General features: G+C 67.4%; 56 protein-coding genes (2 of these 56 only partly in view). 32 read left to right on the top strand and 24 right to left on the bottom strand.

Features of this window, described 5'->3' with window-relative positions:
- Window positions 1-1314, top strand: partial view of a DUF2125 domain-containing protein gene (locus C5F44_RS11785; protein ID WP_107673733.1) — the 3' portion only. The gene continues 186 nt to the left of window position 1, outside the view; the window shows 1314 of its 1500 coding nt (coding positions 187-1500); its start codon lies beyond the left edge, outside the window; it ends in the stop codon at window positions 1312-1314.
- Window positions 1315-1378: 64 nt separating this feature from the next.
- On the opposite strand, the gene C5F44_RS11780 is transcribed toward C5F44_RS11785, so the two are convergent.
- Window positions 1379-2299 carry a LysR family transcriptional regulator gene (locus tag C5F44_RS11780; RefSeq protein WP_107673732.1) on the bottom strand — a complete coding sequence of 307 codons (921 nt, stop codon included), beginning with the start codon at window positions 2297-2299 and terminating at the stop codon, window positions 1379-1381.
- Window positions 2300-2406: 107 nt separating this feature from the next.
- Between C5F44_RS11780 and C5F44_RS11775 the strand changes: the two genes are divergently transcribed.
- Window positions 2407-3639 carry a urate hydroxylase PuuD gene (locus C5F44_RS11775; RefSeq protein ID WP_107673731.1) on the top strand — a complete coding sequence of 411 codons (1233 nt, stop codon included), beginning with the start codon at window positions 2407-2409 and terminating at the stop codon, window positions 3637-3639.
- An 18-nt stretch (window positions 3640-3657) separates the two neighbouring features.
- Here the strand turns inward: C5F44_RS11775 and C5F44_RS11770 are convergent, their stop codons facing one another.
- Window positions 3658-4476 carry a sulfotransferase family protein gene (locus C5F44_RS11770; RefSeq protein ID WP_107673730.1) on the bottom strand — a complete coding sequence of 273 codons (819 nt, stop codon included), beginning with the start codon at window positions 4474-4476 and terminating at the stop codon, window positions 3658-3660.
- Between C5F44_RS11770 and C5F44_RS18265 the strand changes: the two genes are divergently transcribed.
- The 4 genes from C5F44_RS18265 to C5F44_RS11755 all read left to right on the top strand — a co-directional run bounded on the left by C5F44_RS18265 (window position 4475) and on the right by C5F44_RS11755 (window position 7114).
- Window positions 4475-4609, top strand: coding sequence for a hypothetical protein (locus C5F44_RS18265; RefSeq protein ID WP_268876923.1), 135 nt, complete (start codon window positions 4475-4477; stop codon window positions 4607-4609). The genes C5F44_RS11770 and C5F44_RS18265 overlap by 2 nt on opposite strands.
- Before the next feature lie 12 nt (window positions 4610-4621).
- Entirely contained in the window at window positions 4622-6199 is a 1578-nt protein-coding gene (locus C5F44_RS11765; protein ID WP_107673729.1) for a DUF5928 domain-containing protein, read from the top strand.
- A gap of 3 nt (window positions 6200-6202) precedes the next feature.
- Window positions 6203-6574, top strand: a complete 372-nt coding sequence (locus tag C5F44_RS11760; RefSeq protein ID WP_107673728.1) for an HIT domain-containing protein — start codon at window positions 6203-6205, stop codon at window positions 6572-6574.
- 78 nt (window positions 6575-6652) lie between these two features.
- Window positions 6653-7114, top strand: a complete 462-nt coding sequence (locus C5F44_RS11755) for a DUF1203 domain-containing protein (RefSeq protein WP_107673727.1) — start codon at window positions 6653-6655, stop codon at window positions 7112-7114.
- Window position 7115: 1 nt separating this feature from the next.
- On the opposite strand, the gene C5F44_RS11750 is transcribed toward C5F44_RS11755, so the two are convergent.
- Entirely contained in the window at window positions 7116-7694 is a 579-nt protein-coding gene (locus C5F44_RS11750) for a YdeI/OmpD-associated family protein (protein ID WP_181318256.1), read from the bottom strand.
- 1 nt (window position 7695) lies between these two features.
- Window positions 7696-10515: a DNA polymerase I gene (gene polA, locus C5F44_RS11745; protein ID WP_107673725.1), complete on the bottom strand. Its 2820-nt coding sequence runs from the start codon at window positions 10513-10515 to the stop codon at window positions 7696-7698.
- A 14-nt stretch (window positions 10516-10529) separates the two neighbouring features.
- On the opposite strand from polA, the gene C5F44_RS17845 reads away from it, so the two are divergent.
- The gene (locus tag C5F44_RS17845) at window positions 10530-11024 is read left to right on the top strand and encodes a hypothetical protein (protein ID WP_146161940.1); all 495 of its coding nucleotides are present in this window, start codon (window positions 10530-10532) and stop codon (window positions 11022-11024) included.
- A gap of 26 nt (window positions 11025-11050) precedes the next feature.
- On the opposite strand, the gene C5F44_RS11735 is transcribed toward C5F44_RS17845, so the two are convergent.
- The gene (locus C5F44_RS11735) at window positions 11051-11236 is read right to left on the bottom strand and encodes a zinc-finger domain-containing protein (protein ID WP_107673723.1); all 186 of its coding nucleotides are present in this window, start codon (window positions 11234-11236) and stop codon (window positions 11051-11053) included.
- A gap of 256 nt (window positions 11237-11492) precedes the next feature.
- Here C5F44_RS11735 and C5F44_RS11730 point away from each other — a divergent pair, with 256 nt between their 5' ends.
- Both C5F44_RS11730 and C5F44_RS11725 read left to right on the top strand, forming a co-directional pair.
- Window positions 11493-11867, top strand: a complete 375-nt coding sequence (locus C5F44_RS11730) for a MerR family transcriptional regulator (protein ID WP_107673722.1) — start codon at window positions 11493-11495, stop codon at window positions 11865-11867.
- Window positions 11864-12271, top strand: a complete 408-nt coding sequence (locus tag C5F44_RS11725) for a carboxymuconolactone decarboxylase family protein (protein WP_107673721.1) — start codon at window positions 11864-11866, stop codon at window positions 12269-12271. Before C5F44_RS11730 ends, C5F44_RS11725 begins: the two co-directional genes overlap by 4 nt.
- Here the strand turns inward: C5F44_RS11725 and C5F44_RS11720 are convergent.
- The gene (locus C5F44_RS11720) at window positions 12268-13041 is read right to left on the bottom strand and encodes a hydroxypyruvate isomerase family protein (RefSeq protein WP_107673720.1); all 774 of its coding nucleotides are present in this window, start codon (window positions 13039-13041) and stop codon (window positions 12268-12270) included. The genes C5F44_RS11725 and C5F44_RS11720 overlap by 4 nt on opposite strands.
- 12 nt (window positions 13042-13053) lie before the next feature.
- Window positions 13054-13626, bottom strand: coding sequence for a DUF1285 domain-containing protein (locus tag C5F44_RS11715; RefSeq protein WP_107673719.1), 573 nt, complete (start codon window positions 13624-13626; stop codon window positions 13054-13056).
- Window positions 13627-13711: 85 nt separating this feature from the next.
- Between C5F44_RS11715 and C5F44_RS11710 the strand changes: the two genes are divergently transcribed.
- The 4 genes from C5F44_RS11710 to C5F44_RS11695 are packed head-to-tail and all read left to right on the top strand — an operon-like array spanning window position 13712 to window position 20435.
- Window positions 13712-14716, top strand: a complete 1005-nt coding sequence (locus C5F44_RS11710) for an AAA family ATPase (protein ID WP_107673718.1) — start codon at window positions 13712-13714, stop codon at window positions 14714-14716.
- Window positions 14713-15579, top strand: a complete 867-nt coding sequence (locus C5F44_RS11705; RefSeq protein WP_235822618.1) for a DUF58 domain-containing protein — start codon at window positions 14713-14715, stop codon at window positions 15577-15579. Before C5F44_RS11710 ends, C5F44_RS11705 begins: the two co-directional genes overlap by 4 nt.
- Window positions 15580-18366, top strand: coding sequence for a DUF4159 domain-containing protein (locus C5F44_RS11700; protein ID WP_107673717.1), 2787 nt, complete (start codon window positions 15580-15582; stop codon window positions 18364-18366).
- Window positions 18363-20435, top strand: coding sequence for a hypothetical protein (locus C5F44_RS11695; protein ID WP_107673716.1), 2073 nt, complete (start codon window positions 18363-18365; stop codon window positions 20433-20435). Before C5F44_RS11700 ends, C5F44_RS11695 begins: the two co-directional genes overlap by 4 nt.
- A gap of 11 nt (window positions 20436-20446) precedes the next feature.
- Here C5F44_RS11695 and C5F44_RS11690 read toward each other — a convergent pair whose 3' ends face one another.
- The gene (locus C5F44_RS11690; RefSeq protein WP_235822617.1) at window positions 20447-21100 is read right to left on the bottom strand and encodes a DUF599 domain-containing protein; all 654 of its coding nucleotides are present in this window, start codon (window positions 21098-21100) and stop codon (window positions 20447-20449) included.
- Window positions 21101-21242: 142 nt separating this feature from the next.
- On the opposite strand from C5F44_RS11690, the gene C5F44_RS11685 reads away from it, so the two are divergent.
- From C5F44_RS11685 to C5F44_RS11665, 5 genes are all read left to right on the top strand, one after another.
- On the top strand, window positions 21243-22676 hold the full coding sequence (locus C5F44_RS11685) for an FAD-linked oxidase C-terminal domain-containing protein (RefSeq protein WP_107673714.1): 1434 nt from the start codon (window positions 21243-21245) through the stop codon (window positions 22674-22676).
- Between the two features lie 64 nt (window positions 22677-22740).
- The gene (locus C5F44_RS11680) at window positions 22741-23838 is read left to right on the top strand and encodes an FAD-binding protein (protein WP_107673765.1); all 1098 of its coding nucleotides are present in this window, start codon (window positions 22741-22743) and stop codon (window positions 23836-23838) included.
- Window positions 23838-25130 carry a glycolate oxidase subunit GlcF gene (gene glcF, locus C5F44_RS11675; protein ID WP_107673713.1) on the top strand — a complete coding sequence of 431 codons (1293 nt, stop codon included), beginning with the start codon at window positions 23838-23840 and terminating at the stop codon, window positions 25128-25130. The genes C5F44_RS11680 and glcF overlap by 1 nt, the downstream gene beginning before the upstream one ends.
- A gap of 93 nt (window positions 25131-25223) precedes the next feature.
- A complete protein-coding gene (locus C5F44_RS11670) occupies window positions 25224-26024 on the top strand; it encodes a trypsin-like serine peptidase (RefSeq protein WP_107673712.1) in 801 nt (266 codons plus the stop codon).
- Window positions 26025-26169: 145 nt separating this feature from the next.
- Window positions 26170-26643, top strand: coding sequence for an Hsp20 family protein (locus tag C5F44_RS11665; RefSeq protein WP_107673764.1), 474 nt, complete (start codon window positions 26170-26172; stop codon window positions 26641-26643).
- Window positions 26644-26719: 76 nt separating this feature from the next.
- On the opposite strand, the gene C5F44_RS11660 is transcribed toward C5F44_RS11665, so the two are convergent.
- Window positions 26720-28759: a vWA domain-containing protein gene (locus C5F44_RS11660; RefSeq protein WP_107673711.1), complete on the bottom strand. Its 2040-nt coding sequence runs from the start codon at window positions 28757-28759 to the stop codon at window positions 26720-26722.
- Window positions 28756-29292 (bottom strand): RNA polymerase sigma factor, encoded by a 537-nt coding sequence (locus tag C5F44_RS11655; RefSeq protein WP_107673763.1) that lies wholly within the window; start codon window positions 29290-29292, stop codon window positions 28756-28758. Before C5F44_RS11655 ends, C5F44_RS11660 begins: the two co-directional genes overlap by 4 nt.
- A 103-nt stretch (window positions 29293-29395) precedes the next feature.
- On the opposite strand from C5F44_RS11655, the gene C5F44_RS11650 reads away from it, so the two are divergent.
- Window positions 29396-31330, top strand: coding sequence for a DUF3857 domain-containing protein (locus C5F44_RS11650; protein WP_107673710.1), 1935 nt, complete (start codon window positions 29396-29398; stop codon window positions 31328-31330).
- Between the two features lie 100 nt (window positions 31331-31430).
- Here the strand turns inward: C5F44_RS11650 and C5F44_RS11645 are convergent, their stop codons facing one another.
- The 7 genes from C5F44_RS11645 to ubiA all read right to left on the bottom strand — a co-directional run bounded on the left by C5F44_RS11645 (window position 31431) and on the right by ubiA (window position 38685).
- The gene (locus C5F44_RS11645) at window positions 31431-31943 is read right to left on the bottom strand and encodes a peptidoglycan-binding domain-containing protein (protein ID WP_107673709.1); all 513 of its coding nucleotides are present in this window, start codon (window positions 31941-31943) and stop codon (window positions 31431-31433) included.
- A 184-nt stretch (window positions 31944-32127) separates the two neighbouring features.
- Window positions 32128-32979: a glutathione-dependent disulfide-bond oxidoreductase gene (yghU, locus tag C5F44_RS11640; RefSeq protein ID WP_107673708.1), complete on the bottom strand. Its 852-nt coding sequence runs from the start codon at window positions 32977-32979 to the stop codon at window positions 32128-32130.
- Between the two features lie 65 nt (window positions 32980-33044).
- On the bottom strand, window positions 33045-34523 hold the full coding sequence (locus C5F44_RS11635; RefSeq protein WP_107673707.1) for an NAD-dependent succinate-semialdehyde dehydrogenase: 1479 nt from the start codon (window positions 34521-34523) through the stop codon (window positions 33045-33047).
- 128 nt (window positions 34524-34651) lie between these two features.
- Window positions 34652-35230 (bottom strand): hypothetical protein, encoded by a 579-nt coding sequence (locus C5F44_RS11630; RefSeq protein WP_107673706.1) that lies wholly within the window; start codon window positions 35228-35230, stop codon window positions 34652-34654.
- Window positions 35231-35306: 76 nt separating this feature from the next.
- Window positions 35307-35639 carry a hypothetical protein gene (locus C5F44_RS11625; protein WP_107673705.1) on the bottom strand — a complete coding sequence of 111 codons (333 nt, stop codon included), beginning with the start codon at window positions 35637-35639 and terminating at the stop codon, window positions 35307-35309.
- A gap of 15 nt (window positions 35640-35654) precedes the next feature.
- Complete coding sequence (locus C5F44_RS11620; protein ID WP_235822616.1) at window positions 35655-37655, bottom strand: OmpA family protein; 2001 nt, start codon at window positions 37653-37655, stop codon at window positions 35655-35657.
- Window positions 37656-37713: 58 nt separating this feature from the next.
- Window positions 37714-38685: a 4-hydroxybenzoate octaprenyltransferase gene (gene ubiA / locus C5F44_RS11615; protein ID WP_107673704.1), complete on the bottom strand. Its 972-nt coding sequence runs from the start codon at window positions 38683-38685 to the stop codon at window positions 37714-37716.
- Between the two features lie 11 nt (window positions 38686-38696).
- On the opposite strand from ubiA, the gene C5F44_RS11610 reads away from it, so the two are divergent.
- The 4 genes from C5F44_RS11610 (at window position 38697) to C5F44_RS11595 (ending at window position 42312) form a co-directional block, all read left to right on the top strand.
- Window positions 38697-39425: a 16S rRNA (uracil(1498)-N(3))-methyltransferase gene (locus C5F44_RS11610; protein ID WP_107673703.1), complete on the top strand. Its 729-nt coding sequence runs from the start codon at window positions 38697-38699 to the stop codon at window positions 39423-39425.
- Window positions 39422-40288 carry a GNAT family N-acetyltransferase gene (locus C5F44_RS11605; RefSeq protein ID WP_107673702.1) on the top strand — a complete coding sequence of 289 codons (867 nt, stop codon included), beginning with the start codon at window positions 39422-39424 and terminating at the stop codon, window positions 40286-40288. The genes C5F44_RS11610 and C5F44_RS11605 overlap by 4 nt, the downstream gene beginning before the upstream one ends.
- On the top strand, window positions 40285-40869 hold the full coding sequence (locus tag C5F44_RS11600; protein WP_107673701.1) for a hypothetical protein: 585 nt from the start codon (window positions 40285-40287) through the stop codon (window positions 40867-40869). Before C5F44_RS11605 ends, C5F44_RS11600 begins: the two co-directional genes overlap by 4 nt.
- A 96-nt stretch (window positions 40870-40965) precedes the next feature.
- Entirely contained in the window at window positions 40966-42312 is a 1347-nt protein-coding gene (locus C5F44_RS11595) for a glutamate--cysteine ligase (RefSeq protein WP_107673700.1), read from the top strand.
- Here C5F44_RS11595 and C5F44_RS17840 read toward each other — a convergent pair.
- The 6 genes from C5F44_RS17840 to C5F44_RS11560 all read right to left on the bottom strand — a co-directional run bounded on the left by C5F44_RS17840 (window position 42309) and on the right by C5F44_RS11560 (window position 47107).
- Window positions 42309-42935, bottom strand: coding sequence for an NYN domain-containing protein (locus tag C5F44_RS17840; RefSeq protein WP_146161939.1), 627 nt, complete (start codon window positions 42933-42935; stop codon window positions 42309-42311). The two genes, C5F44_RS11595 and C5F44_RS17840, sit on opposite strands and share 4 nt — an antisense overlap.
- A gap of 6 nt (window positions 42936-42941) precedes the next feature.
- Window positions 42942-43556, bottom strand: a complete 615-nt coding sequence (gene plsY / locus C5F44_RS11580) for a glycerol-3-phosphate 1-O-acyltransferase PlsY (protein WP_107673697.1) — start codon at window positions 43554-43556, stop codon at window positions 42942-42944.
- A gap of 3 nt (window positions 43557-43559) precedes the next feature.
- Window positions 43560-44843: a dihydroorotase gene (gene pyrC / locus C5F44_RS11575; protein ID WP_107673696.1), complete on the bottom strand. Its 1284-nt coding sequence runs from the start codon at window positions 44841-44843 to the stop codon at window positions 43560-43562.
- 74 nt (window positions 44844-44917) lie between these two features.
- Window positions 44918-45499 carry an aspartate carbamoyltransferase catalytic subunit gene (locus C5F44_RS11570; protein WP_107673695.1) on the bottom strand — a complete coding sequence of 194 codons (582 nt, stop codon included), beginning with the start codon at window positions 45497-45499 and terminating at the stop codon, window positions 44918-44920.
- A 35-nt stretch (window positions 45500-45534) separates the two neighbouring features.
- Window positions 45535-45978 carry a hypothetical protein gene (locus C5F44_RS11565; RefSeq protein ID WP_107673694.1) on the bottom strand — a complete coding sequence of 148 codons (444 nt, stop codon included), beginning with the start codon at window positions 45976-45978 and terminating at the stop codon, window positions 45535-45537.
- Between the two features lie 166 nt (window positions 45979-46144).
- Window positions 46145-47107 (bottom strand): aspartate carbamoyltransferase catalytic subunit, encoded by a 963-nt coding sequence (locus C5F44_RS11560; protein ID WP_107673693.1) that lies wholly within the window; start codon window positions 47105-47107, stop codon window positions 46145-46147.
- A gap of 113 nt (window positions 47108-47220) precedes the next feature.
- On the opposite strand from C5F44_RS11560, the gene C5F44_RS11555 reads away from it, so the two are divergent.
- Genes C5F44_RS11555 through moaB form a run of 3 tightly spaced genes read left to right on the top strand, consistent with a single transcriptional unit; the run spans window position 47221 to window position 49206 of the window.
- On the top strand, window positions 47221-48033 hold the full coding sequence (locus tag C5F44_RS11555) for a uracil-DNA glycosylase (RefSeq protein ID WP_107673692.1): 813 nt from the start codon (window positions 47221-47223) through the stop codon (window positions 48031-48033).
- A complete protein-coding gene (locus C5F44_RS11550) occupies window positions 48030-48659 on the top strand; it encodes a LysE family translocator (protein ID WP_107673691.1) in 630 nt (209 codons plus the stop codon). Before C5F44_RS11555 ends, C5F44_RS11550 begins: the two co-directional genes overlap by 4 nt.
- Before the next feature lie 4 nt (window positions 48660-48663).
- A complete protein-coding gene (moaB, locus tag C5F44_RS11545) occupies window positions 48664-49206 on the top strand; it encodes a molybdenum cofactor biosynthesis protein B (protein ID WP_107673690.1) in 543 nt (180 codons plus the stop codon).
- Between the two features lie 77 nt (window positions 49207-49283).
- Here the strand turns inward: moaB and C5F44_RS11540 are convergent, their stop codons facing one another.
- Window positions 49284-50054: a protein-disulfide reductase DsbD domain-containing protein gene (locus tag C5F44_RS11540; protein ID WP_235822615.1), complete on the bottom strand. Its 771-nt coding sequence runs from the start codon at window positions 50052-50054 to the stop codon at window positions 49284-49286.
- A gap of 211 nt (window positions 50055-50265) precedes the next feature.
- Between C5F44_RS11540 and C5F44_RS11535 the strand changes: the two genes are divergently transcribed.
- The 6 genes from C5F44_RS11535 to C5F44_RS11510 all read left to right on the top strand — a co-directional run.
- On the top strand, window positions 50266-50820 hold the full coding sequence (locus tag C5F44_RS11535) for a YqgE/AlgH family protein (RefSeq protein ID WP_107673688.1): 555 nt from the start codon (window positions 50266-50268) through the stop codon (window positions 50818-50820).
- Between the two features lie 183 nt (window positions 50821-51003).
- Entirely contained in the window at window positions 51004-51624 is a 621-nt protein-coding gene (gene rpsD, locus C5F44_RS11530) for a 30S ribosomal protein S4 (RefSeq protein WP_107673687.1), read from the top strand.
- A 105-nt stretch (window positions 51625-51729) separates the two neighbouring features.
- Window positions 51730-52584: a GNAT family N-acetyltransferase gene (locus C5F44_RS11525; protein ID WP_107673686.1), complete on the top strand. Its 855-nt coding sequence runs from the start codon at window positions 51730-51732 to the stop codon at window positions 52582-52584.
- 96 nt (window positions 52585-52680) lie between these two features.
- Window positions 52681-53226, top strand: a complete 546-nt coding sequence (locus tag C5F44_RS11520; RefSeq protein WP_107673685.1) for a TIGR00645 family protein — start codon at window positions 52681-52683, stop codon at window positions 53224-53226.
- Window positions 53227-53313: 87 nt separating this feature from the next.
- Complete coding sequence (gene hisC / locus C5F44_RS11515; RefSeq protein WP_107673684.1) at window positions 53314-54399, top strand: histidinol-phosphate transaminase; 1086 nt, start codon at window positions 53314-53316, stop codon at window positions 54397-54399.
- Window positions 54396-54540: the 5' end (the start) of a prephenate/arogenate dehydrogenase family protein gene (locus C5F44_RS11510; RefSeq protein WP_107673683.1), read on the top strand. It continues 791 nt past the right edge of the window; the window shows 145 of its 936 coding nt (coding positions 1-145); it begins with the start codon at window positions 54396-54398; its stop codon lies beyond the right edge, outside the window. The genes hisC and C5F44_RS11510 overlap by 4 nt, the downstream gene beginning before the upstream one ends.

The following is a 54540-nucleotide window of genomic DNA, read 5'->3' as shown; positions in this document are numbered from 1 at the left end:
ACAATTGCCCCGCCCGGCAAGACCGATGGCCTGAAGGTTTCCGACATCACCCTGACCGAGGAATCCGACGGGTCCGTCACCATCCGCCCGGGCGCCACCATCGGCGCCGATGGCGGCGAGGCGGGCCGTCTGGCGATCACCCATGAGGGGCTGGAACTGAAAGCGCGCGAAGGCGATGCCGGGGCGCTGGTCTATGACTACAGCGCCGACAAGCTCTCGGCGATCGTGGCCTCTGTCACCGATGGCATCAGCTTTACGGAAGAGCCGGCGAAGAAGGTCACCAACGATGTCGTGGTGAACTTCGATGACCTGAAGGGCACCTACACCGATGCGCCCGGCACGAACCGCACTTTCAGCATGGATATTGCGGCGTCGAAACTGGCCTATGAGGTCAAGACCGACGATCCGAACATGCAGATGAAGAACGCCGGCACCAGCACGACCGACGATGTTGCCATGTCGTTCAAGCTGGCCTTGCCGTCGACCCTGCCTCTGGCCGAGATCAACAGCCCCGCCGGGTTCGGCAAGGCGCTGGAAGAGGGGATGGCGGCTTCGTTCACAACCAAGCAGGGCGCGACCACCGGCACCATCAGCCAGGAAGACCAGATGTTCCCCTATCAGGGCACCATCGCCTCGGCCGGTGGCGAGGGCGCTTTCTCGATCGACAAGTCGGTGGTGTCGGTCCAGTCGCAAGGCGGCGGTCTGGTGGTTGACATCACCTCGCCTTCCGTGCCGGCACCGATCAAGGTTTCGGTCGAAAGCATGGTGATGAACCTGCTGTCGCCGATGAAGGCGGTCGATGCGGCGGCTGATTACGGGGTAACGCTGAAGCTGGGCCAACTGACCCTGAACGATGAGCTTTGGGGCCTGGTCGATGCGGGGGGCGCGCTGAAGCGTGAACCGTTCGATCTGGTGATTGATGTGAACGGCAAGACCAAGATCGACTGGCCGGCCATCATCGCGGCTGATGAAACCGGCAGCCAGCCGCCGGTTCCGGCGCCTGAAACGCTGAACATCACCGAAATCGCGCTCAAGGTGGCCGGGGCTGCTGCCAACGCGACCGGCGCCTTCACCTTCGACAATTCGATGGGCGCCCCCATGCCCCTGGGTACCGCCGATGTCAGCGTGACCGGCGCGAATGCGCTGATCGACGGTCTGATCAAGACCGGCCTTGTGAAGGAAGAAGACGCAATGGGCGTTCGGATGATGATGGGCGCCTTCATGACGCCGGGCAGCGAGCCCGACAGTCTGACCTCGAAGATCGAAGCCAAGGAAGGCTTCCAGATCTTCGTGAACGGCCAGCGGATTCAGTAATCCGGGGTCACGCTGACCCGATACAAGGTGACAGGAGGCGCGGACCGAAGGGACCGCGCCTTTCTCATGCCCCGTCTGTGGCGCGGCGCATCGCTTCGCGGATGTGCAGGGTGATGAAATCGGTGAACAGGCGGACCTTGGGGTCTTTCAGCCGCCGATGCGGGCTGAGCGAGGACAGTTGGGTTGGCACCGGCGGGGTTGCCGTGGCCACGGGCACAAGCCGGCCGTCGCGCAGGTATTCGGCCACTTCGAAAACCGGCTTCAGCACCACGCCCCGGCCATCCAGCGCCCAGCCGGTCAGCACGTCGCCGTCATCCGATTCGAAGGGTCCGCCGATCTCGAACCGGCGCGGACCTTCGGGGGTTTGCAGCGTCCACTGGAATTCCTTGGCACCGGGAAAGCGCAGGTTCAGGCAATCATGCCGGTCAGAGACCAGCGCCGCCCCATCGGCCGGCAGGCCCCGGCGGGCAATATAGCCCGGCGCGGCGCACAGCACGCGCGGACATTCCGCCACCAGCCGCACCTTCAGCGTGCTGTCATCCAGCAGGCCCAGATGAAAGGCCACGTCGATGCCTTCCGCCACCACGTCGATGCTGCGGTCCGACAGGCGCAGCCGCACGTCGATCTGCGGGTAAAGATCCTTGAACACCGGCACCTGCGGCGCGATCAGCCGCCGCCCGATCCCCAGCGGGGCCGCCACGAATAGCGTGCCGCGCGGGTTCTGCGTCACGTCCATCACCGCCGCTTCGGCGTCATCAATCGCCTCCAGGATGCGGCGGGCGCCGTCATAGAAGATGCGGCCATTCTCGGTGGGTTGCAGGCTGCGGGTGGTGCGGTTGAACAGGCGCACACCCAGATGCCGCTCAAGATCGGAAATCCGCGCCGAGGCAACCGCCGGCGACGTGCGCTGGTCGCGCGCGGCGGCGCTCATATTGCCCAATTCGTAGACACGAACGAACATGCGGATGTTGTTCACATAGCTCATCAGGCGCGATTGTCTTTGCAGGATTGAAAGTCATCAGGCGATTGACAGGGTTATCAGGAAAAGCCCCGTCGGTATAGCGTGGCGAAAAAGACAGGGAGCCGGACAAGATGTATGACTGGGTGGTGCTCTGGGACTGGGTGATGATCGCGGCGCGCTGGCTGCATGTGATCACCGCCATCGCCTGGATCGGATCGTCCTTCTATTTCATCGCGCTGGACCTGGGTCTGCACCGCGACCGCAACCTTGCCAGTGGTGCCGATGGCGAGGAATGGCAGGTTCATGGCGGTGGCTTCTACCACATCCAGAAATACCTTGTGGCGCCCGAGGCGATGCCGGACCATCTGATCTGGTTCAAATGGGAAAGCTACGCCACCTGGCTGTCGGGTTTTGCCATGCTGGTGCTGGTCTACTACCTGGGGGCAGAGCTTTACCTGATCGACCCCACGGTGATGGACCTGTCGGTCTGGCAGGCGGTGGCCATCTCGATGGCGTCTCTGGCCTTTGGATGGATCGTCTACAACGCCATCTGCAAGATCTTCGTCAATGCCAACCAGACCCTTGTGATGCTGGCGCTGTTTGTCGTGCTGGTGGGGATGAGCTGGTTTTATACCCAGGTGTTCTCGGGCCGGGCGGCGCTGTTGCATCTGGGGGCGTTCACCGCCTCGATCATGTCGGGCAATGTGTTCTTCATCATCATGCCGAACCAACGCATCGTGGTGGCCGACCTGAAGGCAGGGCGGAAGCCCGATCCGAAATATGGCAAGATCGCCAAGCAGCGGTCGATGCACAATAATTACCTGACGCTGCCGGTCATCTTCCTGATGCTGTCGAACCATTATCCTCTGGTGTTTGCGACCGAATGGAACTGGGCGATCGCCAGTCTGGTGTTCCTGATGGGGGTCACCATCCGGCACTGGTTCAACACCCGCCATGCCCGCAAGGGCAACCCGCACTGGACCTGGGCGGTGACGGCGCTGCTGTTCCTGGCCATCGCCTGGCTGTCCACCGCGCCGATGCGCACAATGCCGGAACCCGAGGCGCAGTTGCGGGGCGACGCGCTGCGCTATGCCGCCGCGCCGGGCTTTGCCGAGGTGGTGGGTATTGTGCAGGGGCGCTGCAGCATGTGCCACGCGGCCGAACCGTCGTGGGACGGGCTGCACTGGCCACCCAAGGGGGTGGTGCTGGAAACCGAATCCGAGATCGCCCATCAGGCTGCCCGGATCGTGATGCAGGCCGGCCTGACCCATGCGATGCCGCCCGGCAACCGCAGCTTCATGGAGCCGGAAGAGCGGGCCCGAATCGTGGAATGGTTCCGGGCCGCCGGCGGCGACCCGGTCTAAGGCGCCGGCACGGGGCCGTTACTTGCCCAGTTTGGCGTGAACTTCGTCCAGATCGACCGGCCCCTTCGGCATCTTGTTCCCGGGGTTCTCGAAGTCATAGCGGAAAAGCTGGAAGTCCCGCTTGTAGATTTCCCAGACGAGATGCATCGACAGATCGTCGAAGTAGTCCTCAACCGGATGGGCACGCTTGGGGCCGTGCCCTTCGCTTTCGTTGAAGCGCGGAATCGTCTTGAGGTCGACCTTGTGCTTGACCTTGATGTCATCCAGCACGCTTTGCATCCCTTCGTCGAACTTCTCGGTGAAGAAGATGTTGTTGTAGCGGCCGCCGTTCACGATGAAGGTCGAGATATGGCCCGACATGGCCGACCAGTGGATGTCGGGTTCCATCGGCTTTTTCCAGCGGATGGTGTCGCGCGCGAACAGCAGGAAGCGGCGGAACGACTTGATCTGGTCGAACTCCTGCTTGCCGTCGGGGCCACCCACCTCGATCCCGTATTTCTGGATCAGCAGCGGCACCAGGTTGCCGCGATAGCGTTTGCCGTTGCGCTGAATGCCACAGATCTTGTCGAAGAACGATGACAGGATGCGGGTATAGGGGTTGCGCACGCAGGTGAAGGCATAAGATCCGTGCGTCTTCACATTGCGTTCGATCACCGGCTGGCTCGCCTCGATCGCCCATTTGTGCATACCGTCGGTTGCATCATGGATGTCGCCGTCGAAAAAGCGGCCATGGTCCGAATAGAACATGATCTGACCAATGGTCGAACAGGCGCATTTCGGCACCACGCGGTAGACCACGCTCTCGCTTTCCGTCATCCAGGTGCCGGGGAAACCCATGATCGCTACTCCTGCTCTCAACTCAGCGGATCGTCCCGCTTCGCAACTTGTGCCGGAACAGATCAAAGATGGATTGCCTTTTCAAGGAAGCTTCAAGCAATTAATGCGTGTTCCTGAAGTGAAATGGACCTGATTGCCCCGCGCCATGGTAAAGATTGCCTACATCCTGCTGTGCCACAAAGACCCTGATGGCATTGTCACCCAGGCCGAGCGCCTGACGGCGGTTGGCGATTTTGTGTCGATTCACTTCGATGGCCGCGCCAAACGGGAAGATTACGACCGGATTCGCACCGCCCTGGCCGACAACCCTTCGGTCACCTTCGCCAAGCGGCGGGTGAAGTGTGGCTGGGGCGAATGGAGCCTGGTCGACGCCACGCTTCAGGCCCTTTATGCGGCCGTCGATGCCTTCCCGCGTGCCACCCATTTCTACATGCTTTCTGGCGACTGTATGCCGATCAAGTCAGGCGAATATGCGCATGACTTCCTGCAGAAGGCCGATGTCGACTACATCGAAAGTTTTGATTTCTTCGCGTCGGACTGGATCAAGACCGGCATCAAGGAAGAGCGGCTGATCTACCGCCACTGGTTCAACGAACGGACGCAGAAGACATGGTTCTACCGCTCGATGGAGTGGCAGAAGTCCCTTGGGCTTGCCCGCAAGGTGCCGTCCGACCTGGCGATCCAGATCGGCAGCCAGTGGTGGTGCCTGCGCCGCCAGACCATCGAACGATTGCTGAAGTTCATCCGCAAGCGTCCCGATGTGATGCGGTTCTTCCGCACAACCTGGATTCCCGATGAAACCTTCTTCCAGACCCTGGTGCGCCATCTGGTGCCCGAAACCGAAATCCGGTCGCGGACGCTGACCTTCCTTGTCTTCACCGACTATGGGATGCCGCAGACCTTCTACAACGATCACTATGACCTGCTGCTCAGCCAGGATTACCTGTTCGCCCGCAAGATCAGCCCCGACGCGCATGAGCTGAAGGCACGGCTTGGGGCGCTGTATTCCGCCGAGGGGCACGAGTTCCGCATTTCCGGCGAAGGGCGGCGGCTGTTCACCTTCCTGACCGGGCGCGGACGGATCGGCCGGCGCTTTGCGCCCCGGTTCTGGGAATCCGAATCCTCGGTGGGCCGCAACCGCACGCTGATGATGGTGACCTGCAAGAAATGGCATGTTGCCAAGCGTCTGGTGTCTCGCATCCGGGCCGTCACGGGAACCCCTGCCATCGACTATCTGTTCGACGAAGCCTCGACCGCGCTGCCGGATCTGGGCGGCATCCAGTCCACCCTAGAAAAGCGTGCCCGCCACCGCCGGGCGCTGGTGCGGATGTTGTTCGACTACTACAAGACCGACCGGCTGATTTTCTGTATTGACCCGGCCTCGGTCGAGATGATCCGCGATTTCTACAACGACAAGGCCAAGGTTCGGCTGCTTGAGATCGAGTGTGATTTCACCGATGATTACCTGATCGGCCATGCCCGCCGGGTGGGGCTGGCCGGGGGGGCCACGCCGCAAGATACGCTGAACCGGCTGTTGCCGACGATCCGCTATGATGTGCGCTTTGAAAGCGAGCGGCTGCGCGAGATGGATTTCTCGGGCTTCCAGGTGATCCGCCAGTCTGCCGACGCCGACGAAAATGCCGTGTCACTGGCCGCCTTTCTTGATATTCCGGCCGAGAAGGCGCGCGAGATCGCCGCCACCGAATACCTGTTTGTGGATTGAGCCATGGCCTATACCTACGATCCCCAGAACATCTTTGCCCGCATCCTGCGCGGTGAGATCCCGAACAAGACCGTCGCGGAAACGGCGCATACGCTGGTGTTCCATGACATCAACCCTCATGCGCCGGTGCATGTTCTGGCCATTCCCAAGGGGCCTTATGTGAACTTCGATCACTTCGCGGCCGAAGCCAGCGTCGAAGAGATTGTCGATTTCCACCGGACCGTGGCCAGTGTCATCGCCGATCTGGGGCTGGCGGGTGAGGCAGGTTATCGCGCCATCACCAATGCCGGGATGTCGGGTATGCAGGAAGTGCCGCATTACCACCTGCATATCCTGGGGGGCCGGGTCTTGGGGCGGCTGGTCGGGCCTGCCTGACCGCTTTGCGCAAGTTCCGGGTCGCCTGAACGGCAGGCGGCTGGCATCCGGGGGGCACCAGACGCGAGAGGTGCCGCAATGATCCGTTTTTCCCCGATCCCGACCGAGGTTGTCCGCGCCTATCAGGCCGGCGGGCCCGATGCCAACGGCCAGACGCCCGAGCGGCACCTGTCTGATGGCATGGGTGTGCCCTGCCGGCATTGTCTGCAACAGGTGCCTGCCGGGCGTGCGTATCTTATCCTTGCCCACCGGCCGTTTCCCGCGCCACAGCCCTATGCCGAAATCGGGCCAATCTTCCTGTGCGCCGATGCCTGTGCGGCAGGGGGCGGGGCCGAGTTGCCAGAGATCCTGTCCGCGCCGGATTACATCGTCCGCGGCTATGGCACCGATGATCGCATCGTCTATGGCACCGGCGCCGTCATCCCGCGCGACGCAATCGCCGCTAGGGCACAGGAATTGCTGGCCGATCCGGCCATCGCCTATGTCCACGTCCGCTCGGCGCGGAACAACTGCTTCCAGTGCCGGGTTGACCGGGCCTGACCTAACGCCGGAACGGGGTGGGGCGCAGCCCTTGGGCCAGACTGGCCCGGATGTCCTCGATCCGCTTGGCGCGTGTCCCGGCGGTGCGGGCAGTCTTGACCCATTCCAGCGCCGCGCGCTTGACCGACCGGGGAAAGGCGTCCCAGCCGGCCACCAGCGGCCCAAGGGCAAGATCCAGATCGGCAGGGCGTTCCAGCCGCTCCACATCGTCCAGAAACGACCAGGCGCCGTTCGCCTGCGAGGCGGCAATCGACGCTTCGCCGGCCTCTGTCATTGCGCCCGAAGCGCGGGCCTGTTCGACCAGCCGCTTGTTCACCGCAGACCAGGCCGAGTCTGGCCGCCGGGGCGCGATCAGGATCATAGAACGGTCTGCATCCAGCGCGCGGGGAAGGCTGTTTATCCAGCCCCAGCACAGCAGTTCCTCGGTGCTGGCCTCGGGCGCCAGATAATCGGCATGGTGCGGGCGATAGGCGACCAGCCAGACCGGGCCGGGTTCGGCATGATGCTGGGCCAGCCAGTCGCGCAAGTCCTGCCGTGACCGGACGGTGACGACAGGCGCCGTTTCGGCGGGCCGGGCCATGTCAGTGCGCTTCGGCCCAGTTGCGGCCCTGACCGGCATCAACCACCAGCGGCACCTTCAGCGGCACGACCGGGTGATTTGCCTGTTCCATCGTGTCGCGGGCGGCCTTGATCAGCGCCTCGGTGGCACTTTCCTCGACCTCGAACAGCAGTTCGTCATGCACCTGCAACAGCATCCTGGCCGGCAACCCTTCAATGGCGGCAGGCATACGGATCATGGCGCGGCGGATCACATCGGCGGCCGTGCCCTGAATCGGCGCATTGATGGCGGCACGCTTGGCAAAGCCGGCGCCGGGGCCCTTGGCGTTGATCTCGGGCGTGTGGATCTTGCGGCCGAACAGGGTTTGCACAAAGCCGTTGTCCTTGGCGAATTTCACGGTGGCATCCATGTATTCGCGGATGCCGGGGAACCGCTCGAAGTAGCGGTCGATGAAACCCTGCGCCTCGGCGCGCGGGATGCGCAGGTTGCGGGCCAGACCAAAGCCGGAGATGCCATAGATCACGCCGAAATTGATGGCCTTGGCCCGACGGCGGATTTCCGGTGTCATCTGGTCAAGCGGCACGTTGAACATTTCGCTCGCGGTCATGGCGTGAATGTCCAGCCCGTCCCTGAACGCCTGTTGCAGCGCCGGGATGTCGGCCATATGGGCCAGAATGCGCAATTCGATCTGGCTGTAGTCAAGGCTGACCAGAACCTTGCCCTTCGGCGCCACGAACGCCTCGCGGATGCGGCGGCCTTCTTCGGTGCGGACGGGGATGTTCTGCAGGTTCGGGTCGGTGGACGCCAGCCGCCCGGTGTTCGCCCCCGCGATGGAATAAGAAGTATGAACCCGCCCCGTTTCCGGGTTGATCGCCAGTTGCAGCGCATCGGTATAGGTCGACTTCAGCTTGGAAATCTGCCGCCAGTCCAGCACCTTGGCCGCCAGACGCGCGCCCTTCGGATGGCTGTCTTCCAGCGTGGTGATGTCTTCCAGCACGTCCGCCCCGGTGGCATAGGCGCCCGTCTTGCCCTTTTCGCCGCCGGGCACCCCCATGCGGTCAAACAGCACCTCGCCCAGTTGCTTGGGCGAGCCGACATTGAATTTTTCGCCGGCGATGTCCTGAATCTCGTCCTCATACTGGGCCAGCTTCTGGGCAAAGGCGTTCGACATGCGGGACAGCGTGTCACGGTCCACCAGAACACCGGCCATTTCCATATTGGCCAGCACGGTTACCAACGGGCGTTCCAGCGTTTCGTAAACGGTGGTCACGCGGGCGCGGTGCAGTTGCGGCTTGAACTTCTGCCACAGGCGCAGCGTCACATCGGCATCTTCGGCGGCGTATTTCACTGCATCCTCGATGCCGACCCGGTCAAAGGTAAGCTGTGACTTGCCGCTTCCCAGCAGAGACTTGATCGGGATCGGCTGGTGGCCAAGGTGGCGTTCGGACAGCTCGTCCATGCCGTGGTTGTTCAGCCCCGCCGAGAGGGCATAGCTCATCAGCATCGTGTCGTCGAAGGGCGTGATGCGGATGCCGTGGCGGGCAAAGATCTTCCAGTCATACTTCATGTTCTGGCCGATCTTCAGGATGGCCGGATCTTCCAGAAGCGGTTTCAGCGCCTTGAGCGTTTCATCCAGCCCAAGCTGGCCCGCGACCAGTTCGGTCGACCCGAACAGATCACCGCCGCCCTGCTTGTGGCCAAGCGGAACATAGGCGGCCTGACCGGCATCGACCGAAAGCGAGATGCCCACCAGTTCGGCCTGCATCTCGTCCAGCGAGGTGGTTTCGGTATCCACGGCGACATGGCCCACGTCGCGGATGCGGGCGATCCAGCGGTCCAGCGCCGCGCGGTCGCGGATGGCCTCATAGGCGGCATGATCGAAGGGAAGGCGCGTTTCCTCGGCGGTTTGCGGGCTGTCGTCGCTGCGGGCCTCGATCACCGGGGCGGCGATCTTCAGCCGTTCCGAGACGCGGCGGGCCAGGCTGCGGAACTCCATCTCGGTCAGGAAGGCCATCAGCTTTTCGGGGTCAGGCGTCGTGACCTCAAGCGCGTCCAGCGTGACCGGAACCGGGGCGTTGGCATCCAGCGATACCAGTTGCTTCGAGATGCGGATCAGATCGGCGTTCTGTTCCAGCGCCTCGCGCCGCTTGGGCTGCTTGATCTCGGACGCGCGGGACAGCAGGTCTTCCAGACTGCCGAATTCGTTGATCAGCAGCGCCGCCGTTTTCAGGCCGATGCCGGGCGCGCCGGGCACGTTGTCGGTGCTGTCGCCGGCAAGTGCCTGAACATCCACCACCTTGTCAGGGGTGACGCCGAATTTCTCCATCACCTCATCCGGGCCGATGGGGCGGTTCTTCATCGGGTCGTGCATGTCCACCCCGGGGCGGACAAGCTGCATCAGATCCTTGTCGGACGAGACGATGGTGCAGCTTCCCCCCGCCTCGACCGCCTGCCGGGCGAGGGTGGCGATGATGTCGTCGGCCTCATAATCCGGCACCTCGATGCAGGCCACGTTGAAGGCGCGCGTCGCTTCGCGGGTCAGCGGGAATTGCGGGCGCAGGTCTTCGGGCGGTTCGGGGCGGTTGGCCTTGTAGGGGGCATAAAGGCGGTTGCGGAAGGTTTTCGAGGAATGGTCGAAGATCACCGCGATATGCGTGGCCGCCCCGGCGCCCTTGTCGCGGGTGATCTCGCCCCAGAGGATGGACGAGAACCCGGCCACAGCCCCCACGGGCAACCCGTCGGATTGCCGGGTCAGCGGCGGCAGCGCGTGGTAGGCCCGGAAGATATAGGCCGAACCGTCGATGAGGTGCAGGTGGTGACCCTTGCCGAAGGTGCCCGTCATGTTACTGTCTTCCCTTGTCTGACGTAGGTTGTGCCATGTTCCGCAGCATCGTTCCACCGCTTGTCTTCCTGTCCGCGCTGGCTGCCGGGCCGGCCCGGACGGAAGAGCCACCTTGTGATCTGGTGCCGGGAGACACGTCAAGCTGTGTGCGGTTCATAGCTTGCTGGGGAGAGCAGGGGCGGTGGCTGGACGGACAGGCCTATGGCTGGGATCAGGGTAACCTGCACGCAGTCGCAAATGACGGTGTGGTCTGCGAAGGCAAATGGACAACACTCTCCGGCTTTGGCGGTGGTCGGGCGGATGTGTTCTGCGACGATGGCAACCGGGTTTCGGTGCTGTACTTTTCGCAGGACCCGGCGACTGGCACGGTAAGTGGCCGCGGCATGGCCAATACCGGCGAGATCGTCGAGGGCTGGTCAGGCGAGCATGTGCTGGAGTTCTTCCGCGATGGAAATCCTGCGGCCGAGGCCGTCATGCAGTGCGGCGACTACAGCATACCCCTGAGTTGAGGCTGGCCGTTGCGGCAGAGCCGCCCCTAGTGATCGGAATGGGCGTGTTCGCGGTCGATCTCGAACCGGCGGTCGCAGTAGCCACATTCGACCCAGCCGCGATCTTCGGGGATCACAAGCCAGACGCGGGGATGGCCAAGCGCGCCTTCGCCGCCGTCGCAGGCCACTTTCCAACTGGTGACGACCTTGGTCTCGGGGGCGGGTGCGGGCATGGGCGGCGGTCCTTCGGATGCGATGAAAGACATATTACGGATGCGGAAGACCGCGACAAGGGGGCGCCGGCCATTCCGGCGGCAAGGCCCTGAAATGGCAGAAAAAACGCTGTCTTTCTTCCGTCTTCCCCGCGTCTTCCTTCCGTCTTGCCCATTGCGCGCGAATCGGCCGGATTTTCCGGCCGCGAAACGGGGCTTGACCTGGAGCGCACTCAAACCCGTAGCTTCGCGGCATCCTTTGCGAAAGGCGTGCGGAATGAAGATCGGAGACCTGGCGCGGCGGGCGGGGCTGAGTGTCCATACCCTGCGCTATTACGAACGCATCGGGCTGTTGCCGCGCGCGGAACGCGACGGCGGCGGGCGGCGCGATTATGACGCTGCGATCCTGACCTGGATCGGGTTCCTGCGGCGGCTGAAGACCACCGGGATGCCCCTGCGCGAGATGCAGCGCTATGCCGGGCTGCGCCGGCAGGGGGACGGGACCGGCCCGGAACGCCGCGCCCTGCTGGAGGCGCATCGGGAAACGGTGCGCGCACAGGTGGAAGAGTTGCAGGCCTGCCTGTCGGTTCTGGACGCCAAGATCGAAAGCTACAGGACGGCTGACACGGCCGGGAAAGGGACAGCACCATGACGGCGGATCACGATCCGGGCGAAACCCGGTTGCAGCGCGGACAGCGGGCGTTGGCGGCGATTGACGGCGAAGCGGGGCAGAAGGTGATCGAGTCTCTGGCCGGGATCGCACCGGATTTCGCCACCTATCTGTTCGAGTTCCCCTTCGGTGACATCTATTCCCGCCCCGGCCTTTCGCTGCGGGACCGCGAGATCGCCACGATTGCGGCGCTGGCCGCGCTGGGCACGGCGCAGCCGCAACTGAAGGTGCATGTCGCGGCCGGGCTGAACGTGGGCCTGAGCGAGGACGAGATTACCGAGATCCTGATGCAGATGGCGGTCTATGCGGGCTTTCCGGCGGCGCTGAACGGGTTGTTCGCAGCGAAAGAGGCGTTCGCGGCACGGGCCGGGGGCGGCGCGGGCTAAGCCCCGATCAGGGCGCTGCGTGACTTGAGGGCGGTCAGCCAGAACAGACCCTGGGCCGTGCCCTTGGCAGGCACATATTCGGCGGCGATCCAGAGGTCGGGCAGGGCGTCCACCTCATCGCAAAGCTGGGGCAGCGAGAAGCCGCCGCCGCCGGGTTCGTTGCGGCCGGGAAAACCCGCGATCTGCACATGCGCGACGCGGTGCCGGTGCGCGGCCCAGACGGCGGCGGCATCGCCGTGCAGCCGGGCGGCGTGCCACAGGTCGAATTGCAGGCCGATGCGCGGATTGGCCAGATCGTCCAGGATGCGGGCCGCCTGATCGTAGTCGTTCAGGAAATAGCCCGGCATGTCATCGGGGTTCAGCGGTTCGATCGTCAGCGTCAGGTCGGGGGCCTGCGCGGCGGCCCAGGCCAGATTCTCGACATAGATCGCCTCGGCCTGCGGGCCCTTGGCGACGCCGGCCATCACATGCACGCGGCCGGCCCCCAGCCGGGTGGCGTAATCGGCGGCGCGCAGGAACCCGTCGCGGAACTTGCCTTCATCTTCCGGGCGGGCGGCAAAGCCGCGGTCGCCCGAGATCCAGTCGCCGGGCGGCGTGTTGATCAGCACCAGCGGCAGGCCGTTCAGCGCGCGTTCCCATTCGGCCACCGGGGAATCGTAGGGGAACAGCACCTCAACCCCGTCGAACCCCGATTTCGCGGCCCAGTCTGGCCGGTCAAGCATGGGCACTTCGTTGAAGAGAAGCGTGAGGTTTGCGGCGAAACGGGGCATTCAGGCCTGTGTTCAGGGCAGTTCGGAGGACGGGATCACCGGAAAGAACGCGCCCTGTGACCAGAGGCCAAACCAGCTAGCGCCCTCATGCGGTTCGTGGCAACCTAATTCGATCAGGCGGTAAAAGGATTTCCGGTCGATCAGCGCCCAGAGATCGGCGCGGACCAGCACATAGGGCGAGGGTTCGCCGTCAGCGGCGCGGCTGACACGGATGGGGCGGTCGGGGCCTGCGGTGACTTCATCTTCGGTTTTCGTCACGAAGGTCAGGCTCTGGTCGCGGCCCTGACCTGTGGCGGTGAAATCCACCGCCAGCAGCGGGGCATCGTCAACGGTGATGCCCACCTTTTCGACCGGGGTGACCAGGAAGTAACGGTCGCCTTCGCGTTTCAGGATGGACGAGAACAGCTTGACCAGCGGCGCGCGGCCGATGGGGGTGCCCAGATAGTACCAGGTGCCGTCGCGGGCGATGCGGATGTCAAGATCGCCGCAGAAGGGCGGGTTCCACAGATGCACCGGCGGCGGCCCCTTGGCGCCGGCGGCCTTCACGGAGGCGACAAGTCCATCGGCGGAAGGTTTCACGATCATTTGTGTCAAGTCCCCTTTCGGGATTTGCGGTCGCAGCGGGATTTCGGTCTAATGTCCAGGATACAGGGATCAGGGGAGCCTTTCCATGGCCGGAACCGACACGCTTGTGGCTGAGATCGAAAGCCTTGGCGACAAGCTCATGCAGGCGAAGGCCAGCATCAACCGGCGCTTCATCGGGCAGGAGAAGGTGGTTGATCTGGTTCTGGCCAGCATGTTGTGCGGCGGTCATGCGCTGCTGGTGGGCCTGCCGGGCCTGGGCAAGACGCGGCTGGTCGATACGCTGGGCACCGTGATGGGGCTGAAGGCGAACCGGGTGCAGTTCACGCCCGACCTGATGCCCGCCGACATTCTGGGGTCGGAAGTGCTGGAAACCGCGGCGGATGGCAGCCGGGCGTTCCGCTTTCTGGAAGGGCCGGTGTTCTGCCAGTTGCTGATGGCGGACGAGATCAACCGCGCCAGCCCGCGGACGCAATCGGCGCTGTTGCAGGCGATGCAGGAAAAGGAAGTGACGATTGCCGGGCAGCACAGGCCGCTGGGCAAGCCGTTTCATGTGCTGGCGACGCAGAACCCCATCGAGCAGGAAGGCACCTATCCGCTGCCCGAGGCACAGCTTGACCGGTTCCTGGTGCAGGTGGACGTGGACTATCCCACCCGCGCGGTCGAGCGTGACATCCTGATTGCCACCACCGGCGTGGACGAGGCGGACAGCACGCAGGTCTTTACCGCCGGGGAACTGCTGGCGGCGCAGGCCGTGGTGCGGCGGATGCCGGTGGGCGACAAGGTGGTTGAGGCGATCCTGGATCTGGTGCGCGCCTGCCGCCCCGGCGAGCCCGAGGGGCGCGATCTGGAAGGCAGCCTGAGCTGGGGCCCGGGGCCGCGGGCGGCGCAGGCGCTGATGCTGACGGTGCGGGCGCGGGCGCTGTTGCAGGGGCGGCTGGCGCCCTCGACCGAGGATGTGGCGGCGCTGGCGCTGGCCACGCTGGAACACCGGATGGCGCTGTCCTTCGCGGCGCGGGCGCGGGGCGAAACCCTGGCTGGCATCATCGCGCGGGTGTCGGGCCGCACGCTGGGGCTTGAGGCCGCGGCGTGACCACAGACCTGCGAGCGCGCGCCGAGGCGCTGGGGCAGACGCTGCCCCCGCTTCTGGCCGAGGCAGAGATGCTGGCGGCGACGGTGATGCTGGGCGAGCATGGCCGGCGGCGCGCAGGCCTGGGCGACGAATTCTGGCAATACCGCCCGGCGCATGGCGGCGACGGGGCGCGGATGATCGACTGGCGGCGATCGGCCCGGTCGGATGCGCATTTCGTGCGCGAACGCGAATGGCAGGCGGCGCAATCGGTGACGCTGTGGGTGGACCCGTCGAAAAGCATGGGCTTCACCGGCGACAAGGCCCGGCCGCCCAAGGCCGACCGGGCGCGGCTGCTGGCGCTGGCGCTGGCCGTGCTGCTGCTGAAGGGGGGCGAGCGGGTCGGGCTTTCGGGCCAGACGCCGCCCCGCAGCGGGCGTCCGCAGATCGTGCGGCTGGCGGCACAACTGGCGGATATGGGGGAGGGCGCCGATTATGGCGCGCCCATGGCGGATGGCATGGTCGGCCATGGCCGGGCGGTGTTCCTGTCCGATTTCCTTGGGTCGCTGGAGGCGGTCGAGGCCGCGTTGGGGCGCGCCTCGGATCGGGGTGTGAAGGGCGTGTTGGTGCAGGTGCTGGACCCGGCCGAGGAAGAGTTTCCGTTTGACGGCCGGACGATCTTTGAATCGATGGGGGGCAGCTTGCAGCACGAAACCCGCAAGGCGGGCGACTTGCGCACGCGCTATCTGGCGCGGCTGGCCGAACGCAAGGACCGGCTGGCCGGGCTGGCGCGGGCGGTGGGATGGCATTTCAGCACCCACCACACCGGCGCCCCGGCGCAAGGCGCGCTGCTGTGGCTGTTCCGGGCACTGGAAGGTGGGCGGTAGATGTTCACGCTGGGCCCCATCGGGTTTCTGACACCGTGGTTGCTGTGGGGGCTGGTGGCCCTGCCGATCCTGTGGCTGCTGTTGCGGGCGGTGCCGCCGGCGCCGATCCGGCGGCGGTTTCCGGGCGTGGCGCTGTTGCTGGGCCTGACGGATGAGGATTCCGAGACCGACAAGACGCCGTGGTGGCTGTTGCTGCTGCGGATGGCGGCGGTGGCGGCGGCGATTGCGGGCTTTGCCGGGCCGGTGCTGAACCCCGAGCCGAAACAGGCCGGGCAGGGGCCGCTGCTGGTGGTGCTGGATGGCGGCTGGGCCGAGGCGCGCGACTGGCCGCGCCGGGTGGAACGGGCGGCGCAACTGGTGGCCGAGGCGGGGCAGGACGGGCGGCCGGTGGCGGTGGTCCGGCTGACCGACGCGCCGCAGGACGTGACCTTCCAGACGGCGGATGTCTGGGCGGGCCGGGTGGCGGCGATGCAGCCGCAGGCCTGGGCGCCGGCCGCGCTGGATGACTGGGCGGAAAAGCTGCCGGCGGACAGGTTTGACACGGTCTGGCTGGCCGACGGGCTGGCGCATGACGGGCGCGAGGCGCTGGCGGCGGCGCTGGCCGACAAGGGGCGGCTGACGGTGATCGAAAGCGCGCGGCCGGTGGTGGCGCTGCATCCGCCGACCTTTGCCGAGGGCAAGGTGATGGTGGCCGCAAGCCGCCTGCCGGTGACCGGGCCGCTGCAGATCGAGGTGGCGGCGCGCGGGCCGGACCCGGCCGGGATTGACCGCGAGCTGGCGCGGGTGCCGCTGGTCTTTGCCCCGGGCTATGGCCGGGCCGAGGCACCGATGGACCTGCCGCCCGAGCTGCGCAACCGCATCACCCGGTTCGAGGTCGCGGGCCTGCGCAGCGCAGGCGCCGTCAGCCTGACCGACGACAGTCTGAAACGGCGCAAGGTGGCCATCATCGGCGCCGGTCCGGCGCGCGAGGGGCTGCAACTGCTGTCGCCCACGCATTACCTGCGGCAGGCGCTGGTGCCGGTGGCCGATCTGGTTGAAGGCTCGCTGTCGGAAGTGCTGGTCGCCAAGCCCGATGTCATCATTCTGGCCGATGTTGCCAAGCTGACCCAGGCCGAAGAGGAGGCCACGGTGAAATGGGTCGAGGGGGGCGGGCTGTTGCTGCGCTTTGCCGGGCCACGGATGGCGGCCAGCGATGTGAGCCGGTTCGAGGAAGACGCGCTGATGCCGGTGCGGCTGCGCGAAGGCGGCCGCACGGTGGGCGGCGCGATGAGCTGGGGCGAGCCGAAGCAACTGGCGCCCTTTGCGGAAGGCAGCCCGTTCTATGGTCTGGCCCTGCCGGATGACGTTGACGTCAAGGAACAGGTGCTGGCCCAGCCCGACCCCGAGCTTGCCGAACGCACCATTGCCGCGCTGGAGGATGGCACGCCACTGGTGACCCGCAAGGCCTTGGGCAACGGGCAGGTGGTGCTGGTGCATGTGACGGCGAATACGGAATGGTCAACGCTGCCCTTGTCGGGGCTGTTCGTGCAGATGCTGGAACGGCTGGCGGTTTCAGCCCGCCCGGCGCTGCCCGAGGCGGCCGATCTGACCGGGCAGGTCTGGGTGCCCGAGGTTGTGCTGGATGTCTGGGGCGCCGAGGCCGAGGCGGCGGGCGTTGCAGGGGTTGAGGGCGAGGCTTTGGCGCAGGCCATGGTCAGCGGCCCGGGCCCGACGCGGCCGCCGGGGCTGTATGCCGGGCAGGACCGGCGGGTGGCGCTGAACGTGGTGAACGCGAAGTCGGAGCTGAAGCCGGCGGTCTGGCCGGCGGCGGCGGTGGTCGAGGGGCTGGCAGTCACGCCGCAGCGCAGCCTGAAAGGGCCGCTGCTGGCGGCGGGGCTGGGGCTTTTGTTGCTGGACATCCTGGCCGCGCTTTGGGTGGCGGGGCGCCTGACGGGGCTGCGCCGGGGCGTGGCGGTGCTGGCGGTGGCGGCTCTGGCCCTGGGCGGGCAGGCCCGCGCGCAGGACGCGGCGCCCGAAGGCCCGAAACCGGGCGACGATTTCGCGCTGGAGGCCACGACATCGGTGGTGCTGGCGCATGTGATCACCGGCGACGCGCAGGTTGATGATCTGGCGCAGGCGGGGCTGAAAGGTCTGGGCGACCGGCTGTGGGAGCGCACCTCGATCGAACCGGGCACGCCCATGGCGGTGAACATCGAAAAGGACGAACTGGCCTTTTTCCCCTTCCTTTACTGGCCGGTGACGGCGGATATGCCCACGCCATCGGCTGCGGCCTATGCCAGGCTGAACGACTATCTGCGCACCGGGGGGATGATCCTGTTCGACACGCGCGATGCCGATGTGGCGGGGTTTGGCAGTGCCACGCCGGAAGGGGCCGCCTTGCAGCGGATCGCGGCCGGGCTGGATGTGCCGCCGCTGGAAACCGCCCCGGCCGACCATGTGCTGACGCGGACCTTCTATCTGTTGCAGGAATTTCCCGGCCGGTTCGGGCAAGGCCCGATCTGGGTGGAAGCCGCGCCTGCGGGCGTTGAGGAAGCCGAGGGGATGCCCTTCCGCAACCTGAACGACGGGGTGACGCCGGTGGTGATTGGCGGCAATGACTGGGCGGCGGCCTGGGCGGCGGATGAGACCGGCGCGGCGCTGGTGCCGGTGGGCCGGGGCTTTGCCGGTGAACGGCAGCGCGAAATGGCCTATCGCTTCGGGATCAACCTGATCATGCATGTGCTGACCGGCAACTACAAATCCGATCAGGTGCATGTGCCGGCGCTGCTGGAAAGGCTGGGGCAATGATCGCGCAGGTGGTGTTCGACCCGCTGCTGCCCTGGGCGGCGATCTGGGCGCTGGCGGGGCTGGCCTTGCTGCTGCTGGCGCTGGCGCTGTGGCGCGGTCTGGGGGGCTGGGTCTTGCGCGGGCTGGCGGCGGCGGTGCTGGTGACGGCGCTGGCCAACCCGTCCTTGCAGCGCGAGGAGCGGCAGCCGCTGTCGGACATCGTGATCCTGGTGGTGGATGAAAGCACCAGCCAGACCCTGGGCGACCGGGCGGCGCAGACCGGCGCCGCGGTGGCGCGGATCGAGGCCGAGGTGGCCGCCCTGCCCAACACCGAACTGCGGGTGGTGCGGTTCGGCGACGGCGCCGAGGATGCGGGCACGCTGGCCATGACCGCAGTGTCAGAGGCGCTGGCGGAAGAACCGCGGGCGCGGGTGGCCGGCGTGCTGCTGATCAGCGACGGGCGGGTGCATGACCTGGAACTTGCGCCGCAGATGCCGGCGCCGTTCCACCTGTTGCTGACCGGGCAGGACAGCGACTGGGACCGCCGGGTGGTGCTGAAGAACGCGCCTGCCTTCGCCATCATCGGCGAGGAATTCGTGATGCAGTTGCAGGTCGAGGACAGCGGCGCCGTGCCCGCCCTGGCCGGGACCGAGGTCGAGCTGACCATCGCGGTCGATGCCGAGCCGCCGCAGACCTATACCGTGCCGGTGGGGGTGGATCTGGACCTGCCGGTCACCCTGCCGCATGGCGGGCTGAACGTGCTGCAATTCAGCGTGGCCCCGGTGGCGGGCGAATTGACGGACCGCAACAACGCGGTGGTGGCGCAGATCAACGGCGTGCGCGACCGGCTGCGGGTGCTGCTGGTCAGCGGAGAGCCCCATGCCGGCGAACGGGTCTGGCGCAACCTGCTGAAATCGGATGCCAGCGTCGATCTGGTGCATTTCACCATCCTGCGGCCGCCGGAAAAACAGGATGGCGTGCCGGTGGACGAGCTGAGCCTGATCGCCTTTCCCACGCGCGAGCTGTTCGTCGAGAAGATCAGCGAATTCGACCTGATCATCTTCGACCGCTACCGGATGCGGGGCATCCTGCCGATGTCCTATATCGACAACGTGGTTCAGTATGTCCGCAACGGCGGCACGGTGCTGGTGGCGGCGGGGCCGGAATACGGGGCGGTGGACAGTCTGTATCGGTCTCCGCTGGCGGAAATCCTGCCGGTGGCGCCCACGGCGCAGGTGGTGGAAAAAGGATTCCGCCCCAAGATCACCGATCTGGGGCAGCGCCATCCGGTGACCGAAGGGCTGGAGAAGTTCGCGCCCGAAGGCGGCTGGGGTCGCTGGTTCCGCGCGGTCGAGGTGGAAAAGCTGTCGGGGCAGACGGTGATGGAGGGGCCGGACGGCCTGCCTCTGCTGGTGCTGGACCGGGTCGATCAGGGCCGCGTGGCGGTGCTGGCCAGCGACCAGATGTGGCTGTGGGGCCGGGGCTATGAAGGTGGCGGGCCGCAACTGGAACTGCTGCGGCGGCTGGCGCACTGGATGCTGAAAGAGCCCGAGCTTGAGGAAGAGACCCTGACCGCCACGGCGAAAGGCGATGTGCTGACCATCACCCGCCGCACCATCCGGGAAGAAGCGCCGGGACCGCTGACGGTGACGGGGCCGGACGGTGCCAAGGTCGAGTTGCAGATGATGCAGAAGGCGCCCGGCAAGTATCAGCTTGACTGGAAGGCGCCGGCCCTGGGCCTGTACCGGCTGGAGCAGGAGGATCTGACGCGGGTGATCGCGGTGGGGCCTTCGGCGCCGCGCGAATTCGTGGCCACCATCGCCTCGGGCAAGGCGCTGGCGCCGGTGGTGCAGGCCACCCGGGGCGGGGTGCTGCGGCTGGCCGAGGGTGTGCCCGACATCCGCAGTGTGGCCGAGGGGCGCCCGGCGGCCGGGCGTGGCTGGGTCGGCATCACGCCGCGCGCGGCCTATGTCACCACGGACGTGCGGGTCAGCGCCGTGCTGCCGGGCTGGGTCTGGCTGCTGCTGGCGGCGGGCCTGTCGGTGGCTGCCTGGCTGGTTGAGGGCCGCAGGCGCCGCAGCGCCCGCTGAGGGCGGGGCGGTCAGTCGGTCTTGTCGAGGATGACCAGCCGGGAATGTGACCAGAATTCCCGCCGCAGGGTGACAAGCGCGGCGACGACCGTGGTCAGCACCAGCCCGCCCGGCCCCAGCAGCCAGCCCGCCGAGGCCAGCGCGAAATTGATCGATTCCAGCCCGCGGTTGAAGCTGCGGGCGGCGGTGACGTTGATCTTGGCCGCCTGTTCCGCCCGGCGGAAGGCCAGCGGATCGGCGGGGTCGTTCGGGACTGCGGCCATCATGATCGAGCAATAGCCGAACAGCCGGTGCGCCCAGATGAACTTGAGGAGCGCATTCGACAGGATGGCGACCGGGACCAGCAGCTTGAGCGCAAGGTCGACGGTGACGGTATCTAGCGGCAGATCCTGCGCCAGCCGTTCCACGGTCGAGGCATTGCCGATCAGCGCCACCCCGCCGCCGATGGCGATCAGCGAGGCCGAGGCGAAGAAGGCCGTGCCCTGGCGCAGCGAATCGATCAGCGTGCCGTCAAAGATGCGCGGGCTGCGGGTGACGAAGGTGCGCATCCAGTCATGCCTGTAGGTTTTCATCAGCACCGAGACCGAAGGGTGCCGCGCCGGAGGGTTTTCGATGATCCAGACGCAGGCGAACCAGACGACGAACAGGCCGATCAGCGCGGCCATGTCCGGCAGACTCAGGACAAGGGGAAGGTTTGACAGCATGATTTGCACATTTAACGCCCTTGCTTGCGGGAACGCCAGTGCTTGCAGCTTGCTCAGGCGTAAAATTGGTTATATTTCTTGACCAATATGGGGAGGATCGCCGATGGACGTGCCGGTTCCTGATGCCGCGATCCTGTCGCGGAAACCTGCCATCGTGGCGCGGCTGCGCGCCGTGCTGCCGCGCGATGCGGTGATCGACGATCCGGCCGAGACGCGGGCCTATGAGTGCGACGCCCTGTCGGCCTATCGGATGCAGCCGCTGGCGGTGGTGCTGCCGCGCACGACGGCCGAGGTCGCGGCGGCGCTGCGGGTCTGCTGGGAGGAAGGCGTGCCCGTGGTGCCGCGCGGGGCGGGAACCTCGCTGGCCGGGGGTTCCATGCCGACGGCGGATGCGGTGGTGCTGGGCATTGCCCGGATGAACGGCGTTCTGGAAACCGATTACGACAACCGCTTCATCCGGGTGCAGGCCGGGCGGACCAACCTGTCGGTGACCGGCGCGGTCGAGGCGGAGGGGTTCTTCTATGCCCCCGATCCTTCAAGCCAGTTGGCCTGTGCCATCGGCGGCAATATCGCGATGAATTCCGGCGGGGCGCATTGCCTGAAATACGGGGTGACGACGAACAACCTGCTGGGCGTCACGCTGGTGAAGATGGACGGCACCGTGGTTGAAATCGGCGGGCCCTGGATGGATGCGCCGGGGCTGGATCTGCTGGGGGTGGTCTGCGGGTCCGAGGGGCAGTTGGGCGTGGTGACCGAGGCCACCCTGCGCATCCTGCCCAAGCCCGAGGGTGCGCGGCCGGTGCTGATGGGGTTTTCGTCGAACGAGGTGGCCGGGGCCTGCGTGGCCGACATCATCAAGGCGGGCCTGTTGCCGGTGGCGATCGAGTTCATGGACCGCCCCTGCATCCGCGCTTGCGAGGCCTTTGCCAAGGCGGGCTACCCCGATTGCGAGGCGCTGCTGATCGTCGAGGTCGAGGGCAGCCCGGCCGAGATTGACGAGCAGCTTGCCGCGATCACCGCCATTGCCCGGCGGCATGACCCGGTGGCGCTGGAACAGGCAACGGATGAGGCCCATGCCAAGCGCATCTGGCTGGGCCGCAAGTCGGCCTTTGGCGCCATGGGGCAGATCAACGATTACATGTGTCTGGACGGGACGATTCCGGTTTCGACCCTGCCGCAGGTGCTGCGCCGGATCGGCGAACTTGCGGCGGACTTCGGGCTGGAGGTGGCCAATGTGTTCCACGCCGGCGACGGCAACATGCACCCGCTGATCCTGTACAACGCCAACAAGCCCGGCGATCAGGAGCGGTGCGAGGCCCTGGGGGCGGAGATCCTGAAACTGTGTGTCGAGGTGGGCGGTTGTCTGACCGGCGAACATGGCGTGGGGATCGAGAAGCGCGACCTGATGGGGGTGCAGTACCGGCCCGCCGATCTGGAGGCGCAGATGCGGGTGAAGGACGTGTTCGATCCGAAATGGCTGCTGAACCCGGCGAAGGTGTTTCCGCTGGCGGTTTCGGCCGGACGGCGCGCGGGATGACAGCGCCGGGGGCCGTCTGCCCCCGGACCCCCGAGGATATTTTCAGACAGAAAATGAGTGGATGATGCGGCCTTGCACTGAGGCGGAACTGGCAGAGGCAATCCGGGCGGCGACCGCGCCGGTCGCGGTGCGGGGCGGTGGCACGCGGGGCCAGGCTGTGGCGGGCGCGGTGCTGGAGACGGGCGGCCTGTCGGGCGTGCGGCTTTATGAGCCGGGCGCGCTGACGCTGGTGGCGGGGGCCGGCACGCCCTTGGCCGAGGTGCAGGCGGTGCTGGCGGCCGAGCGGCAGCGGCTGGCCTTCGAGCCGCCCGACCTGCGGGCGCTGCTGGGGCGGACGGGCGTGTCGACGCTGGGCGGCGTGGCGGCCGAGAATGCCAGCGGCCCGCGCCGGGTGCAGGCGGGGGCGGCCCGCGATGCGATGCTGGGGCTGCGCTGTGTGGATGGCACGGGGGCGGTGATCGCGAATGGCGGGCGGGTGATGAAGAACGTCACCGGCTATGATCTGGTGAAGCTGCTGGCGGGGTCGCGCGGCAGCCTTGGCGTGCTGACCGAGGTGGCCTTCAAGGTGCAGGCCGTGCCCGAGGCCGAGACGACGCTGGTGGGCGAGGGGTTTTCGCCCGAGGCGGGGCTGGCGGCGCTGCGGTCGGCGCTTGGGTCGCCGTTCGATGTGTCGGGGGCGGCCTATGCGGGCGGGCAGGTGCTGATCCGGGTCGAGGGGATGGCGGGATCCGTCGCCTATCGGGCGGGGCAGGTGCGCGCGCGGATCGCGGGGGACTGGCGGCTGGCCGAGGCGGCGGAAAGCGCCGCGATCTGGCAGGGGGTGCGGGATGTTGCGGCCTTTGCCGGCAAGCCGGGGGCGCTATGGCGGATTTCCTGCGTGCCAGGAGAGGCGCTGGCGGTGCCGCAGGCGCTGGCCGCCGCCCGGGTGCCGCATGAGGCGCTGTGGGACTGGGGCGGCGGGCTCTTGTGGCTGGCCTGCCCCGAGGGGCAGGGGGCGCTGATCCGGTCGGCCCTTGGGGCGCGGGGCCATGCAACGCGGCTGCGCGGCGAGGAGAGCAGCCCGGTGCTGCCGCCGGTATCGCCCGAGGTGGCGGCCTTGCAGGCGGGGCTGAAGGCGCAGTTCGACCCGCGCGGGATTCTGAATCCGGGGAGCCTTGGCTGATGCAGACGACTTTCACCGAGGCGCAACTGGCCGACCCCGCCATCGCGCGGGCGAACGAGATCCTGCGGACCTGTGTGCATTGCGGGTTCTGCACGGCCACCTGCCCGACCTATCAGGTGCTGGGGGACGAGCTGGACAGCCCGCGGGGGCGGATCTACCTGATCAAGGACATGCTGGAAAACGACCGGCCCGCCGATGAAAAGACGGTGCGCCATATCGACCGCTGCCTGTCCTGCCTGTCTTGCATGACGACCTGCCCGTCGGGGGTGCATTACATGCACCTGATCGACCACGCCCGCGCCCATGTCGAAAAGACCTATCGCCGGCCGCTGATGGACCGGCTGCTGCGCGGGTTGTTGGCGCGGGTGCTGCCCTATCCGGGGCGGTTGCGGCTGATGCTGCGGGGGGCGGTGCTGGCGCGGCCCTTTGCCCGGCTGATGCCGGATGCGCGGTTGCGGGCCATGCTGGCGCTGGCGCCGAAGCGGGTGCCGCCGGCGAGTGACAGCGACCGGCCGCAGGTGTTTGCGGCCACGGCTGCGCGGCGGATGCGGGTGGCGCTGTTGACCGGCTGCGCGCAAAAAGCGCTGGACCCGGACATCAACGAGGCCACAATCCGCCTGCTGCGGCGGCTGGGCTGCGAGGTGGTGGTGGCGCAGGGCGCGGGCTGCTGCGGGGCGCTGACCCATCACATGGGGCAGGAGGCGCGGGCCCATGCCAGCGCGGCGGCGAACATCCGGACCTGGGCGGCCGAGTACCGGGGCGGGGGGCTGGATGCCATTGTCATCAACACCAGCGGCTGCGGCACCACGGTCAAGGACTATGGCCACATGTTCCGCACCGATCCGGCGCTTGCCGCTGATGCGGCGCTGGTGGCGGGGCTGGCGGCGGATGTGAGCGAGGTGCTGGTCCGGCTGGGCCTGCCGGAAGGCGCGCCGAAGGGGGTGCGGGTCGCCTATCATTCGGCCTGTTCGTTGCAGCACGGCCAGCAGATCAGGACCGCGCCGAAAGACCTGCTGAAACGCGCGGGGTTCGAGGTGGTGGAGCCGGCGGACAGCCATCTGTGCTGCGGCAGCGCCGGCACCTACAACCTGTTGCAGCCCGAGATCAGCGGCCAGTTGAAGGCGCGCAAGGTCGCCACGCTGGAAGCGCGCAAGCCCGACATCATTGCGGCAGGCAATATCGGCTGCATCACGCAGATCGGGTCGGGCACGGCGGTGCCGGTGGTGCATACGGTGGAACTGCTGGACTGGGCGACCGGCGGGCCGCGCCCGCGTGCGCTGGGGCCGGGCTGAGACCGCGGATTTCGCTTGACCGAGGCGCCGCAAAACGGCCCGAATTGCGGCCTAGGCCGGACTTCGGTGCCGGGGCAGGCAAGGGTGTGTGGCATGGTGAAACGCTGGTTTCTTGGTCTTGGCCTGTGCCTTGCCCTGCCCGTTGCGGCGCAGGACAGCGGGCTGGTGGCGCTGACCACCGGCGATGCGGTCAAGGGCTGGCAGGCGGTGGGCAAGCTGACGCTGGGGGACCATGCCTTCTGCACCGGCGCGCTGATCGGGCCGCAACTGGTGCTGACGGCGGCGCATTGCCTGTATGACAAGACCAGCGGCAGCCGGATGGCGGATGGCGACATCACCTTTCAGGCCGGTTGGCGCAATGGTCGGGCCGAGGCCTATCGCGGGGTGCGCCGGTCGCTGACCCATCCCGGCTATGCCTATTCGGCGCAGGAAGACCTAAGCCGGGTGGCCGACGATCTGGCGCTGCTGGAGCTGGACCAGCCGATCCTGTTGCCGCAGTTGCAGCCCTTTGCCACGGCGGCGCAGCCGGGCAGCGGCGACCGGGTCAGCGTGGTGTCCTATGCCAAGGACCGGGCCGAGATACCGTCGATCCAGCAGGGCTGCACGGTGCTGACCCAGTTCCGCGAGGCCATGGTGCTGAGTTGCGACATCGACTTCGGGTCGTCGGGGGCGCCGGTCTTCGCGCTGCGCGACGGGGTGCAGAAGGTGGTTTCGGTGATTTCCGCCAAGGCCGAGATGGAGGGCCGCAAGGTGGCGCTGGCCGTGCCGCTGGATGCGCCGCTGGCGCTGCTGCGGGCCGAAATGGAGGCGGAGGACGCGCCGAAGGCGACGCCGGGGGTGCGGGTGATTTCGGGCGGCGATGCGGCGGCGGGGGCGAAGTTCCTGTCGCCCTGACGGCGGCCGTGAGGGGGGTCTTGACGGCGGCAGGGGGCGTTCCCAAATGATCTGATGCCGGACGCCATGACGGGTCTGGCGCAACCGCCCGGCCCCATGATGGGGCGGGCAACATGAACGACGCATCGCTTTTCGGAGGATGATCATGCGCAGCTTCGACTTCGCCCCGCTTTACCGTGCCACCGTTGGTTTCGACCGTGTGGCCGACCTGATGGACCGGGTTCTGAGTTCCGACCTGACCCCGCCCGCCTATCCGCCCTACAACATCGAAAAGACCGCCGAGAATTCCTATCGGATCTCGATCGCGGTGGCCGGCTTCACCCCCGACGAACTGTCGGTCGAGGTGAAGGATGGCAGCGTGAACGTGACCGCCCGCAAGGCCACGGACGAGGCCGAGCGCAGCTTCCTGCACCGTGGCATCGCCACCCGGGCCTTTGAACGCCGCTTCGCGCTGGCCGATCATGTGCGCGTGACCGGCGCCGTGCATGAGCATGGCATGCTGCACATCGACCTGGTGCGCGAAGTGCCCGAGGCGATGAAGCCGCGCCGGATCGAGATTGCCCGTGCCGATGGCGCCACGACCCCGGCGCTTGAGGCCAAGGTTGAAACGGTGAACTGAGGTTCACGCCATCAAGGATTGGAGGGCGCGCCGGGGGACCGGCGCGCCCTTTGTCTTGTGGCCTGCCCGGCCCGGATCAGCGGTCCAGGCTTTGGGCAAGGCGCATCAGGTTGACCGCCTCGATCCGGTAGCCGAAGGGATCGTCGCCGCGCGCGTCCAGGGCCAGCGCGATGGCCTGATCCCAGCCCCAATCACCCAGATAGACCGAATCCTGCAGGATCTGGCCGAAGCCGGCGATGGCGGCGGCAAAGCGGGTGTCGTCGGTGGCCTGTTCCCGGCCGGTGATCGCGGTTTCGGTCAGTTGGCTTTCGCTTGCGCCGGGGGCTTTCCAGCGCAGGCGCAGGAAGCCCAGTTCATCGGCCGTGCCGTCCGCTGCCGGGGCCGCGCCATAGCGAAGCGGATCGTTCTTCAGTGCCTTCGATCCGGGCGCGGTGATTTCGTAGATCGCCGTCACCTGCAACCCGGCGCCGATCTCGCCGGCGTCCACCTTGTCGTTGTTGAAGTCCTCGCGCTTCAGGGCGCGGGTCTCATAGCCGATCAGCCGGTATTCGGCGACCTGCGCCGGGTTCCATTCGACTTGCACTTTCACATCATCTGCAATGGGGAAAAGGGCCCCGCTGAGCTGGTCGACCAGCACTTTTCGCGCTTCGGCCAGGGTGTCGATGTAGGAGGCGGTTCCGTTGCCGTTCTGGGCCAGCGCCTGCATCGTGGCATCGTCCAGATTGCCGCGGCCGAAGCCAAGGACGGAAAGATAGATGCCTTCGTCACGCTTGCGGGCGATGAAGGTTTCCAGCGCGGCGGGGTCGGACAGGCCGACGTTGAAATCGCCGTCGGTTGCCAGCAGCACGCGGCTGACCTCACCTTGCGCCGTCATGCCGGCGGCCACCTTGTAGGCCAGTTCGATGCCCTCTGCCCCCGCGGTCGAGCCGCCGGCGGCCAGGCTGTCCAGCGCGGCCAGGATCTTGTCCTTCTCTGCCGCGCGCGTGGGCGGCAGCACTTCGCCGGCCGACCCGGCATAGGCCACCAGCGCGACCTGATCGTCGGGGCGCAGTTCGGGCAGCATCAGCGCCAGCGACTGTTTCAGCAGGCCCAGCTTCATGGGGTCTTCCATCGAACCGGAAGTGTCGATCAGGAAGACAAGGTTCAGCGGCGGACGGTCGGCAATGGCGGGCAGGGCGCCCTGCAGCCCGATGGTGACCAGACGGGTGCCTTCGTTCCACGGCGTCGGCATCACGGAAACGGTGGTGCGGAAGGCCTGCCCCGCCTCGGGCGCGGGGTAGGCGTAGGGGAAGTAGTTGACCATTTCCTCGACGCGCACCTGATCGGGGGTCGGCATCACCCCAAGGTTCAGGGTGGACCGCACCAGCGCGTAGGAGGCGGTATCGACATCGGTCGAGAAGGTGGAAACCGGCTCTTCCGCCGTGACCTTGACGGGGTTCGCCTCGGCAGTGGCATAGGCTTCGGTGTTCGGGTCAAGCTGGGGCAGGGCCATCGGTTCGACCGAGGGGGCGGCCACCACTTCCGGCAAGATTTCTGCGCCGCCTGCGGGGGCCTCGCGGCGCAGGCGGGGGGAGGCTTCGGCCAGATAGTCCAGCGTCGCATCGGCCGCCGGGGCGGCGGCTTCGGCCTCAGGCATGTCCACGACAACCTTGGGCGCGGCTTCGGCAGGGGCGGGATAGGGCACCTCGACCGTGCCGGTCGCGACTGGGGTGTCGGGGGCAGGCGGCGCGGCCTGCGCCAGGGACGAGGCTTCGGGCAGCGGCGGTTGCGGCGCGGCGGCGGGGGTTGCCAGCGGGGGCTGGCCGGGGGCCACGGGCAGTTTCTGCGCGACCGGCAACAGCACGGCCACGCCCACGATCAGCGCCGCGACCGAGGTGGTGGCGGCAAGGGCGGGGCGGGTGGTCAGGAAGTTCAGCATGGAACGCACTCCGTTCAGGAAACCCGCCTGCGGGGGGCGGTCTTCCTTGGGACGTGCGGCTTCGGTCGAATCTTGGAGCCGGTCGAAATTTTCCATGGCCAGCGCCAGCGCGCGGGCGCGGGCCGCCGGATCGGGCGGTGGCGGGGCGGCCTTCAGGCCAGCTTTCAACAGGTCAAGCGGATCGCGGTCGTCGGTCATTTCGCTTCCTCCGCGGCCATCGCACGCAGCCGTTTCTTCACCTCGGACATGCGCCAGGCGATGGTGCCTTCGCTGACCCCCAGAACCGCGCCGGCCTCGGCCTGGGTCATCTCTTCGCCCAGCACCAGCGCCACCGTGTCGCGCAGTTCGGGCGACAGGCGGGCCATGGCGGCGGCCAGCCAGTCCTGCGCCTCACGCTCGGTGGCGATTTCGTCCTGGCGGGCGATTTCCCAATCGCCCCAGCCATCGGCGGCCCGGGCCCGGGTGGCCTGACGGCGCCGCAGGTCATGGGTGGCATTCACCACGATGCGGTAAAGCCAGGTGGTGAACCGCGCCTCGGCGCGGAACTGGCGCAGCTTGGCGGGCAGGGCGGCGCAGATGTCCTGCGCCAGATCCTCGGCCTCGGTCCGGTTGCCGGTCAGGCGGAAGGCAAGGCCCAGGATTCGGTCGTAATGCCGGCCGACCAGCGTGGCAAAGGCCGCGCGGTCGCCGCCATTGGCGGCTTGGGCCAGGGTTTCATCGGGCGTATCCATCAGCATGACGCTAATTGGACGCGGGCCGGGCCGCAATCCTTGGGGGCGGCGCTTGCCCGGCCCCGAGGCGTGACCTAGGGTTCGTGCGATTGCGGAGAGCGCCATGTTGCACCTGTTGAGGTTTGCCCTGTTTCTGTGCCTTGCGGCGCCCGCCTGGGCACAGGGCTTTGCCCTTGGCCCCGAGCCGGACTGGGTGGAAGACCTGCCCCTGCCGGCCGACGATGCCCGTCTGAAAGCCGAGGCGCAGGACGGGGTGCATTACATCCTCAGCGACTATCAGGTCATGTTCGTGGGCGAGGAGCGCCATTCCTATGCCCGCACGGTGATGCAGGTCACCGACCGGGCCGGGCTGGAAGAGGCGGCGACGATCAGCTTCGACTATGACCCGGCCTTTGACCGCATGACGCTGACCCGGCTGAAGATCCTGCGCGACGGGCGCGAGATCGACTTGATCGACAAGGTGACGCCCGAGGTGTTCCGCCGCGAACAGCGGCTGGAGGAGGGGATCCTGGACGGATCGCTGACGGCCTATCTGCAGGTGCCCGACCTGCGGGTGGGCGATATTGTCGATTACGCCAGCCTGCGCGAGATGAAGCCGATGGTGGGGGCGGGGGAACGCGCAGTCTTTGCCGTGATGGAATGGAATGTGCCGGTGGTGCTGACGCGCACGGTGGTGTTCTGGCCGAAGGACTGGCCCATGACCCTGGGCGCGTTGCCGGACCGGGTGAGCCATGCCGAAGGCCCCGGACCGGATGGCACGGTGCGCCAGGAATGGCAGCGGCTGGGCCATGTGCCGCCCCGTGCCGAAGAGGCGGTGCCGCCGCAGGACGACCCGACCGCCTATCTGCGGCTGAGCGCCGACCCGGACTGGGGGCCGCTGTCGGCGGCGCTGACGCCCCGCTATGGCGCCGACTATCCGCTGACGCCGGAATGGGACGCGAAGGTTGCCGCGATTGCGGCGGCGAATTCCGGCCCCGAGACGCGGGCCATTGCGGCGCTGCGGCTGGTGCAGGACGAATTGCGCTATGTCTCGCTTTCGATCGGGGCGGGCGGAATTGTTGCGCGCAAGCCGGCAGAGGTGATCACCTCGGGCTTTGGCGATTGCAAGGACAAGGCGCTGCTGCTGGTGGTGATGCTGCGGCGGCTGGGGGTTGAGGCGCAGGTGGCGCTGACCGACATCGACAATGGCGCGGCGCTGCCGGCAGAGGTGCCCATGCTGGGGGCCTTTGACCATGCCATCGTGCGGATCATGGTGAAGGGCCGGGCCTATTGGGTGGACCCGACCGGATCGCATCAGGGCGGCGATTTTGCCACCATGGCCCCGCCCGAATATGCCTGGGCGCTGCCGCTGGCCGGGGCCGGGCAGCGGGTGCTGGAGCCGATTCCGGTCACGGCGGAAACCGCCTGGTCCACCGATGTGACGGAAAGCTATCACTTCACCTTTGCGGGGGTGTTCCTGACCGTCACATCGGTCTATCGCGGCGGGGCGGCGGATTCGATGCGGCAACGCTGGGCCACCTCGCCCCGCGGCCGGATCGAGACCGATTATCTGGAGTTCTACCAGAACCGCTATCCCGGCCTGATCCTGCGGGATCCGATTGCCATGACCGATGACCGGCCACAGAACCGGCTGGTGATGGAGGAAAGCTACTGGTTGCCCAGACTGGCGTTGCGCACGGACGGGCTGGATCAGGATTTCCCCTTCGCGGCCGAGGATTTCGCGTCAAACCTGCCGGACCGGCAGCCCGGGCCCCGGGTCTTGCCGATGCAAAGCGGCGGGCCGGCGGTGTTTCATCATGTGGTGCGGATCACGGGTGCGGGGTTCGATTTCAACCCGCCGCCCGAGGTGCATCTGGAGAACCCGGCCTTCCGTTTCGACTTTGCCGGGCAAGCGACGGACACGGGCGCGATGCGGCTGGAATGGACGCACCGGCGCAGCGGGGCGGTGGTTCCGCCGGACGCGGTTGCCGGGGTGCTGCGCGATGCGGAAACCGTGCATGACACGACCTGGTTCACCTGGAACATGACCGCAGACTGAGACGCGGCGAAGGAAAAGCCCCCTTTCCGATGGGGTCGGAAAGGGGGCGGGCGGCCCCGGCTGGGGAAACAAGATCAGGGCCGCCTTTGGGCAGGGCCGATCAGAAGATCAGCCCGTCATAGATTGCGAAGGCGCCGCCGGTGGTTTGCAGGTTGTTGCGCGCGCCCGCATCGCGGGCATAGGCCACGACCGCGTTATAGGTGCGCGGGCCGAATGAACCGTCGATGGCCCCCGAGTAGTAACCCGAGGCGCGCAGGCTGCGCTGGATCGCCTGACGTTCGCGCAGCGAATAGGTGTTGAAGGCCCGTGCAACCGGGGTGGCATGGATCGAGGTGGTGGCAACCGGCGCGGGGGCATAGACCGGCGCGGGGTTGTAGACCGGGGCGGGCGCATAGACCGGAGGTGCGCCATAGACCGGCTCACGGCGATGTTCGCGGGCCTGGCGGCCCTGTTTCAGCAGTTCGTCCACGATCACGGCGGTCAGGGCACCGGCGACGAAGCCCTTTTCCTTGTCCCCCATGGCCAGCGCGGGGGCCGCGGGCACGGCCGCGACCGACAGGGCGGTCAGGGCGGCCAGCGCGGCGGTGCGGGCAGATTTGACAGTGGTGAACATCGGGTTGTCCTTTCCTGGCTGACCCCGTGGCAGCGGGGCGACAAGGCCAATCTGGGCAGACCCGGCAGGTTAGGCAAAAACGCTGCGCCGCTAGCGGGAAACCCGGCGACGCTATCCGATAACATCAATGTTTACAAAATATTACGGCCAGCCCGTCGCGGGCTGGCCAGCGCTGTTCGCGGGATCAGCCCTTGGGAAGGCTGTCGAAATCGGCGGCGGAGTGGCGTTCGCGAAGCTGTTCGGACGGCTCGCCCCAGGTGCGGTTCACCTTGCGGCCCCGGATCACGCCGGGGCGGGCATCGATTCGCCGGGCCCATTCCAGGACATGGGCATAGCTTTCCACATTCAGGAATTCGGCGGCGTTATAGGCGCGGCCCAGAACCAGGCTGCCATACCAGGACCAGATCGCCATATCGGCCAGCGTGTATTCGCCGCCGGCCATCCAGTCGTTCTGCGCCAGATGCCGGTCCAGAACGTCAAGCTGGCGCTTGGCTTCCATCGCATAGCGGTTGATGGCGTATTCGATCTTGACCGGGGCATAGGCGTAGAAATGGCCGAAGCCGCCGCCGACGAAGGGGGCGCTGCCCATCTGCCAGAACAGCCAGGACAGCATTTCGGTGCGCGCGGCGGGATCTTTCGGGATGAAGGCGCCGCCGAATTTTTCGGCCAGATAAAGCATGATCGAGGCGCTTTCGAACACCCGCTGCGGCGGGTTGGTCGAATGGTCCATCAGCGCGGGGATCTTGGAATTCGGGTTCACCGCCACGAAGCCCGAACCGAACTGGTCGCCCTTGTTGATGTCGATCAGCCAGGCGTCGTATTCGGCATCGTGGCCCGCCTCCAGCAGCTCTTCCAGCAGGATCGTGGCCTTGATGCCGTTCGGCGTGGCCAGCGAATAAAGCTGAAGCGGGTGTTTGCCGACCGGAAGCGCGGCATCATGGGTGGGGCCGGCCACGGGGCGGTTGATCGAGGCGAAGGCGCCGCCCGAGGGCTTTTCCCAGGTCCAGACCTTGGGCGGAACATAGTCTTCGGACATCGGTCCTCTCCTGACATGACAAAGGGGCGGTGACCCGCCCCTTGCCGTTTCGAACAGGATGCCGGTCAGATCGACAGACAAATGTATTTCATTTCCAGGTAATCTTCCATCCCGTGATGGCTGCCCTCACGACCGAGGCCCGATTGCTTGACGCCTCCGAAGGGGGCGACCTCGGTCGAGATGATGCCGGTGTTCACGCCGACGATGCCGTATTCCAGCGCCTCCTGCACGCGGGTGATGCGGCCGATGTCGCGGGCGTAGAAATACGAGGCCAGACCGAAGATCGTGTCATTGGCCTTGGCGATCACCTCTTCCTCGGTGTCGAACTTGAACAGGGGCGCGACGGGGCCGAAGGTTTCCTCGTTGGTCACGACCATCTGGTCGGTGACGCCGGTCAGGATGGTGGGCTGGAAGAAGTTGCCGCCCAGTTCGTGCGGCTTGCCGCCCAGAATGACCGAGGCGCCCTTCGCGGTGGCATCGGCGATGTGTTCCTGCACCTTTTCCACGGCGGCATGGTTGACCAGCGGGCCGAACTGCACGTCGCCGGTCAGGCCGTCGCCGACCTTGGTCTTGGCCACCGCGTCGCGCAGCTTGGCGGCGAAGGCGTCATAGACGCCGGCCTGCACATAGATGCGGTTGGCGCAGACGCAGGTCTGGCCGTTGTTGCGGAACTTGGACGCCATGGCACCGGCGACGGCGGCATCCAGATCGGCGTCGTCGAACACGATGAACGGCGCATTGCCGCCCAGTTCCATGCTGCATTTCATCACCTGATCGGCGGCCTGACGCAGCAGGATGCGGCCAACCTCGGTGCTGCCGGTGAAGGTCAGCTTGCGGACGATCGGGTTCTCGCAGAATTCCTTGCCGATGTCGGAGGATTTCTTCGAGGTGATGATCGACAGAATTCCCTTGGGCAGACCCGCGCGTTCGCCCAGAACCGCCAGCGCCAGCGCCGACAGCGGGGTTTCCGCCGCCGGGCGGGCGACGAAGGCGCAACCCACGGCCAGCGCCGGGCCGCATTTGCGGGTGATCATCGCATTGGGGAAGTTCCACGGCGTGATCGAGGCGACAACGCCGATGGGCTGCTTGATCACCGTCAGGCGCTTGTCGCGCTGATGGCCGGGGATGGTTTCGCCATAGACGCGCTTGGCCTCTTCGCCGAACCATTCGATGAAGCTGGCACCATAGGCGATCTCGCCCTTGGCCTCGGCCAGCGGCTTGCCCATTTCGGCGCAGAGGATGATGCCAAGATCATCCTGATTGGCCATCATCAGGTCGAACCACTTGCGCAGGATCACCGCGCGTTCCTTGGCGGTGCGCGCGGCCCATTCCTTTTGCGCGACCTGGGCCGCGGCAATGGCGCGGGCGGTTTCGGCGCGCGACAGGTTCGGCACTTCGGCGATCACGTCGCCACGGGCGGGGTTCACCACGGCGAAGGTGGTGCCATCGTCGGCGTCGATCCATTCGCCGGCCACATAGGCCTTGGTCGCCAGAAGCGACGGGTCTTTCAGCAGGTCGCGCAGGTTGGTGACGGTATCGAGCATGACAGACCTCGGGGTCAGGAAACACGGATCGCAGACCGATGACATGGCCGGCCCCCGCTTGTCCAGTTCGGGGCCGGGTTTAGGTCCAGTGCGATGGCAAACTTGGCGCCGGCTGGCCGGATGCGGCGCTATTTGCCATAGGCGGCAAGGGCGGCGTGGTCGATCCGGGCCAGAACAGGCTCCATCACCGCGACGGGGGCGCCGGAGGCCTGCACGATCAGCCGGTCATCGACCAGTGTCATCAGGCTGCGTTCGTCCTGCGCCAGATAGCTGGCCCCGCCGATGGGTTTCGCGCCGCCCATCATGGTGACCAGCATTTCGTTGGCGAACATCTCTTTCACCGAGGTGACCATCGGATTGTCGGCCAGGATTACCAGCGTGAAGGTCACGCCTTCGGGGGTGGTGTAGGTGGCCTCGATCCCCGACCCGCCGCCGACCACGATCATGCTGGCGGTCATGTCGGTGTTTTCGGTCCGGGTCCAGCCGTCCGGGGCAGGGGGCAGCAAGGCCAGAAGTTCGGCCGATTGCAGGGCGGACAGGGCGGCGCTGGCTTCGGCGATGCCATGCGAGGTGGCGGTCAGGTCACCCGCCGCATAGGCGGCCTGCGCGGCATCCAGCGCGTCCGACACGGCGTCGGCCCGGGCCGTGGCGGCACATGACAGGGTTGCGGCGACCAGCGCGGCGGCGGAAAGGCGGGGGCGGGCCATGGGCAATGTCCTTGTCGGCAAATCTGTCGGCAAATCGCGCGAAAGGCTACGCCCGGGCCGGGGCAAAGGCCAGATGTCAGCCGTTCGCGTGCATCCGTTCGATATAGGCGCGCATCTCCTCGGCCTCTTGGCGTGCGTCGCGCAGGCCATCCATCGCGGCGCGCAATTCGGCTTCGGTCTGCGAGATCTGGTTCAGCAATTCGCCCTCGCGCTGTTCCAGATAGATCACCGCCTGATCGCGCACCTCTTCCGCCTCGTGCAGGGACTGGGCCAGACGGTCCATCTCGGCCAGATCGGTGCCGCCCGACTGGCGCGAGAAGCGGTGCAGAATCCAATGGGCGAACCACCCCATCGCAAAGGAAAGCAGCAGGGTGATGGCGGTCGCGATGACGAATGTGGTGCGGTCCATGGGTCTTCCTTGGCCTCAGCCATTCCGCGCGGGGCGCGGTTTCGGTCGGATGGTCTTTTCGGTGGGCGCCACAGAGGGGCTGGTGTCGTTCGAGAAGTCAGGGCCGCCGGCCGCCGCTTCCGGGGCGGGCGCTTCGCCGGCTTCGGCCGGGGCGCTGGCGTTGCCGGCGGGTGCGGCGGCGCCGGGTTCCTTGAGCACGAATTCGATGCGGCGGTTGGCTTCGCGCCCCTCTTCGGTGCCGTTGTCGGCGATGGGGGTGGATTCGCCATACCCCATGGCGACCATGCCGGACACGTCGATCCGGCGGCCTTGCAGGGCGATCAGCACCGCCTCGGCCCGGGCCTGGCTGAGCGCCTGGTTGCCGCTTTCCGATCCTTGCGAATCGGTATGGCCGGCAATCTCCATGCGGATGCCGGGGCAATCCTTCAGGATGGCGGCCAGCGCGTCGATCACCGGCCCGGCTTCCGAGGCGATTTCGGCAGAGCCGGGGGTGAAGGCGATCTTGCGGCTGGCCATGACCGCGCCAAGCCGGTCTGCACATTCCTGCGGGGTGGGCAGGGCGGCCAGCGGGTCCAGCGCCTCGTCATAGCGCACGTCAACCCGGAAGGTCTGGCCCTGACCCAGCCGCGAGGACAGGATCTGCGTGATCCGCGCCCGCGACCCCTGCGATCCGGTAATGCCCTTCACCTCGACCAGATCGGCGCGGACCAGCAGGCTGCCTTCGTGCAGTTCCGCCAGCGCCTCGATCCCGGCCAGCACGCGGACGGGCCAGCCGTTGGGAAGTTCGGGGTCAAGCCGGGTGGCGACATAGACCCTGGACGCGCCGAATTCGGCTTTTGCGAAGGCATCGACGGCGGCCTGCTGCGCCTCGTCCACCAGACGGCCGCGCAGTTCCACCTTGCCTTCGCCCGACAGTTTCGCGGTGAATTCGGCCGGGCCAAGGGTGGCGGCATCGGCCTTGGGCGGGGTGGCCTCCAGCGAGAACACATCGGGCAGGGCGGCGCTGAGATCGCCGACCACACGGTCGAAATCGGCCTGCGAGACGCCTTCGCCCGCGACAAGGGTGATGTCGGCATCCGAAAAGGTCAGCGTGGCCGAACCAAGGGCGGCCACGGCTCGGATGCCGGCGGCGGCGGCCTCGCCCCAGCGGGGCGAGGGCACGCCAAGCCCGATGACACAGGTGGCGCCGTCAGGCAGGCCGGCTTCGCGGGCGGCGGCCATGATCTGGAGGCGCGCGCGGTCGGTATCGGCCGAGCAGGCATCGAACCGGGCGCCGTTGGCATCCTTGAGGAAGCGCAGGGTGAAGGGCGTGATCACCGGGCGCGGGGCCGAGATGTCGGTGACCAGACGCACACCTTCGGGTTTGCGGGCGGCAAGCAGGGTTTCAAAGCGGCGCTTTTCATCGGCGCTGGCGGCAATGGCCGTCACCTCGACCAGTTCGGCCGAGACCGAGATCTTGGACCGCTTGAGCATCTGCAACGCCTGCAGGCCGAAATCCAGCGCGGCATCCCAGGTTTCGGGGGGCGGGTAGGCGGCGGCTTGCAGCATGTTGGCGGGTTCGCTGCCCGGCGTCAGTTCGGCGGCGGCGATGGCCAGCTCTTCCGCGGTCAGGCCCTTGTCGGCGGGCACTTCGGGCATCAGGCCGATCAACTGGATGCCGTCGTCATTGCGCAGCATCTCGACCGAGAAGCGGGGCGCTTCCAGGGCGCTGGCGGGGGCCACGTCCAGCCCGTCGCGGATGCGCGAGCTGTCGATCAGGCTGCCGACCAGGTTCAGCGCCGAGAAGCGCGCGGCCTCATTCGGGGCGGTGCCGGAAAGCAGCACCTGCAAGCCGTTGGTTTCGACGCTGGCCCAGCCCATTCCGGCGGCGGCCAGCCGTTCCGAGATCACGGTTTCAGAGCGCCGCTCGATCACCAGCGCGGCGCCGAAGGCCACGCAAAGCATCAGGACACCGGCCGCTGCAAAGGTCAGCGCGGCAAGGACGGTCGGGGAAAGGCGCAGCAGACGCTTGGGCAAGGGACGGACTCGGCAGCGGCAACCCCCGCTTCCTAGGGGTTTGTCGGTCCGGGTTCAATCAGACCAGCGCCGCGACGGCAAGAAACAGCACAGCGATCAGACCGGCATCGCGATTGGCCAGAAAGGCGGCGCGGCAACTGGCCGGATCGTCAAGGTCCAGCCGGCGCATCTGCCAGACCATGTGCAGGCCGAAGCCCCAGACGCCCGCCAGCGCGATCATCATCGGCAGCAGCCCGCGCGAGGGCAGGATGGTGAGGATCACCGCCGCAGCCATCAGCAGCACGGCCAGCACCAGGAACCCCGCCAGCCAGGCGCCGCTGTTGTCGCCGAACAGGCGCGCGGTGGATTTGACGCCGATCAGCGCGTCATCTTCCTTGTCCTGATGGGCGTAGATCGTGTCGTAATACAGCGTCCAGGCAATGCCCGAGGCGTAAAGCAGCACCGCGGCAAAGGGCACGCTGCCGGAATGGGCGGCCCAGATCAGCACCGCCCCCCAGTTGAAGGCCAGCCCCAGAAAGACCTGCGGCCACCAGGTGAACCGCTTGGCGAAAGGATAGATCGCGACCAGCGCCAGCGAGGCGATGCCAAGGCCCACCGACAGCCAGTTGTAGCTGAACAGGATCAGCGCCGAGACCAGCGCCTGCACCACCATCCAGATCAGGGCCTGCCCCACCGAGACCTGCCCCGAGGGGATGGGGCGGCTTTTGGTGCGGGCCACGGCGGCATCAATGTCGCGGTCGGTGATGTCGTTCCAGGTGCAGCCCGCCCCGCGCATCAGAAAGGCGCCAAGGCCTGACGACAGAATCAGCCAGATGTCCCACAGGCGGAAGCCATCGGCATTGGCGGCCAGCGCAACCGCCCAGAGGCAGGGGATATAGAGAAGCCAGGTGCCGATGGGCCGGTCGGCGCGCGACAGGCGCAGATAGGGGCGCAGCGGTTCGGGCGCCCAGACATCGACCCAGTTGTCGGGGGGGGCGTCGGCCACCGCGCCCAAGGGCGCGGCCTCTGGCGTTCTGGGCGGTTCAAACATAGGGTCGCCTCATGACAGGGCCGAAGATCAGGGTGTTTGTAGATCAGCCGCTTGGGCCGGGGCAAGCCGTTGCCCTGGATGAAGCCCGGGCAAACTATCTGTTTGCCGTCATGCGGCTGGGGGCGGGCGATGCGGTGCATCTGTTCAACGGCCAGGATGGCGAATGGCGGGCCGAGGTGGCCGAGGCCGGTCGCCGGCGCGGCATTGCCGTCTGTGCGGACCAGACCGCACCGCAGGGGGTGCCGTCCGACCTGTGGCTGCTGTTCAGCCCGGTGAAGAAGGACCGCACCAATTTCATCGTGGAAAAGGCGGTGGAACTGGGCGCGGCCCGGCTGATGCCGGTTTCAACACGGCACATGAATTCGGAACGGCTGCGCACCGACAAGCAGCAGGCCCATGCGGTTGAGGCGGCGGAACAATGCGGCGCGACCTGGGTGCCAGTGGTGGAAGACTTGCAACCGCTGGACCGGCTGCTGGCGGGTTGGCCTGAGGGGCGGCGGCTTTATTGGGCCGATGAGGCCCGCGCCGGGGCGGGCGGCGGCTGGGAGGCCGGATCGCCGGGTGAACCGTCGGCCATACTGATTGGCCCGGAAGGCGGCTTTTCCGACGATGAACGCGCCCGGCTGGCGGCGCGACCCTTCGTCACGCCGGTCAGCCTGGGCCCGCGCATCCTGCGCGCCGAAACGGCGGCGCTGGCGGCGCTGACGCTGTGGCAGGCCCGATTCGGGGACTGGCGGTGATCCGTCTGGCCGTGCCGGGCGAGGAGGCGGAGCTGGACGCCTTTCTGGCGGGCCACAGCGCAACCTCGATGTTCCTGCGCAACAATCTGGCGGCGCATGGCCTGTCGGGGCCGCCGAATCCGTTTCGCACAACCTATTGGCGCTGGCCGGAAACCGGGCCGATCCGGGCCGTTCTGGGCCATGCGGCGAACGGGATGCTGCTGCCGCAGGCGACCGGGGCGCCCGAGGCGATTGCCGATTTTGCCCTGGCGCTGCGCGGGCGCACAATTGTGGGCGCGGCGGGGGAGGCAGGGCAGACCGACCGGCTGCTAAGGGCGCTGCGCCTGCCGATGGCGGCGGTCCGGCGGGTGAACCATGAACCGCTGTTCCGGCTGGATCTGGCCCGTTTGCCGCCCGCGCCGGTCGATGCCGCGTCGCTGCGTCGCCCCCTGCCGGGGGACGCGACCCTTCTCAGCGGATGGTTTGACGCGTATCTCAGGGAAACCGGGCTTGCTTCGGGCGAACCGGGGCCGACGGCGGCCCTGGTGGCCGACCGGGTTCGGGACGCGATCGCCGGCCCGGACACGCGGCTTCTGGTCGGCCCCGAGGGGCCGCTGGCCATGGCGGCGCTGAATGCGCGAGTGGCGCGGATGGTGCAGGTCGGCGGCGTGTTCGTGCCGCCTCCGCTGCGCGGTCGCGGCCTGGGGCGCGAGGTGACCCGTGCCCTGCTGGCCGAGATGCGCGCGGAAGGGATGAGTGAGGCGGTTCTGTTCGCCAACAATGAAGCTGCGGCGCGCGCCTACCGGGCGATCGGCTTTGCCCAGATCGGCTGGTATCGCATCGCCTTTTTGCGCGGCCCTTTCCGGGTCGGGGAGACGACATGAGCCTGATCCGTCCTGAAGTCACAAGCCTGATGCGCCGCTGGGTCGATCCGGCCGCCGGCCTTGCCACGGTTGCCGTGGGGGTGTGGACCATCGCCAAGGGCGGCTGGCTGCCGCTGTTCGCCGGGCTGGCCTTCGTGGGCCTTGGCGCCGGCTGGGCCATTCTTGGCCTGCGCCGCGCGCGGTTCGACATCGACCCCGGCGCGCCCGGTCTGGTTGAGGTGACCGAGGCGCGGGTGCGCTACCTGCACCCCAAGCTGGGCGGTGAAATCAGCCTGGACGATCTGGCCGAACTGCGGCTGACAAAATTCCGGGGCCGCCAGATGTGGCGGCTGAACGAAACCAACGGCCGCGCCCTGCTGATTCCGCTGGATGCCGCCGGGGCGCCGGCGCTGTTCGACACGTTTTCCGCGCTGCCGGGCCTGTCGTCAGCCGCGCTGGTGGCCGCGCTGCAAGGCAAGGCGCCCGAGCCCGAGGAAGACCTGTCGCGCCTGCCCACGCTGGCGCTGGATGAAACGCGGGTCTGGAGGCGGCCCGTCAGCAACGTCATCAGCTTTCGTGATGAGGGTGCTGGCCGGGCTTGACAGGCCGGGCGCGCCGCTCCACCTCTTGCCCTCCCGAGACGCACTCTCCCCAAGGGTGCGGACCATGACCCTGCAAGAAAACCGGAGCCAGCCCTCATGTCGATTCCCCAGTCCGGCGGCGGACCGATCGAGAGCTTTGACCAGCTTGCCGGCTTCCTTGAGGCCGGCTGCAAGCCCAAGGCCGACTGGCGCATCGGCACCGAGCATGAAAAGTTCGGCTGGCTGACCGACAGCCGCACCCCACTGCCCTATGCCGGCGACCGCTCGATCTCGGCCCTGTTCAAGGGGCTTGAGGCGCGGTTCGGCTGGACCCCGGTGCGGGAAGGCGAGAACACCATCGGGCTGACGCGGAACGGTGCCAACATCAGCCTGGAACCGGGCGGGCAGTTCGAACTGTCGGGCGCGCCGCTGACCGGCATCCATGAGGTTGCCGCCGAACTGGGCAACCATCTGGCGGAGGTGGAGGCCATCGCCAGCCCGCTGGGCATCCGCTTCCTGTCGCTGGGGGCCGCGCCGGAATGGCGGCATGACCAGATGCCGGTGATGCCGAAAGGGCGTTACCGCCTGATGACCGATTACATGGGGCGCGTGGGCACCCATGGCACGCAGATGATGTATCGCACCTCGACCGTGCAGGTGAACCTGGACTTCGGGTCCGAGGCCGACATGGTGCAGAAGTTGCGGGTGGCGCTGGCCTTGCAGCCGGTGGCGACCGCGCTGTTTGCCAGTTCGCCGTTCTTCGACGGGGCGGCGAACGGCCACCGCAGTTGGCGCAGCCGGATCTGGCGCGATCTGGATGCCAGCCGCACCGGGATGCTGCCCTTTGCCTTTGAGCCGGGCATGGGCTTCCAGCGCTATGTCGACTGGGTGCTGGATGTGCCGATGTATTTCGTCTACCGCGACGGCAAATACATCAACGCGCTTGGCCAGTCATTCCGCGATTTCCTGAAGGGGCAACTGCCGGCGCTGCCCGGCGAAAAGCCCACGCTGAGCGATTGGGCCGACCACCTGACCACGGTTTTCCCCGAAGCGCGCGTGAAGCGCTATATCGAGATGCGCGGCGCCGATGCCGGTGACCGGCCGCATCTGGTGGCCTTGCCAGCGTTCTGGACCGGGCTGATGTATGACCAGACGGCGCTGGATTCCGCGTGGGATCTGGTCAAGGGGCTGGATGCCGAAACCCGGCAGGGCCTGCGCGTTGCGGCCTCGGTCTCGGCCCTGCGGGGCGAGGCGGGGGGCGTGCGGCTGATGGATCTGGCGCGGTCGGCTGTGGCCCTGTCCCATGCGGGGCTTGCCGCACGCGGCCTTGGCGAGGAGCGATTCCTGGCGCCGCTGGTCGAAAGCCTGAAGACCGGCGATGTGCAGGCCGACCGCTGGCTTGCCGCCTATGACGGCGAATGGGCCGGGTCGCTGACCCCGGTTTATGAAGCGGCCAGCCTTTAGGCTTCGGGCAGGGTCAGGTTGACCTTGCCATCCTGCCAGCCGCCCCGGATCAGGCGGCCGGGGGCGGAAAGGGCGGGATAGTCGGCAATCCGGTCGCGGAAGCGGTCATTGCTGACCACGATCGCGTCGGATTTGCTTGCGAAATCCAGCAGGAAGGGATCGGCCTGCTGTCCCTTGGGCACGACGAACACGTCCGTCGCCGGAAGGCCAAGCAGATAGGCCAGTTGCGCATCGTCCTGATAGCGATCGGTCAGCTTGTAGCCCGCATTGGCATCAAAGATCACCCCGGTCCGGTAGCCCCGCGCCTGCAGGATGTCGACGGTGGCGATGACGGGGCCAAGATCGGGTGTGTTGTCGCGCCAGTGCATCACGTTCGACCCGTCGACCACGGCATAGGGGCGGTTTTCCGGGGTACGCTTGCGCCGGACATGTGGCTTGGGCCGGACGGGCGGGCGTTTGTATTCCGGAAGCGGCTGACGTCGGACAGATGGCCTGCCCTGCGCGGGAGGTTTGCGTTGTGCGGGGGGCTTGCGCCCGGTGAACTGCCGCAGAAGGAGATAGACGAACAGCAGGACCAGCGCCAGGAGCGTGAGGATCAGCCCGTCTGACGGTTCCCACGGCACCCGGCGTCAGCCCTTCTTCTGGCCGATCTTCGGTTCGGTTCCGGCCTTGATCCGGGCCAGGTTGGCGGCGTGGCGGATGTAGATCAGGATCGTCAGGACGATCACCAGAATCAGCATCTGCCCCTGCCCGAAGGCCCACAGCCAGAGCGGGGTGACCGCCGCCGAGATCAGCGCCGCGGCCGAGGAGATGCGGGTCAGCGCCGCGCCGACCAGCCAGGTGGCGCAGGCGGCCAGACCTACCGGCCAGGCCAGTGCGATCAGCGTGCCCAGGAAGGTGGCGACGCCCTTGCCGCCGCGAAAGCCCAGCCAGACCGGGTAAAGATGCCCGACAAAGGCCGCCAGTGCGGCGGTCTGCGCCGCGTCTTCGGCCCCAACCAAGGCGCGGGCCAGCAGCACCGCCACCGCGCCCTTGGCCCCGTCCAGCACCAGCGTTGCCGCCGCCGCCGCCTTGTTGCCGGTGCGCAGCACGTTGGTGGCCCCGATGTTGCCAGAGCCGATCTTGCGCAGATCACCCAGGCCCATGGCGCGCGTGATCACCACGCCGAAGGGCACCGAGCCCAGGAGATAGGCCAGCAGGGCGGTCACGCCCAACAGGCCCCAGGATGTGACAAGTTCCGGCATGGCTTACCCCTCGGCCCGGAAGACTTCGACCCCGCCGACCCAGGTGGCCAGCACCCGCCCCTCCATCCGCGCGCCGTCGAAGGGGGTGTTCTTGGACTTTGACCGCAGGCGGAAGCGGTCCATCAGGAAGGGGGCGTCCGGGTCGAACAGCACCAGATCGGCCGGGGCGCCTTCGGCCAGCCGGCCCTGCGGCAGGCCCAGCCGGCGCGCGGGGTTCAGCGCCATGGCGCGGAACAGTTGCGGCAGCGACAGGTGGCCGCCGTGATAAAGCCGCATCGCGGCGGGCAGCAGGGTTTCCAGCGCCACCGCGCCGGGAGCTGCCTCTTCAAAGGGCAGGCGCTTCGATTCTTCATCCGCCGGGGTGTGGAAGCTGGCGATCACGTCGATCAGCCCTTCGGCCAGCGCGGCGATCACCGCCTGGCGGTCGTCTTCCGACCGCAAGGGGGGGGTCAGCTTGAAGAAGGTGCGGTAGTCGCCGACATCCAGTTCGTTCAGCGTCAGGTGATGGATCGAGGTGCCGGCCGTCACGTCCAGCCCGGCCTCGCGCGCGCGCCGCAGCGCGGGCAGGGAACGGGCGGTGGTGATCTGGTCGGCGTGGTAGCGCGCGCCCGTCATCTCGACCAGCGCAAGGTCACGCTCCAGCCCCATGCGTTCGGCCATGGGCGACACCGCCGGCAGGCCGCGCAGGCTGGCGAACTTGCCGCTGGTGGTGGCGGCGCCAGCGGACAGGCCCGGGTCTTGCGGGTGGCCCACGATCAGCGCGCCCAGGCTGCGGGCATAGGTCAGCGCCCGGCCAAGCGCCTTGCTGTCGGACGAGACCGAGAAGACATCGGTGAAGGCCACGGCGCCGGCATCCAGAAGGAAGCCGATCTCGGTCATCTCATGGCCTTCGCGGCCCTTGGTCAGCGCGGCCATGTGGCGGATGCGGACGGGGCTGGCCTCGGCCGCGCGGCGGGTGACGAATTCCAGCGTTTCCGGCGTGTCGATGGCGGGCAGTGTGTCGGGGCGGGCGATGATCGTGGTCACGCCCCCGGCGGCGGCGGCCAGCCCGGCCGAGCGGAAACTTTCGCGGTGGCGTTCGCCGGGTTCCCCGATCTTGACGCCCCAGTCAACGATGCCGGGCGCCAGGCATTTGCCGCCGCAGTCGATGACGGTCGCGCCTTTCGGCGGCTTCTTTCCGGTCCAGGGGCCGGCGATGCTGCCGTCTTCGGCCACCAGAAGGCTGCCTTGGGTTTCGGTCAGCGCCTCGGGGTCGATGAGGCGTGCGTCGGTGAAAAGGATGGTCATGGCGCCCTTTGCCTTGCCGCAGGGGTGCGGGGTTCATAACGCGGTGGGCGGGCCGCTGTCCATTGCCCGCGGGGTCAGCCCTTTGCCGCAGCCACCCCGGCCTGATCGCGCAGGTTGGCCAGCATCAGGCCATAGACCATACGCGCGTCGGAAATCTGTTCGAACCCGATCCGCTGCTGCCCGACCGGGACCAGATCATAGCTGCGCGCCGATCCTGTGCCGCGCCAGCCGCGACGGGCATCAGCCTGCGATGTGGCGAACCAGACGCTGCCCGGATCGCCGTCTTCCAGCGTGGGGCGGAAGCCGGGGCCCAGCGGGTAACGGTCCAGCTTGCGCGCGCCGGTGCCGCGTGTGGCCACAAAGGCGGCGCGGTCGGTCAGCGTGTAGAAGGTGGCGCGGCGGCGGCGGGCATCGCGCAGCGGGCCGCCGATGGCCATGTTGAGCCCGACCGCCAGAAACGGCAGGCCGAACAGCGCCATGAATACGCCCGAGGTGCTTGCGGCCTGCACCATCCAGAACACCGCGAAACCGGCGAAGACCAGCCCGAAGGGCGTGCGCTTGTCCAGCAGATCCTGCCAGCGCAGCCCCGCGGCGGGCTGGCCTTGCCAGAGGATACGCTCTCCGGGTTCCAGAATCCCCTCCCACCCGTCGGGCACGGGCAGGGGCGGGGGTTGGGGTTCGTCTTGCGCCGTCACGATCTGGCCCGGGCGATGCGGTCGGCCACCGCGTCGGGGTCTGCCAGATACTTGATCAGATGCTTGTCGCCCGACCGGGTGATCACCTGCACCGCGCCCAGGATCGGCCGCACCGTCTGGATCGAGGACAGGGGCAGGATACGCCCGCCGGGGCCGATCAGCCGGGTCTTCGTCAGGCGCCAGCGGTCGGACAGCGCCTCGGACGCCAGATAGGCCGCCCGCGCGCCGATGGCGAGGATGGCCCCCAGCGGGCCGGCCACCGGATAGGGGTTGCCCTGCCACATCAGCAACAGCCCTGCCGCCACCCCCAGCACCGCCGCCAGAACCAGATGCTGGCGCCAATAGGTGGTGCGGTCGGCCCGGAACTCTTCAAGCACCGTCTCGTCGGCGCCAAGATCGGCCTCGCGGGCCACGATGCTGTCAGGTTCGATCCGGGCCATCGGCTATCCCATCATCACGAAAATCGCGGTGAAGACCGCAAGGAAGACCAGCACGGCCATGGCCACCATGCCGCTGGCGCGGGCGTCGGGTTTCGCAGGCTTGCGGCCGGGATCATCGCTCATTGCGGTATGCCCCTGGCCAAGCGGGGCGTCGCGCCTGCCCGGATCATACCAGCGTCTCCACGATCCGCCGCCCGCGTTCGGCGCGCAGGTTGCGCGCCAGCAGGTCCATGCAGGCCATCCGCACGGCGACGCCCATTTCCACCTGGTCCTGAATGACGCTGTGGTTGATGTCGTCGGCCAGCTCGCCGTCGATCTCGACCCCGCGGTTCATGGGGCCGGGGTGCATGACAATGGCATCCGGCTTGGCATGGCTGAGCTTTTCCGCGTCCAGCCCGAAGCGGTGGTAGTATTCCCGCATCGAAGGGATGAAGCCGCCGTCCATCCGTTCCTTCTGCAAGCGCAGCATCATCACCACATCGGCGCCCTTCAGCCCTTCGCGCATGTCGTCGAAGACCTCGGCCCCCAGTTCGGCAAAGCCCGGGGGCATCAGCGTGGGCGGCCCGATCAGGCGCAGGTTGTTGCCCATCTTGCCCAGCAGGATCAGGTTCGAGCGGGCCACCCGGCTGTGGGCCACGTCGCCGCAGATCGCGATGGTCAGGCGTTCGACCCGGCCTTTCGAGCGGCGGATGGTCAGCGCATCCAGCAGGGCCTGCGTCGGATGTTCGTGCCGGCCATCGCCCGCGTTCAGGACGGCGCAATCCACCTTCTGCGCCAGCAGGTTCACCGCGCCCGAGGCCGCGTGCCGCACCACCAGCAGGTCGGGGTGCATGGCGTTCAGCGTCAGCGCGGTGTCGATCAGGGTTTCCCCCTTCTTCACCGACGAATTGGCCACGGCCATGTTCATCACATCGGCCCCCAGCCGCTTGCCGGCCAGTTCGAAGCTGGATTGGGTTCGGGTGGAATTCTCGAAGAACAGGTTGATCTGCGTCATGCCTGCCAGCACGTCGGACTGTTTCACCGTGCGGCGGTTCAGGTCGACATAGCGTTCGGCCAGATCAAGGACGGTGGTGATTTCCAGCGGGGCAAGCTGTTCGATGCCAAGCAGATGGCGGGCACGGAAGGCCATGGGCGTTTCCCTTCGGTTTGTCCGCTTATGACAAAGCGGGGGCGGGGGGGCAAGCGTCAGGGAAGCGCAACCCGGCTTGCCGACCAAGGGGGGCGGCCCTAGGCTTCGGCCCCATGGGAATCGCGACCGACATCGCCGAAGACTGGCACGCCGCGCTGGCCGCGCTGGCCTGGCAGGTTGATGCCGGAGTGGATGAGGTTCTGGGCGATGCGCCCCTGAACCGCTACGACCTGCCGGCCGAGGCGCCGCGCCTGCCCGTGGTTGCCGCGCAACCCGCGCCGGCGCGTCCTTCCCCGCCCGTTGCCGCCGCGCCGGCGCCCGAGGTCGATCCTGTCCGGCTGGCGCAGGCCGCCGCCACCGCCGCGCAATCGCTGGACGATCTGCGCGAGGCGCTGCTGGCCTTCAACCAGTGCGAGCTGAAGAAGGGCGCCCGCAACACGGTTTTCGCCGATGGCAACCCCGGGGCGCGCGTCCTGATTCTGGGCGAGGCGCCGGGACGGGACGAGGATCTTGAAGGCCGCCCCTTCGTGGGCCGTGCCGGGCAGTTGCTGGACCGCATGTTCGCCGCCATCGGCCTGTCGCGCCGCAGCCCCGATGCCCGGGCGGCGCTTTACATCACCAATGTCATGCCCTGGCGCCCGCCCGGCAACCGTGACCCGGAACCGGGTGAGATCGCCATGATGCGCCCCTTTGTCGAACGGCATATCGAGCTGGTCGATCCGCAGGTGATTGTGGTCATGGGCAATACCCCGCTGATCGCGCTGACCGGCAACCGCGGCATCCTGCGGGCGCGGGGCACCTGGACGCAGGCGCTGAACCGCCCGATGCTGCCGATGACGCACCCGGCCTATCTGTTGCGCAACCCCTCTGCCAAGCGCGAGGCCTGGGCGGACCTGCTGTCGCTCAAGGCAAGGCTGCGGGGATGAACCTTCCGGTCGATCTGCTGACGCTTGCCGCCTTCATTCCCGCGGGGCTGGCGCTGAACCTGACACCGGGGGCGGACATGATGTTCGTGCTGGCGCAGGGCCTGCGCGGCGGGCCGCGGGCCGGCATGATGGCGAACCTTGGCATCGCGGCGGGCTGTCTGGTGCATGTGGCGGTGGCGGCGCTGGGGCTGGCCGCGCTGCTGAAGGCCCATCCCGCCGCCTTCGAGGCCATCCGCTGGGCCGGCGTGGCCTATCTGCTGTGGCTGGCGGTCAAAAGCCTGTGGGCGGGGCCCGCGCGTCCGGGCGCGGTGGCCGCGGCCCCCTTGCCCCGCATCTTCCGCGAGGCGCTGGTGGTGAACCTCTTGAACCCCAAGGTGGCGCTGTTCATCCTGGCCTTCCTGCCGCAGTTCGTGGACCCGTCCCGCCCGGTTCTGCCGCAATTCGCGGTGCTGGGGCTGGTGTTCAATCTGGGCGGGCTGCTGGTCAACGGCGCGGTGGCGCTGACGGCGGCGGGGCTTGGCGCAAGGCTGGCGCGGTCTGCCGCGCTGTCGCGCGGGCTGGGGCGCGTATCGGCCGGGATCTTTGCCCTGCTGGCGCTGCGGCTGGCCGTGATGGAACGGGGGTAACGACATGGGCCGCATCGACGAGACCCGCGATTTCATTCCCGTCCGCATTGCCGTTCTGACGGTCAGCGACACCCGCAAACCCGGCGATGACCGCTCGGGCGATACGCTGGTGGAACGGCTGACGGGGGCCGGCCACCACCTTGCCGCGCGCGACATTGTCACCGATGACCGTGACAGGATCGCCGCCCGCCTGCGCGACTGGATCGCCGATCCCGGGGTGGATGTGATCCTGTCCACCGGCGGCACCGGGCTGACCGGCCGCGATGTGACGGTCGAGGCGCATCGCGACGTTTATGAGAAAGAGATCGAGGCCTTCGCCACGGTGTTCACCATGGTCTCGATGCAGAAGATCGGCACCTCGGCGGTGCAAAGCCGGGCGACCGGCGGCGTGGCGGGCGGGAAATACCTGTTTGCCCTGCCCGGCAGCCCCGGCGCCTGCCGCGATGCCTGGGACGAGATCCTGGTCTGGCAACTGGATTACCGCCACCGCCCCTGCAACTTTGTCGAGATCCTGCCGCGCCTTGAGGAACACAAGCGCCGCAAGTGATCTGGCGGGGTCGTTCCGCCCTTTCATCTGTCCATAAATATCCCGGGATGCGGGGGCTGGCCCCCGCCTTTGGCCGGTCAGGGGGCGGGGCAGCCGGCAATCTCGATCGCGCCGCGGTCGTCGATCACGGTCACGGTGACGCCAGAGCGGTTCAGCGCGAAGGGTGCGCCCGAGGGTGGCACCAGTTCGGTCACCGCAACCAGCTTGCCGCCCTGCCGCCGGGACACCGCTTCGGCAACCCAGACCGAAGGGTCGGCGGTCTCGAACGCCACGGTTTCGCGCCCGCCGCGGGCCGGCAGGTCCAGCGTGGCGGTCAGGCGCAGACCGTCCTTGATCGGCTCGACCTCGCAGCCGATGGTCTTCAGCCTGGCCTCTTTCGCCGTCTTGGGCCGGGCGGCCAGTGCGGCCCGGATCGTGGCATCCTGCGTCCCGGGCGAGGGCAGCGCCGCCTGGAACGCCAGCGAGGCCGGCATACAGATGTCATGGCAGACGCCCAGTTCGACCTGTGCCGACAGGATCACCGGCTTCGACGGATCGACCGCCACGATCTCGACCGGCAGCACAAGCTGATCATGGTAGCCGATGGTCTGCATCCCGTTGGTGCGGAAGACCGAGGGCGCGGGCCAGTGCAGCCGCACCGCGCGCAGGTTCTGTGACCCCGACCAGTCGAACTGGGGCGGGATGCCGGCATCGCCGGGGCTGCGCCAATAGGTTTTCCAGCCGGGCGCAAGGTCCAGCTTCAGCGCGGTCATGTGGGCGCCGCTGTCCATCTTCCACCCGGTCAGCAGGTCAGCCGACAGAACCTGATCCTGCGAGGTGACCTCGGCGCGGGCGGCGCCGGTCGCCATCAGGGCGAGCAACAGAAGGCAGGCGGAACGGGCAAGGGCGCGAATGATCATTGCTCAAGCATAGGCGGTGTGGCGCCTTGCGGAAATCACAACCCGGCGACAGATCGCGTGATGTGGCCCGCAAGCCGCAGGACGGGGCTTGAGGCCGCGCCCGCACCGGCCCACATTGGCGCAACAAGCGGTGGCCAGCGCCCGCCGCGAAGGGAGAGCCATGGACCTTGCCGGCAAGATCCTGATCGCGATGCCCGCCCTGGGGGACCCGCGCTTCGCGCGCAGCGTCATCCTGCTTTGTGCCCATTCCGACGAAGGGGCCATGGGGCTGGTGGTCAACCATCCGGCTGAGGCGACACCCTTTGCCACGCTTCTTGAAACGCTGGGCATTCCGTGCGGGTCGGACGCCCGCGATATTCGGGTGCATCTGGGCGGTCCGGTCGAACGCGGCCGGGGTTTCGTGCTTCACTCGGATGACTGGGCTTGCGGCGAGGGGTCGATGGTCGTGCCGGGCGGGCTGCGGATGACGGCAACGCTGGAGGTGCTTGAGGCGCTGGCCTCGGGCGGGGGGCCTGCGCAGGCGATGCTGGCCCTGGGCTATTCCGGCTGGGGGCCGGGCCAGTTGGAAGGCGAGATCCGCCGCAACGACTGGCTGGTGGCCGATCCGCGCGACGAGGTGATCTTCGCGCTGCCCGATGCCCAGAAATGGTCCAGCGCGCTGCGCGGCCTTGGCATTGACCCGCTGACGCTGTCGCCGGTGGCCGGGCGGGCCTGATGGGAAGTGAGGTTCGGCGGGGCTGTTGACTCTGCCGGTTCGGGCTGTATAAGCCGCCCCCTGTCCCGGGTCGAACACCCGGGGCTTTTCATTGGTGTTGGCGGCTCCCGCAAGGGACGGCCTGTCGCCGGGGAGACCCGGAGAGGACAACGCCCTTCTGAAACGCAAAGAAGGAGATCAGGGGTGACCAAACGCACCGCTGCCAAATACAAGATCGACCGCCGCATGGGCGAAAACATCTGGGGTCGTCCGAAGTCGCCGCTGAACAAGCGCGAATACGGCCCGGGCCAGCACGGCCAGCGCCGCAAGGGCAAGATGTCCGACTTCGGCACCCAGCTTCGCGCCAAGCAGAAGCTTAAGGGCTATTACGGCGACCTGACCGAAAAGCAGTTCAAGCGCATCTATGCCGAAGCTGCCCGGGTGACCGGCGACACCGGCGAAAACCTGATCGGCCTGCTGGAGCGCCGCCTGGACGCCGTGGTCTACCGCGCCAAGTTCGTGGCGACCATCTTCGCCGCCCGCCAGTTCGTGAACCACGGCCATGTGACCGTGAACGGCAAGGCCGTGAACATCGCGTCCTACCGCGTCAAGGAAGGCGACGTGGTGGAAGTGCGCCAGAAGTCGAAGCAGATGGCCGCCATCACCGAAGCGCTGGCCCTGACCGAGCGTGACGTGCCGGACTATGTGGAAGTTGACACCCACAAGCTGACTGCCAAGTTCGTCCGCACCCCGGGCCTGGGCGACGTGCCCTATCCGGTGCAGATGGAACCGAACCTCGTCGTGGAATACTACGCGAAGAACTGATCCGATCCGGCCCCTGGCCGGAGACGAAGGCCGCGCCCATGGGGCGCGGCCTTCTGCATTTCGGGGGCGCCCGCGCGCGGCCCATGTCAGCACAGGAGCAGCGCAATGTCCGGGGATTTCCAGGTGGTGCCGTTGTGGACCCTTCCGCTGGCCGACATCTGCGCCACCCTGAATGCGGGCTACGAAGGCTATGTCGTGCCGGTGCGGTTCGACGAGACGGCGCTGATGCGGCGGGTGCTGGCCGAGCATATCGACCTGTCGGCAAGTGGCCTTCTGTCTGCGGGCAAGGCCGATCCGGCCGGCATCCTTCTGGTGGCCCGGCGCGGCCGGATCAGCCGGATTGCCGCGCTTGGGCTGCGGCCGGCCTGGCGCGGGGCCGGGCTTGGGGGCCGGGCCGTCCGCTGGGCCATCGACACCGCGCGGGCGCGGGGCGATTCGGCGCTGATCCTTGAGGTGATCGAGGGCAACGATCCGGCGGTGGCAACCTATCGCAAGGCGGGGTTCACCGATCGGCGGCGCCTGGTGGGCTATTCCCATCCGGGCGGCGATGGCCGGGATTCCGGGGCGGCGCAGGCCGTCAGCCCGGCCGAGGTGCTGCCGCTTCTGCTGGGGGCCTGGCCGGCCGGTGCAAGCTGGCAGACCGATCCGCGCTGCCATGCCGGTGCCGTGGCGCCGGTCGAGGCGTTCGCCGATGCGGCGGGGGAGGCCGCGGCCCTGGTGGACCGTTCGGGCCCGGCGGCGCGGCTGCTGGCGCTGGCCGTGCGGCCCGAGGCCCGGCGGCGCGGTGCCGGACGTGCCCTGATGCGGGCGGTGATGGCGCAGACGCCGGGCAAGCCCTGGACGATCTCTGCCACCCTGCCCGAGGGCATGGCAGAGGGGTTCCTGCACGCCACGGGCTGGACCCGGACGCCCCTGCGCCAGATCGAGATGGAACATCGGCTGGACGGCGCCGCGCCGTAACGGGCCGCGCCGGGCCGGAAATCATGTATTCCTGCCTTGCGTTTGGCGCTGGCCAGACTATCTGGGGCCCGAGCACAGCCGGAGCCCAGACCCTTCATGCCAAACCCTGTCGAACGCACTTTCGAGCGGATTCTTTTCGCCAGCCGTTGGCTGATGGCGCCCATGTACCTGGGCCTTGTCGCGGCCCTGGGGATGCTGACCTTCATCTTCGCGCGCGACCTGATGTATTATCTGCCGAAGCTGATGACGATGAAATCGGAACAGGTGATCCTGGTCGCGCTGACGCTGATCGACCTGACGCTGGCCGCGAATCTGGTGCTGATCGTGATGTTCTCGGGCTATGAGAACTTCGTGTCGAAATTCGACATCGGAGACGAACAGGACCGGCCCGACTGGATGGGCAAGGTCGATTTCGGCGGGCTGAAGATGAAGCTGATCGCCTCGATCGTGGCGATCTCGGGGATTCACCTGCTCAAGCGGTTCATGGAGATTCAGGACATCGAAAAGGCCGCCGTGTTCGGCGCGTCCGAGCTGTTCTGGCTGGTGGTGATTCACCTGACCTTCGTGCTGTCGGGCGTGCTGATGGCGCTGATGGACTGGTTGCAGGCCAAGGCCTACGGCAGCAAGTACGTCGGAAAGTAGCCCCGGCGCGACCAGGGCTTTGACATCAAGGGTCTGGCCTTGCGCCACCGGGGCCGGTATTAGCCGGGCAAGTTCTGGAGAAGCCCCATGTCTGACGCCATTCGCCCGCAACCCGGCATCCTTGACATCGCCCTGTATGAGGGCGGCAAGGCGCATGTCGCGGGGGTGCAGAATGTCGTCAAGCTGTCGTCGAACGAAAATCCGTTCGGCGCGCCCGACCGGGCCAAGGACGCCTATCTGCGGGCGGTGCACCAGTTGCACCGCTATCCTTCCACCGATCACGCGTCCTTGCGCAACGCGATTGCCGAGGTGCACGGGCTGGATGCCGACCGGGTGATCTGCGGCGTCGGGTCGGATGAGGTGATCCAGTGGCTGGCACAAGCCTATGCCGGCCCGCGCGACGAGGTGGTGTTCACCGAACACGGCTTCCTGATGTATCGCATCAGCGCCCTGGCCGTGGGGGCCACCCCGGTCGAGGTGCCCGAGCGTGAGCGGGTGACCGATGTCGATGCCATTCTGGCCGCCTGCAGCCCGCGCACGCGGCTGGTGTTCATCGCCAACCCGAACAACCCCACCGGCACGATGATCAGCCCGCCCGAAGTGGCCCGGCTGGCCGAGAAGCTGCCGAAACAGGCGATTCTGGTGCTGGATGGGGCCTATGCCGAATATGTCGAAGGCTTCGACGCCGGGCTGTCGCTGGTCGAGGCGCGGTCGAACGTGGTGATGACGCGGACCTTCTCGAAGATCTACGGCCTTGGCGGGCTGCGGATCGGCTGGGGCTATGGGCCGAAGCCCATCATCGACGTGCTGAACCGCATCCGCCAGCCGTTCAACCTGTCGAACGCGCAGCTTGATGCCGCCGAGGCCGCGGTGCGCGATCAGGATTGGGTGGCGAAATGCCGGTCTGAAAACGCCCGGATGCGGGCCTGGCTGGCCAATGCGCTGGCGGAACATGGCGTGCCTTCGGATGTGTCGTCGGCGAATTTCATCCTGGCCCGCTTTGCCAGCGTGGAAGAGGCCGAGGCTTGCGATACCTTCCTGCAAGGCCAGGGCCTGCTGGTGCGCCGCGTGGCCAGCTACAAGCTGCCCCACTGTCTGCGCATCACCGTGGGAGATGAAGCATCGTGCCGCCGCATCGCCCATGCGGTGGCCCAGTTCAAGGGAACGCGATGACCGTGATCTATGACCGCGTGGCGCTGATCGGGCTGGGTCTGATCGCCGGTTCGATGGCCCATGCGATGCGGGCCGGTGGCCTGGCGGGCGAGATCGTCGGCTATGCCCGCTCGGCCGAGACGCGGGCGGTGGCGCGCGATC

It is taken from the genome of Fuscovulum blasticum DSM 2131 (genome assembly GCF_003034965.1).
In the GTDB taxonomy this organism is placed as follows: Bacteria; Pseudomonadota; Alphaproteobacteria; order Rhodobacterales; family Rhodobacteraceae; genus Pseudogemmobacter; species Pseudogemmobacter blasticus.
This window is presented reverse-complemented; position numbering and strand designations above follow the sequence as displayed.

Bases quoted from the DNA above. Each gene is read 5' to 3' on its own strand.
- C5F44_RS11780 (WP_107673732.1), bottom strand. From the start codon at position 2,299: ATGAGCTATGTGAACAACATCCGCATGTTCGTTCGTGTCTACGAATTG.
- C5F44_RS11775 (WP_107673731.1), top strand. From the start codon at position 2,407: ATGTATGACTGGGTGGTGCTCTGGGACTGGGTGATGATCGCGGCGCGC.
- C5F44_RS18265 (WP_268876923.1), top strand. From the start codon at position 4,475: ATGATCGCTACTCCTGCTCTCAACTCAGCGGATCGTCCCGCTTCGCAA.
- C5F44_RS11770 (WP_107673730.1), bottom strand. From the start codon at position 4,476: ATGGGTTTCCCCGGCACCTGGATGACGGAAAGCGAGAGCGTGGTCTAC.
- C5F44_RS11765 (WP_107673729.1), top strand. From the start codon at position 4,622: ATGGTAAAGATTGCCTACATCCTGCTGTGCCACAAAGACCCTGATGGC.
- C5F44_RS11760 (WP_107673728.1), top strand. From the start codon at position 6,203: ATGGCCTATACCTACGATCCCCAGAACATCTTTGCCCGCATCCTGCGC.
- C5F44_RS11755 (WP_107673727.1), top strand. From the start codon at position 6,653: ATGATCCGTTTTTCCCCGATCCCGACCGAGGTTGTCCGCGCCTATCAG.
- C5F44_RS11750 (WP_181318256.1), bottom strand. From the start codon at position 7,694: ATGGCCCGGCCCGCCGAAACGGCGCCTGTCGTCACCGTCCGGTCACGG.
- polA (WP_107673725.1), bottom strand. From the start codon at position 10,515: ATGACGGGCACCTTCGGCAAGGGTCACCACCTGCACCTCATCGACGGT.
- C5F44_RS11735 (WP_107673723.1), bottom strand. From the start codon at position 11,236: ATGCCCGCACCCGCCCCCGAGACCAAGGTCGTCACCAGTTGGAAAGTG.
- C5F44_RS11730 (WP_107673722.1), top strand. From the start codon at position 11,493: ATGAAGATCGGAGACCTGGCGCGGCGGGCGGGGCTGAGTGTCCATACC.
- C5F44_RS11725 (WP_107673721.1), top strand. From the start codon at position 11,864: ATGACGGCGGATCACGATCCGGGCGAAACCCGGTTGCAGCGCGGACAG.
- C5F44_RS11720 (WP_107673720.1), bottom strand. From the start codon at position 13,041: ATGCCCCGTTTCGCCGCAAACCTCACGCTTCTCTTCAACGAAGTGCCC.
- C5F44_RS11715 (WP_107673719.1), bottom strand. From the start codon at position 13,626: ATGATCGTGAAACCTTCCGCCGATGGACTTGTCGCCTCCGTGAAGGCC.
- C5F44_RS11710 (WP_107673718.1), top strand. From the start codon at position 13,712: ATGGCCGGAACCGACACGCTTGTGGCTGAGATCGAAAGCCTTGGCGAC.
- C5F44_RS11700 (WP_107673717.1), top strand. From the start codon at position 15,580: ATGTTCACGCTGGGCCCCATCGGGTTTCTGACACCGTGGTTGCTGTGG.
- C5F44_RS11695 (WP_107673716.1), top strand. From the start codon at position 18,363: ATGATCGCGCAGGTGGTGTTCGACCCGCTGCTGCCCTGGGCGGCGATC.
- C5F44_RS11690 (WP_235822617.1), bottom strand. From the start codon at position 21,100: ATGGCCGCGCTGATCGGCCTGTTCGTCGTCTGGTTCGCCTGCGTCTGG.
- C5F44_RS11685 (WP_107673714.1), top strand. From the start codon at position 21,243: ATGGACGTGCCGGTTCCTGATGCCGCGATCCTGTCGCGGAAACCTGCC.
- C5F44_RS11680 (WP_107673765.1), top strand. From the start codon at position 22,741: ATGCGGCCTTGCACTGAGGCGGAACTGGCAGAGGCAATCCGGGCGGCG.
- glcF (WP_107673713.1), top strand. From the start codon at position 23,838: ATGCAGACGACTTTCACCGAGGCGCAACTGGCCGACCCCGCCATCGCG.
- C5F44_RS11670 (WP_107673712.1), top strand. From the start codon at position 25,224: ATGGTGAAACGCTGGTTTCTTGGTCTTGGCCTGTGCCTTGCCCTGCCC.
- C5F44_RS11665 (WP_107673764.1), top strand. From the start codon at position 26,170: ATGCGCAGCTTCGACTTCGCCCCGCTTTACCGTGCCACCGTTGGTTTC.
- C5F44_RS11660 (WP_107673711.1), bottom strand. From the start codon at position 28,759: ATGACCGACGACCGCGATCCGCTTGACCTGTTGAAAGCTGGCCTGAAG.
- C5F44_RS11655 (WP_107673763.1), bottom strand. From the start codon at position 29,292: ATGGATACGCCCGATGAAACCCTGGCCCAAGCCGCCAATGGCGGCGAC.
- C5F44_RS11650 (WP_107673710.1), top strand. From the start codon at position 29,396: ATGTTGCACCTGTTGAGGTTTGCCCTGTTTCTGTGCCTTGCGGCGCCC.
- C5F44_RS11645 (WP_107673709.1), bottom strand. From the start codon at position 31,943: ATGTTCACCACTGTCAAATCTGCCCGCACCGCCGCGCTGGCCGCCCTG.
- yghU (WP_107673708.1), bottom strand. From the start codon at position 32,979: ATGTCCGAAGACTATGTTCCGCCCAAGGTCTGGACCTGGGAAAAGCCC.
- C5F44_RS11635 (WP_107673707.1), bottom strand. From the start codon at position 34,523: ATGCTCGATACCGTCACCAACCTGCGCGACCTGCTGAAAGACCCGTCG.
- C5F44_RS11630 (WP_107673706.1), bottom strand. From the start codon at position 35,230: ATGGCCCGCCCCCGCCTTTCCGCCGCCGCGCTGGTCGCCGCAACCCTG.
- C5F44_RS11625 (WP_107673705.1), bottom strand. From the start codon at position 35,639: ATGGACCGCACCACATTCGTCATCGCGACCGCCATCACCCTGCTGCTT.
- ubiA (WP_107673704.1), bottom strand. From the start codon at position 38,685: ATGTTTGAACCGCCCAGAACGCCAGAGGCCGCGCCCTTGGGCGCGGTG.
- C5F44_RS11610 (WP_107673703.1), top strand. From the start codon at position 38,697: ATGACAGGGCCGAAGATCAGGGTGTTTGTAGATCAGCCGCTTGGGCCG.
- C5F44_RS11600 (WP_107673701.1), top strand. From the start codon at position 40,285: ATGAGCCTGATCCGTCCTGAAGTCACAAGCCTGATGCGCCGCTGGGTC.
- C5F44_RS11595 (WP_107673700.1), top strand. From the start codon at position 40,966: ATGTCGATTCCCCAGTCCGGCGGCGGACCGATCGAGAGCTTTGACCAG.
- plsY (WP_107673697.1), bottom strand. From the start codon at position 43,556: ATGCCGGAACTTGTCACATCCTGGGGCCTGTTGGGCGTGACCGCCCTG.
- pyrC (WP_107673696.1), bottom strand. From the start codon at position 44,843: ATGACCATCCTTTTCACCGACGCACGCCTCATCGACCCCGAGGCGCTG.
- C5F44_RS11565 (WP_107673694.1), bottom strand. From the start codon at position 45,978: ATGGCCCGGATCGAACCTGACAGCATCGTGGCCCGCGAGGCCGATCTT.
- C5F44_RS11560 (WP_107673693.1), bottom strand. From the start codon at position 47,107: ATGGCCTTCCGTGCCCGCCATCTGCTTGGCATCGAACAGCTTGCCCCG.
- C5F44_RS11555 (WP_107673692.1), top strand. From the start codon at position 47,221: ATGGGAATCGCGACCGACATCGCCGAAGACTGGCACGCCGCGCTGGCC.
- C5F44_RS11550 (WP_107673691.1), top strand. From the start codon at position 48,030: ATGAACCTTCCGGTCGATCTGCTGACGCTTGCCGCCTTCATTCCCGCG.
- moaB (WP_107673690.1), top strand. From the start codon at position 48,664: ATGGGCCGCATCGACGAGACCCGCGATTTCATTCCCGTCCGCATTGCC.
- C5F44_RS11540 (WP_235822615.1), bottom strand. From the start codon at position 50,054: ATGGCGACCGGCGCCGCCCGCGCCGAGGTCACCTCGCAGGATCAGGTT.
- C5F44_RS11535 (WP_107673688.1), top strand. From the start codon at position 50,266: ATGGACCTTGCCGGCAAGATCCTGATCGCGATGCCCGCCCTGGGGGAC.
- C5F44_RS11525 (WP_107673686.1), top strand. From the start codon at position 51,730: ATGTCCGGGGATTTCCAGGTGGTGCCGTTGTGGACCCTTCCGCTGGCC.
- C5F44_RS11520 (WP_107673685.1), top strand. From the start codon at position 52,681: ATGCCAAACCCTGTCGAACGCACTTTCGAGCGGATTCTTTTCGCCAGC.
- hisC (WP_107673684.1), top strand. From the start codon at position 53,314: ATGTCTGACGCCATTCGCCCGCAACCCGGCATCCTTGACATCGCCCTG.